Source organism: Pedobacter caeni (genome assembly GCF_900129215.1).
Taxonomy (GTDB): Bacteria; Bacteroidota; Bacteroidia; order Sphingobacteriales; family Sphingobacteriaceae; genus Pedobacter; species Pedobacter caeni.
Map to the genome: position 1 here is coordinate 519042 of NZ_FQUQ01000004.1, position 57671 is coordinate 576712.

General features: G+C 40.5%; 58 protein-coding genes (1 of these 58 only partly in view). 41 read left to right on the forward strand and 17 right to left on the reverse strand.

What is annotated here, in order from left to right; translation table 11 throughout:
- Window positions 1–13: 13 nt before the first annotated feature.
- Entirely contained in the window at window positions 14–598 is a 585-nt protein-coding gene (locus BUC20_RS21755) for a hypothetical protein (protein ID WP_073233148.1), read from the reverse strand.
- 90 nt (window positions 599–688) lie between these two features.
- Between BUC20_RS21755 and BUC20_RS21760 the strand changes: the two genes are divergently transcribed.
- Window positions 689–2311 carry an ABC-F family ATP-binding cassette domain-containing protein gene (locus BUC20_RS21760; RefSeq protein WP_073233149.1) on the forward strand — a complete coding sequence of 541 codons (1623 nt, stop codon included), beginning with the start codon at window positions 689–691 and terminating at the stop codon, window positions 2309–2311.
- A 166-nt stretch (window positions 2312–2477) separates the two neighbouring features.
- Window positions 2478–3152, forward strand: a complete 675-nt coding sequence (locus tag BUC20_RS21765) for a glycosyltransferase (protein ID WP_159441142.1) — start codon at window positions 2478–2480, stop codon at window positions 3150–3152.
- A 22-nt stretch (window positions 3153–3174) separates the two neighbouring features.
- Here BUC20_RS21765 and BUC20_RS21770 read toward each other — a convergent pair whose 3' ends face one another.
- Window positions 3175–3762: a hypothetical protein gene (locus tag BUC20_RS21770; RefSeq protein WP_073233151.1), complete on the reverse strand. Its 588-nt coding sequence runs from the start codon at window positions 3760–3762 to the stop codon at window positions 3175–3177.
- Between the two features lie 166 nt (window positions 3763–3928).
- On the opposite strand from BUC20_RS21770, the gene BUC20_RS21775 reads away from it, so the two are divergent.
- The 20 genes from BUC20_RS21775 to BUC20_RS21870 all read left to right on the forward strand — a co-directional run bounded on the left by BUC20_RS21775 (window position 3929) and on the right by BUC20_RS21870 (window position 22609).
- The gene (locus BUC20_RS21775; RefSeq protein ID WP_073233152.1) at window positions 3929–4651 is read left to right on the forward strand and encodes a glycosyltransferase; all 723 of its coding nucleotides are present in this window, start codon (window positions 3929–3931) and stop codon (window positions 4649–4651) included.
- A 56-nt stretch (window positions 4652–4707) separates the two neighbouring features.
- Entirely contained in the window at window positions 4708–4968 is a 261-nt protein-coding gene (locus BUC20_RS21780) for a hypothetical protein (RefSeq protein WP_073233153.1), read from the forward strand.
- A gap of 47 nt (window positions 4969–5015) precedes the next feature.
- Window positions 5016–5657, forward strand: a complete 642-nt coding sequence (locus BUC20_RS21785) for a glycosyltransferase family protein (protein ID WP_073233154.1) — start codon at window positions 5016–5018, stop codon at window positions 5655–5657.
- 62 nt (window positions 5658–5719) lie between these two features.
- Window positions 5720–6382, forward strand: a complete 663-nt coding sequence (locus BUC20_RS21790; RefSeq protein ID WP_073233155.1) for a glycosyltransferase family 2 protein — start codon at window positions 5720–5722, stop codon at window positions 6380–6382.
- Window positions 6383–6411: 29 nt separating this feature from the next.
- A complete protein-coding gene (locus BUC20_RS21795; protein ID WP_073233156.1) occupies window positions 6412–7077 on the forward strand; it encodes a glycosyltransferase family 2 protein in 666 nt (221 codons plus the stop codon).
- A gap of 11 nt (window positions 7078–7088) precedes the next feature.
- Entirely contained in the window at window positions 7089–7376 is a 288-nt protein-coding gene (locus tag BUC20_RS21800; RefSeq protein WP_073233157.1) for a hypothetical protein, read from the forward strand.
- A gap of 171 nt (window positions 7377–7547) precedes the next feature.
- Window positions 7548–7790 carry a hypothetical protein gene (locus BUC20_RS21805; RefSeq protein ID WP_073233158.1) on the forward strand — a complete coding sequence of 81 codons (243 nt, stop codon included), beginning with the start codon at window positions 7548–7550 and terminating at the stop codon, window positions 7788–7790.
- Window positions 7791–8257: 467 nt separating this feature from the next.
- On the forward strand, window positions 8258–8503 hold the full coding sequence (locus tag BUC20_RS21810; protein ID WP_073233159.1) for a hypothetical protein: 246 nt from the start codon (window positions 8258–8260) through the stop codon (window positions 8501–8503).
- Window positions 8504–8656: 153 nt separating this feature from the next.
- Window positions 8657–8899, forward strand: a complete 243-nt coding sequence (locus BUC20_RS21815; protein ID WP_073233160.1) for a hypothetical protein — start codon at window positions 8657–8659, stop codon at window positions 8897–8899.
- 115 nt (window positions 8900–9014) lie between these two features.
- Window positions 9015–9257: a hypothetical protein gene (locus tag BUC20_RS21820; RefSeq protein ID WP_073233161.1), complete on the forward strand. Its 243-nt coding sequence runs from the start codon at window positions 9015–9017 to the stop codon at window positions 9255–9257.
- A 117-nt stretch (window positions 9258–9374) separates the two neighbouring features.
- A complete protein-coding gene (locus tag BUC20_RS21825) occupies window positions 9375–9953 on the forward strand; it encodes an RNA polymerase sigma-70 factor (RefSeq protein ID WP_073233162.1) in 579 nt (192 codons plus the stop codon).
- A gap of 55 nt (window positions 9954–10008) precedes the next feature.
- The gene (locus BUC20_RS21830; protein WP_084529143.1) at window positions 10009–11178 is read left to right on the forward strand and encodes a FecR family protein; all 1170 of its coding nucleotides are present in this window, start codon (window positions 10009–10011) and stop codon (window positions 11176–11178) included.
- Between the two features lie 223 nt (window positions 11179–11401).
- Window positions 11402–15022, forward strand: coding sequence for a SusC/RagA family TonB-linked outer membrane protein (locus tag BUC20_RS21835; protein ID WP_234994572.1), 3621 nt, complete (start codon window positions 11402–11404; stop codon window positions 15020–15022).
- 6 nt (window positions 15023–15028) lie between these two features.
- Window positions 15029–16477: a RagB/SusD family nutrient uptake outer membrane protein gene (locus BUC20_RS21840; RefSeq protein WP_073233164.1), complete on the forward strand. Its 1449-nt coding sequence runs from the start codon at window positions 15029–15031 to the stop codon at window positions 16475–16477.
- Between the two features lie 5 nt (window positions 16478–16482).
- Entirely contained in the window at window positions 16483–17868 is a 1386-nt protein-coding gene (locus BUC20_RS21845) for a TlpA family protein disulfide reductase (protein WP_143166875.1), read from the forward strand.
- Window positions 17869–17893: 25 nt separating this feature from the next.
- Window positions 17894–19093 (forward strand): NHL repeat-containing protein, encoded by a 1200-nt coding sequence (locus BUC20_RS21850; RefSeq protein WP_084529144.1) that lies wholly within the window; start codon window positions 17894–17896, stop codon window positions 19091–19093.
- A 41-nt stretch (window positions 19094–19134) separates the two neighbouring features.
- Window positions 19135–19689 carry a hypothetical protein gene (locus BUC20_RS21855; RefSeq protein WP_073233167.1) on the forward strand — a complete coding sequence of 185 codons (555 nt, stop codon included), beginning with the start codon at window positions 19135–19137 and terminating at the stop codon, window positions 19687–19689.
- A 77-nt stretch (window positions 19690–19766) separates the two neighbouring features.
- Window positions 19767–19976, forward strand: coding sequence for a hypothetical protein (locus tag BUC20_RS21860; RefSeq protein WP_143166876.1), 210 nt, complete (start codon window positions 19767–19769; stop codon window positions 19974–19976).
- 124 nt (window positions 19977–20100) lie between these two features.
- Entirely contained in the window at window positions 20101–21399 is a 1299-nt protein-coding gene (locus BUC20_RS21865; RefSeq protein ID WP_073233169.1) for an alpha-L-rhamnosidase-related protein, read from the forward strand.
- Window positions 21389–22609 carry a glycosyltransferase family 2 protein gene (locus tag BUC20_RS21870; RefSeq protein ID WP_073233170.1) on the forward strand — a complete coding sequence of 407 codons (1221 nt, stop codon included), beginning with the start codon at window positions 21389–21391 and terminating at the stop codon, window positions 22607–22609. The genes BUC20_RS21865 and BUC20_RS21870 overlap by 11 nt, the downstream gene beginning before the upstream one ends.
- Here the strand turns inward: BUC20_RS21870 and BUC20_RS21875 are convergent.
- Window positions 22598–22978: a hypothetical protein gene (locus BUC20_RS21875; protein ID WP_073233171.1), complete on the reverse strand. Its 381-nt coding sequence runs from the start codon at window positions 22976–22978 to the stop codon at window positions 22598–22600. The genes BUC20_RS21870 and BUC20_RS21875 overlap by 12 nt on opposite strands.
- 267 nt (window positions 22979–23245) lie before the next feature.
- Between BUC20_RS21875 and BUC20_RS21880 the strand changes: the two genes are divergently transcribed.
- Together BUC20_RS21880 and BUC20_RS21885 are read left to right on the forward strand one after the other, a co-directional pair.
- Window positions 23246–23815, forward strand: coding sequence for a Crp/Fnr family transcriptional regulator (locus BUC20_RS21880; protein WP_073233172.1), 570 nt, complete (start codon window positions 23246–23248; stop codon window positions 23813–23815).
- Between the two features lie 95 nt (window positions 23816–23910).
- The gene (locus BUC20_RS21885; RefSeq protein WP_073233173.1) at window positions 23911–24324 is read left to right on the forward strand and encodes a MauE/DoxX family redox-associated membrane protein; all 414 of its coding nucleotides are present in this window, start codon (window positions 23911–23913) and stop codon (window positions 24322–24324) included.
- A gap of 50 nt (window positions 24325–24374) precedes the next feature.
- On the opposite strand, the gene BUC20_RS21890 is transcribed toward BUC20_RS21885, so the two are convergent.
- Window positions 24375–25574 (reverse strand): GTP-binding protein, encoded by a 1200-nt coding sequence (locus BUC20_RS21890; RefSeq protein ID WP_073233967.1) that lies wholly within the window; start codon window positions 25572–25574, stop codon window positions 24375–24377.
- A gap of 109 nt (window positions 25575–25683) precedes the next feature.
- On the opposite strand from BUC20_RS21890, the gene BUC20_RS21895 reads away from it, so the two are divergent.
- The 5 genes from BUC20_RS21895 to BUC20_RS21915 all read left to right on the forward strand — a co-directional run bounded on the left by BUC20_RS21895 (window position 25684) and on the right by BUC20_RS21915 (window position 29078).
- Complete coding sequence (locus BUC20_RS21895) at window positions 25684–26064, forward strand: MerC domain-containing protein (RefSeq protein ID WP_073233174.1); 381 nt, start codon at window positions 25684–25686, stop codon at window positions 26062–26064.
- Window positions 26065–26244: 180 nt separating this feature from the next.
- Window positions 26245–26874, forward strand: coding sequence for an ABC transporter ATP-binding protein (locus BUC20_RS21900; RefSeq protein ID WP_073233175.1), 630 nt, complete (start codon window positions 26245–26247; stop codon window positions 26872–26874).
- Window positions 26871–28145, forward strand: a complete 1275-nt coding sequence (locus tag BUC20_RS21905) for an ABC transporter permease (RefSeq protein WP_073233176.1) — start codon at window positions 26871–26873, stop codon at window positions 28143–28145. Before BUC20_RS21900 ends, BUC20_RS21905 begins: the two co-directional genes overlap by 4 nt.
- A 43-nt stretch (window positions 28146–28188) precedes the next feature.
- The gene (locus BUC20_RS21910; protein ID WP_073233177.1) at window positions 28189–28629 is read left to right on the forward strand and encodes a hypothetical protein; all 441 of its coding nucleotides are present in this window, start codon (window positions 28189–28191) and stop codon (window positions 28627–28629) included.
- Window positions 28630–28631: 2 nt separating this feature from the next.
- Window positions 28632–29078: a Fur family transcriptional regulator gene (locus tag BUC20_RS21915; RefSeq protein ID WP_073233178.1), complete on the forward strand. Its 447-nt coding sequence runs from the start codon at window positions 28632–28634 to the stop codon at window positions 29076–29078.
- Here the strand turns inward: BUC20_RS21915 and BUC20_RS21920 are convergent.
- From BUC20_RS21920 to BUC20_RS21935, 4 genes are read right to left on the reverse strand one after another with little or no spacing between them, the layout of a single operon-like run.
- Window positions 29075–30145: a dipeptidase gene (locus tag BUC20_RS21920; protein WP_073233179.1), complete on the reverse strand. Its 1071-nt coding sequence runs from the start codon at window positions 30143–30145 to the stop codon at window positions 29075–29077. The two genes, BUC20_RS21915 and BUC20_RS21920, sit on opposite strands and share 4 nt — an antisense overlap.
- Before the next feature lie 21 nt (window positions 30146–30166).
- The gene (locus BUC20_RS21925) at window positions 30167–30637 is read right to left on the reverse strand and encodes a RidA family protein (RefSeq protein WP_073233180.1); all 471 of its coding nucleotides are present in this window, start codon (window positions 30635–30637) and stop codon (window positions 30167–30169) included.
- Window positions 30638–30673: 36 nt separating this feature from the next.
- The gene (locus BUC20_RS21930; protein WP_073233181.1) at window positions 30674–32206 is read right to left on the reverse strand and encodes a SusD/RagB family nutrient-binding outer membrane lipoprotein; all 1533 of its coding nucleotides are present in this window, start codon (window positions 32204–32206) and stop codon (window positions 30674–30676) included.
- An 11-nt stretch (window positions 32207–32217) separates the two neighbouring features.
- Entirely contained in the window at window positions 32218–35388 is a 3171-nt protein-coding gene (locus tag BUC20_RS21935) for a SusC/RagA family TonB-linked outer membrane protein (RefSeq protein WP_084529146.1), read from the reverse strand.
- Window positions 35389–35817: 429 nt separating this feature from the next.
- Here BUC20_RS21935 and BUC20_RS21940 point away from each other — a divergent pair, with 429 nt between their 5' ends.
- Window positions 35818–36735, forward strand: a complete 918-nt coding sequence (locus BUC20_RS21940; RefSeq protein WP_073233183.1) for a hypothetical protein — start codon at window positions 35818–35820, stop codon at window positions 36733–36735.
- 75 nt (window positions 36736–36810) lie between these two features.
- Here BUC20_RS21940 and BUC20_RS21945 read toward each other — a convergent pair whose 3' ends face one another.
- Both BUC20_RS21945 and BUC20_RS21950 read right to left on the reverse strand, forming a co-directional pair.
- Complete coding sequence (locus tag BUC20_RS21945) at window positions 36811–37311, reverse strand: FKBP-type peptidyl-prolyl cis-trans isomerase (RefSeq protein ID WP_073233184.1); 501 nt, start codon at window positions 37309–37311, stop codon at window positions 36811–36813.
- Between the two features lie 7 nt (window positions 37312–37318).
- Window positions 37319–39334 carry a thioredoxin domain-containing protein gene (locus BUC20_RS21950; protein ID WP_073233185.1) on the reverse strand — a complete coding sequence of 672 codons (2016 nt, stop codon included), beginning with the start codon at window positions 39332–39334 and terminating at the stop codon, window positions 37319–37321.
- A gap of 49 nt (window positions 39335–39383) precedes the next feature.
- Between BUC20_RS21950 and BUC20_RS21955 the strand changes: the two genes are divergently transcribed.
- Together BUC20_RS21955 and BUC20_RS21960 are read left to right on the forward strand one after the other, a co-directional pair.
- On the forward strand, window positions 39384–39620 hold the full coding sequence (locus BUC20_RS21955; RefSeq protein WP_234994573.1) for a hypothetical protein: 237 nt from the start codon (window positions 39384–39386) through the stop codon (window positions 39618–39620).
- A gap of 28 nt (window positions 39621–39648) precedes the next feature.
- Window positions 39649–40746, forward strand: a complete 1098-nt coding sequence (locus BUC20_RS21960; protein ID WP_073233186.1) for a mandelate racemase/muconate lactonizing enzyme family protein — start codon at window positions 39649–39651, stop codon at window positions 40744–40746.
- Window positions 40747–40756: 10 nt separating this feature from the next.
- On the opposite strand, the gene BUC20_RS21965 is transcribed toward BUC20_RS21960, so the two are convergent.
- Window positions 40757–41317: a GNAT family N-acetyltransferase gene (locus BUC20_RS21965; RefSeq protein WP_084529148.1), complete on the reverse strand. Its 561-nt coding sequence runs from the start codon at window positions 41315–41317 to the stop codon at window positions 40757–40759.
- Between the two features lie 113 nt (window positions 41318–41430).
- On the opposite strand from BUC20_RS21965, the gene BUC20_RS21970 reads away from it, so the two are divergent.
- Complete coding sequence (locus tag BUC20_RS21970; RefSeq protein ID WP_073233187.1) at window positions 41431–41904, forward strand: MarR family winged helix-turn-helix transcriptional regulator; 474 nt, start codon at window positions 41431–41433, stop codon at window positions 41902–41904.
- Window positions 41905–41906: 2 nt separating this feature from the next.
- On the opposite strand, the gene BUC20_RS21975 is transcribed toward BUC20_RS21970, so the two are convergent.
- Together BUC20_RS21975 and BUC20_RS21980 are read right to left on the reverse strand one after the other, a co-directional pair.
- Window positions 41907–42827 (reverse strand): glycoside hydrolase family 25 protein, encoded by a 921-nt coding sequence (locus BUC20_RS21975; RefSeq protein WP_073233188.1) that lies wholly within the window; start codon window positions 42825–42827, stop codon window positions 41907–41909.
- Window positions 42828–42904: 77 nt separating this feature from the next.
- Window positions 42905–44275 carry a dipeptidase gene (locus BUC20_RS21980; protein WP_073233189.1) on the reverse strand — a complete coding sequence of 457 codons (1371 nt, stop codon included), beginning with the start codon at window positions 44273–44275 and terminating at the stop codon, window positions 42905–42907.
- A 163-nt stretch (window positions 44276–44438) separates the two neighbouring features.
- On the opposite strand from BUC20_RS21980, the gene BUC20_RS21985 reads away from it, so the two are divergent.
- The 6 genes from BUC20_RS21985 to murA all read left to right on the forward strand — a co-directional run bounded on the left by BUC20_RS21985 (window position 44439) and on the right by murA (window position 51977).
- Window positions 44439–45203, forward strand: coding sequence for an inositol monophosphatase family protein (locus tag BUC20_RS21985; protein WP_073233190.1), 765 nt, complete (start codon window positions 44439–44441; stop codon window positions 45201–45203).
- Between the two features lie 85 nt (window positions 45204–45288).
- On the forward strand, window positions 45289–45804 hold the full coding sequence (locus BUC20_RS21990) for a PH domain-containing protein (RefSeq protein ID WP_073233191.1): 516 nt from the start codon (window positions 45289–45291) through the stop codon (window positions 45802–45804).
- Window position 45805: 1 nt separating this feature from the next.
- Entirely contained in the window at window positions 45806–47314 is a 1509-nt protein-coding gene (locus BUC20_RS21995; RefSeq protein ID WP_073233192.1) for a PH domain-containing protein, read from the forward strand.
- A gap of 118 nt (window positions 47315–47432) precedes the next feature.
- A complete protein-coding gene (locus tag BUC20_RS22000) occupies window positions 47433–49742 on the forward strand; it encodes an ATP-dependent helicase (protein WP_073233193.1) in 2310 nt (769 codons plus the stop codon).
- Between the two features lie 182 nt (window positions 49743–49924).
- Window positions 49925–50611: a DUF4290 domain-containing protein gene (locus BUC20_RS22005; RefSeq protein WP_073233194.1), complete on the forward strand. Its 687-nt coding sequence runs from the start codon at window positions 49925–49927 to the stop codon at window positions 50609–50611.
- 40 nt (window positions 50612–50651) lie between these two features.
- On the forward strand, window positions 50652–51977 hold the full coding sequence (gene murA / locus BUC20_RS22010; RefSeq protein WP_073233195.1) for a UDP-N-acetylglucosamine 1-carboxyvinyltransferase: 1326 nt from the start codon (window positions 50652–50654) through the stop codon (window positions 51975–51977).
- Window positions 51978–52059: 82 nt separating this feature from the next.
- Here the strand turns inward: murA and BUC20_RS22015 are convergent, their stop codons facing one another.
- Window positions 52060–53421 carry a pyridoxal-phosphate dependent enzyme gene (locus BUC20_RS22015; RefSeq protein WP_073233196.1) on the reverse strand — a complete coding sequence of 454 codons (1362 nt, stop codon included), beginning with the start codon at window positions 53419–53421 and terminating at the stop codon, window positions 52060–52062.
- Window positions 53422–53558: 137 nt separating this feature from the next.
- Entirely contained in the window at window positions 53559–54665 is a 1107-nt protein-coding gene (gene dprA, locus BUC20_RS22020) for a DNA-processing protein DprA (RefSeq protein ID WP_073233197.1), read from the reverse strand.
- Between the two features lie 37 nt (window positions 54666–54702).
- Here dprA and BUC20_RS22025 point away from each other — a divergent pair, with 37 nt between their 5' ends.
- Window positions 54703–54897 (forward strand): hypothetical protein, encoded by a 195-nt coding sequence (locus BUC20_RS22025; RefSeq protein ID WP_073233198.1) that lies wholly within the window; start codon window positions 54703–54705, stop codon window positions 54895–54897.
- 154 nt (window positions 54898–55051) lie between these two features.
- Window positions 55052–56524, forward strand: a complete 1473-nt coding sequence (locus tag BUC20_RS22030; RefSeq protein WP_073233199.1) for a serine hydrolase domain-containing protein — start codon at window positions 55052–55054, stop codon at window positions 56522–56524.
- Window positions 56525–56830: 306 nt separating this feature from the next.
- On the opposite strand, the gene rsmG is transcribed toward BUC20_RS22030, so the two are convergent.
- A complete protein-coding gene (rsmG, locus tag BUC20_RS22035) occupies window positions 56831–57463 on the reverse strand; it encodes a 16S rRNA (guanine(527)-N(7))-methyltransferase RsmG (protein ID WP_073233200.1) in 633 nt (210 codons plus the stop codon).
- On the reverse strand, window positions 57454–57671 hold the 3' end of the coding sequence (locus BUC20_RS22040) for a glycosyltransferase (protein WP_073233201.1). 904 nt of this gene lie beyond the right edge of the window; only the last 218 of its 1122 coding nucleotides appear in the window; its start codon lies off the right edge, out of view — the gene reads right to left on this strand; it ends in the stop codon at window positions 57454–57456. Before BUC20_RS22040 ends, rsmG begins: the two co-directional genes overlap by 10 nt.

Sequence of the window (57671 nt, forward strand, 5' to 3'; positions counted from 1 at the left end):
CTAAGTCATTGTTTTAAACATTGATTTTTTTGAGGGCTTTTTTGACTTGTTTTGCCCTTCCAAAAAAGGCAACTGTTTCCTGATCTTCCAGATGGGCGATGGTTTCCAGTAACTCGTCTTTTATCCAGGTATAACGCGGTGCAAGATTCGCTAATGTCTGCATGGCATGGACCTTTGTAGCCACCAATACTTTTTCGTCAATCAGCCAGCTGAATAAAATATCGATTACAGGCTCAAAGTTGGTTTCTGCCAACTGCCCTTCCTTTAGCCCTGTCGCATGCTTACTGGTCAGGTAGGCTAAGATCTTTCCATAATGGCGCATACAACTCGGATTTTTCTGTTCCGGGAAACGGCTGAGCAAATCGTCCAGGTGATCTCCGGCACAATGGTGGTTCATAAAGATGTATTCCAGTGTCCAGGCTGCCCTAAACCCCACCTCCTTCTTCGGATGGAAGGTAAGATCAATCAGGTCTTTGATCTGAAAATATTCTTCATCGCCTTCTGTTGAAAACTTCTGGTCTGCAATTCCGCTGAGGATTTCCATCATTCTGGCTTCCATAGAAGCGCTCAGTCTTGCTGTTAATTTATCCCTGGTCACGTCATTAAAATTTAAAGATCAAAACTAATAAATCCTCATTCAAATCATTTTATAAATTATAACTACCTTTGCGGCTTATTTTTCAGCAATATGATTTCAGTTTCAAACTTATCCCTCCGTTACGGAAAACGTACCTTATTTGAAGATGTGAACCTAAAATTCACTCATGGCAACTGCTATGGGGTGATTGGGGCTAACGGCGCAGGTAAATCAACCTTCCTTAAAATTCTTTCAGGTGAAGTAAACCAGACCTCTGGTAGTGTCGCTTTTACTCCTGGTGAACGTATGGCAGTTTTAAAACAAAACCACTATGAGTTTGATGAATTTACGGTAATTGAAACCGTAATGATGGGTCACAAGGAATTGTACGATATCATGAAGGAAAAAGATGCCATCTATCTGAAGGAAGACTTTACAGATAAAGATGGTGAACGTGCGGGTGAGCTGGAAAACAGGTTTGCAGAAATGGACGGCTGGAACATGGAAAGCAATGCTGCAACCATGCTGAGCAATTTAGGAATCAAAGAAGAACACCATTACAAACAACTAAAAGAACTGGATGGTAACCAGAAAGTACGTGTGTTACTGGCACAGGCTTTATTTGGTAACCCTGACATCCTTTTACTGGATGAGCCTACCAACGATTTGGACATTGATACCATTGCATGGTTAGAAAACTTCCTTGCAGATTATCAAAGCATCGTATTGGTGGTCTCTCACGACAGGCACTTCTTAGATGCGGTATGTACACATATCGTTGATATTGACTTCAGCAAAATGAGCATTTACTCGGGTAACTATACCTTCTGGTATGAGTCGAGTCAGCTTGCATTGAAACAACGTAGCGATCAGAACAAAAAACTGGAAGAGAAAGTTAAAGAGCTTCAGGAATTTATTCAGCGCTTTAGTGCGAACGCTTCGAAATCGAAACAAGCTACTTCACGTAAGAAAGCTTTAGATAAAATCGATATTTCAGAGATCAAAGCTTCCAGCAGAAAATACCCTGCAATTTTGTTTAACAACCTGGGCAGAGAAGCCGGAGATCAGATCTTACAGGTAGAGAACTTATCGAATAGCTTGAATGGAGAAGTGATGTTTAAAAACGTTAGCTTCATGGTGAATAAAGGCGATAAAATTGCCGTTCTTTCTCAGAATAGCCTTGCCACTACTGCATTTTATAATGTATTGACAGGTCGTGATAAAAATTATACAGGAGAGTTTAAATTCGGAGTAACGATTAATGTTGCTGATATCCCGAATGACAATACCCCTTACTTTGAAAATAAAGATGAGAACCTGGTAGACTGGTTACGCGAGTATTCAGGTACCGATCAGGATGAGCAGTTTGTAAGAAGTTTCTTAGGTAGAATGCTGTTCTCTGGTGAAGAAGTATTGAAAAACGTGAAGGTTTTATCAGGTGGTGAGAAAATGCGTTGCATGTTCTCGCAGATGATGTTGAGACATGCGAACTTATTGTTATTTGATGAGCCAACGAACCACCTGGATTTAGAGTCGATCACGGCGTTAAATAATGGATTGAAGGATTTCAAAGGGACAGCACTGTTTACTTCACGAGATCATGCTTTAACGGAGTCTGTGGCTACAAGGATTATCGAGTTGACTCCTAAAGGAGTAATTGACAAGATGATGAGCTATGATGAGTATATTACAAGTGAGGATGTAGCTCAGTTAAGAGCAGAAATGTATAAATAGGCATTAAGTTTATAAGTATTTAAAGGGGCGTTTGCCCCTTTTTTCGTTGCACCTCATTTTTAGCTAAAAAACAGGCTCTATTTCTTATAAACCAATTTGGGACATTTGTCCCTCCAAGCAGCCAATAATCTCCCTTATATTCGTTTAGAGTATCATGACTAATATAATGGAAAATTCAGCACCTCTAATTTCATGTATTTGCATCACGAATAACAGTCCACTTTCACTGCAAAGATCTTTGGCTTGTTTTGAGACCCAAGATTATCCAAATAAAGAACTGATCATATCATATCCAAAAAATGATTATTTAACTCGATTTATTGTAGATCAAATTACTTCCATTTCAGATATTACAATTTCACGAATAGAACATTCAGAGAACGAAAACCTGGAGATCACCAGGAAGAATATCCTGGCTATAGCTAGTGGTGATTTCCTATGCACATGGAATCCAAATAGTTGGCACAACACGAACAGATTAAGCCTCCAGTATGAAGCTATCAAAAACACTCAATTTATAGCAAGTATTTTGACGCACATTACGCTTTTTGACATTAAAAGTAAACAAGCTTATTTTTCAAATCACTTTATTTTTGAAGAAACCTTGCTATTTGACAAGAGAACGCTTCGCTGGAAGGAGTCCTCGTCCGGTTATTTATCAGACAACAATCTTCTTTTTCATATTAAGAATAGCCCTTATTCTTACATCTATATTATTTCAGACACTAATCGTAATAATGAAAGAGAATCAAGTCCTATTCTATCAGAGTTACCTACTGCAGATGAAACAACTAATCAGGAAATATATGAAATAACCAGTTTGGAATTTTACAGGCTTTAACTTACCGTATATCTAATCAAAATTAAACCAAACCGGCCTCAGAAATCCCAAGTACAACTTCTATCCAGCCATTTTCAATTATATTTCTATCTTCCAGAAGTTGTATAATATACAAACTAATAAGCCTTCCATTTCCTTCTATAATTGTATATGGCCCTTTCTGGTTCTTGGCAAACAAAGTAATCCCTGACAACTGAACTGGTCTATTATTATCTCTCATTGTTTCTGCTATATAACTAATTCGTTCATTCAGTTCAGGATTTTTTCTTAAGATATTCGCAGCATAACAAACACGGTAAGTATAATTACTAATGGCAGCCAATTCACGTACAGGAAGTACATTTAATTGATTAAACGATATTTTATCTACCATAAGCAATGCCTTATACCATTGGGTATCCTCAGGAATAAAATCCAATAAAGATAGATGATGCGATTTCAAAACACTGAAAATCGCTTTTCTTTCCAGTTCCAGATTACCACTTTTTAACCAGGCAAGAACCTGTTTCAAGGGCCCTTCGTTTAAAGCATTAAGAAATTCGCCACAAACTTCACCTACAGCCCAACAACGCATCATTTCCTGTTTATTAATTCTTTCAATCAGCATCATCAATTCTAATTTACTTGTAAACCTTCATTTTAATATAAACCTAAATTAGAACAACTTTAAAAAGTTTAACAAAGGAGTTTAATTATGGGACATCTGACCCTATAATCCAAATTTCTTTAACGGTAAATTAGATTTAATCAAAAAATCTCTTTAAAGAATTTCCAAAATGAATTCCAAGCATCCATTAATTTCGTGCATCTGTCTTACCTGGAATAATGAAGCCAACCTTCAACGTGCTCTGGTTTGCTTTAAAGGTCAGGATTATCCCAATACTGAATTGATCATCGCCTATCCTGACAACGATAATAAAACCAGATCGATCCTTGATCAGATTATGAATATTTCACCAATGAGGATTATACGAATAGAACATCCAAAACAAGAAAATAGAATTACCACAAAAAACAATGCGATCAATATGGCAAATGGTTCTTTTATATGTATGTGGAAGGATGAACATTGGCATCATGTAAACAGAATTTCAGATCAATACAGAGTAATCAGGAACACCCCATTCCTTTCCAGTGTATTGATGCATATCCTGATATTTAACGTTAAGAACCAGCAGACTTTTCATTCTGGTTATCGGCCCTGGCAAGATACATTATTCTGCGAAAAACAAATGATGCTTCAGGCTTCTTATACAAAAATAGAAAGAGAAGATGACAGCGTTGTTATTGATTTCTTGTCTTATCATAACAAATTATATCATATTACTGAAACCCCCCATTTATATGTTTTGATATACTATGGAAACAAGCATTATAAACAATCGAACTCCTATAATTATTTTCTAAAAAGCGAATTTACACCAGAAATTAACCAAACGGTGAAGGAACTTATTAATCCTGACCATTATGCGATGAATAATCAAAACTGGGACATTTGACCCTTTTTCAAACACTAGAACTTGGTTAAGTTTAACACAAAATTAAAACCCAAATTATGGCTAAATCATGGTATGTTTATACTGGATTCGGAGACCCGCTTTTGACCACCAGTTATGCAAAAATAAAGGTTAAACCCGTAACCTCTTGCGGTAATCAAATCTGTGCAATCTATGCAGAGGGAGAAAACTTCCGTCCCGATATTCCTCTTTCCCAAAATATGACTTCTTATATCAAAAAGGCTCTGATTACAGGGCAACTCCAACCAGAAATTCCTGATGCTAAAAAATATGTTTATCTCAGATATCGCGAACCTTAATTTTTAACAAAGTGAGACTAAGCTACCCGTTAATTTCCTGCATTTGTATGACAAGCTATAAAAGCAGTATACCTCAAAAAACTATTGATTCTTTTTCCTTACAAAATTACCTAAATAAAGAGCTCGTTATTTCCTATTCCAAAAAGGATTTACAGACAAAAGAGCTAATCAAAAAAGGATTAGACATAGGGATTCGTATATTGGGTGTAGAACAGGAATCTAACGTCAATATATGGCATCAGGCTGTATCAAGGAGTCACGGCGATTATATCTGTATCTGGAATCCCATAGATCTACACCATCCCAGTCGGCTTTCATTTCAATTCAATAGTATGGCGGGGCAAAATTACGACGCAAGTATTTTAACAAGGATCATATTGTTCGATCCCAAGACAGGACATTCTTATCTTTCCATTCCACATCTTTGGATAACCACCTTACTAAGTAAGAAGAGTATTTTCACAGAAATCAAAAAAAACAATATTGATGATTGCACAAGCCTTGTAGGCCGTTTATCCTCTGCTCATCTCTTATATGAAATAGATAAGAACCCATTTCTATATGTGTACATTCCACATCATAGAATTCATCAGTTTTGTGAATCTCCGGATTTCTCCTCCTCCAAAGAGAGACCACTGACAGATAAAGATCAAAACAAGATGTTTTCTGCTGATTTTTGGGACTTTTGACCCTACAAAGCCGAACAGCAATTTATTAATTTTAAGGTAATCAATAATTAATCATAAAAATTATGACCGAATTACCACTTGTATCTTGTATCATGCCAACTGCCAACAGGCAAAAATTCATTCCTCTGGCACTGGAGTACTTTCTAAATCAAGACTACCCTAACACAGAACTCCTGATTATAGATGATGGCATCACACCCATAGGCAATATCATTCCCGAAAACCTTAAAATAAGATATTTCTACTCCAGTCCATTGGGAACTATTGGTACAAAGCGAAATTATGCCTGTGAAAGAGCAAAGGGTGAAATCATTATGCATTGGGACGACGACGATTGGTATGCACCAGACTGGATTAGCAGACAAGTAGCTCATATCAGCAAATCAGATGCTGATATTACTGGCCTAAATCGCGTTATGTTTTATTCTCCTTCGGTAGAAAAACGCTGGATCTATGAAGATACAGATTCAGAAAAGCCCTGGATCTGTGGAGCAACAATGGCTTATCACAAATCTTTTTGGCAAAAGCATCCTTTTATTGATATCCAGGTTGGGGAAGACTATGATTTTGTATGGAACTCAGGAGCCAAGATATCAGCTTTGGATTACACTACCGGCTTCATATCCATTCTCCATGCACACAATACAAGCATAAAACCTGTAGAAAACATCCGCCACAAAAAAACAGGAGCAACCTGGAAAGAACCAACTAAAGAAAATACATAATTATGACATCCCCACTTGTATCTTGTATTATGCCTACGGCTAACCGGCAAAAGTTTATACCGCTTACTGTCGAATACTTCCTCCAACAGGATTATAAAAATGCAGAACTGATAATTATTGACGATGGAAAAGAATCAATAAAGTATCTAATTCCAGATCACCCCAAAATCAGATATTTTTACACATCTCCAATGAGTACTATTGGAATCAAACGTAATTACGCCTGTGAAAAGGCAATCGGGGAGATCATCATACATTGGGACGATGATGATTGGTATGCATCAGACTGGATCAGCAGACAAGTAAAGGCATTGGAAGAGTCTAAGGCCGATATTTGTGGATTAGATAACATTACCTTCTTTTCTCCTCTGGTAGGCAAATTCTGGAAATATGTAGATAGTGGAAATGAGCGTCCCTGGTTATCCGGTGCGACGTTTGTCTATCGAAAAAGCTTCTGGAAACAACATCCCTTCAAAGACCTGCAGGTTGGGGAAGACTATGATTATATATGGAATTCAGGAGCTTCACTTTTTGCACACAACTATCATGATGGTTTTATAGCTACCCTCCATGCAGGGAACACCACCTTGAAACCCTTTGAGGACCCAAGACACAAAAAACATGCAGAAAGATGGATGGAAGTTGAATTTCGCGGGAAAGCCGAAAACCTTGAAAAGAGTAGGCAAGACAAATAACGAATGTATTTATGCCCTGGTATCAATTTATTAACAACAACATGGACATCTGTGATCCTCAGAGTTACAAAATTCTTGAGCAGGCACCAACAACGACTGATGGCCCCTATTTATGCGCAATCTTCGCCGATGAAATCCCAGGCGATCCTGACCAAAAACCTGATCTGGAAGGAACGCCCGGATTGTTATTTTATATTATCCGAGCACTTGCAAAAGGGAAAGGGCAACCTGTATCAGTCTTTCCACCGGTTCCATTAGAAGTAAAAATGTCTCCATTTCCTGCTTCTGGAAATATCTGATAAAAACAAACCAAAAAGGCTTATTTGGGGACTTTTGACCCTATTAGAGCACTTAAAACTATCGTAAATTAGTATTGTAATTATAAAAAAGGGAAAAGCTGAAAACCTTTAACAGAGTAGGCATTCACTAAAGTTTTTGCTGTTTTTTGATTTAGAAAAACATCTTATATTATGGCATGGTATATTTACAATGGAATAGGTGATCCTTTTATCCCCTCCAGTTACGTTAAAACCACAATAACCCCAACCTGTACAAATGGCTGTATCATCTGTGCAATTGACCTGGTAGATACCACAACTGTTCCAACCACGGCTTTTAATCAAAACAGAATTGATTATATCGCAAATGCTTATGCGAGTTCCGCAGAGCAGCCTGCGGGTTCTACAATATTTGTTAAGTTAAGGTGTACTTAATAGAGTCACGTATTCTTGAAAGTTCTTGCAGTTTCTTTTTGATTTAGAAAAACATTTATAATATGGCTTGGTATATTTACATAGGTATAGGCGATTCTAGTATTCCATCCAGTTGCATTAAATCCACCTTAAATCCGACTTGTATAAACGATTGTATTATCTACGCAATTGATCTGGTAGATAATACTATTGTTCCAATAACTCCTTCCAACCAAAACGGAGTCGAACGTATTTCAAATGCTTATACTAGTTCACAGGTACAACCGTTTGATTTTCAAATTTATGTTAGGCTAAAATCAAAATGTTAAAAGATGAGTCATCTGGCCCTGCTACATCACTTAAAACGATCGTAAATTAGCAATAAATTACACTAAAGACTCCAAAAGAGGGAAAAGCTGAAACCCTGAAAAGAGTAAGCATCCATTAAAGTTTTTGCTGTTTTTTGATTTAGAAAAACAGTCTACAGTATGGCTTGGTATGCATATAATGGTATAGGAGATCCTTTTATTCCATCCAGTTACGTAAAAACAACAACAAACCCGACCTGCACAACAGGGCCATTCGTTTGTGCGATTGACCTGGTAGACAGTACTACTATTCCGACTACCGCTTTTAATTACAACAGGTTGGATTACATTGCCAATGGATTAGCGACTTTAACGCCTCAACCAACAGGCAGTCAAATCTATCTTTACCTGAAAGGGTGTTTTTAACAAAAAATTAAGATAGTACAACACCGACTATTAATAGTAAAGAATATTTTTTGCCAACCAGCAAAAGAGAAAGGGGAAAGCTGAAAACCCTGAACAGAGTAAGCATCAATTAAAGTTTTTGTTGCTTTTTGATTTATAAAAGCACCCTATAATATGGCATGGTATGCATATAATGGTGTGGGAGATCCTTTTATCCCATCCAGTTACGTAAAAACAACAATGAATCCAACTTGCTTAGGCGGGTCTTCAGTTTGTGCAATCGATCTGGTAGACAGTACCACTATTCCGACTACCGCTTTCAACCAGAATAGATTGGACTATATCGCCAATGGATTAGCTACTTTAACAGCACAACCAGCAGGTAGTCAAATCTATCTTTACCTGAAAGGTCAATAAGCTAAAGCAATACCGCTAAATAGCAAAGAATAAAGGGGAAAGCTGAAAACCCTGAACAGAGTAAGCATCAACCAAAGTTTTTGTTGCTTTTTGATTTATAAAAGCACCCTATAATATGGCATGGTATGCATATAATGGTGTGGGAGATCCTTTTATCCCATCCAGTTACGTAAAAACAACAACAAACCCAACTTGTTTAGGTGGTTCTTCAGTTTGTGCGATCGATCTGGTAGACAGTACCACTATTCCGACTACCGCTTTTAATCAAAACAGATTAGACTACATTGCTAACGGATTGGCTACTTTAACAGCACAACCAGCAGGTAGTACAATCTTTCTTTATCTAAAAAGTTTGTAGTACATTTTAACAGTTGCTTTAAGCCCAGGAATGAATTATTCCTGGGCTTTTTGTATTATACAAATAAATATTTATTATTGCTTTAAGCTCAATCTTCACAATTTAAGCATTCACATTATGAACTCATATCATTCATTAACTGATATAGAATTAACCAGCCTGCTTAAAGGAGGAGATTACAATGCTTTTAATGAAATTTACAATAGATTCCAGGGACTTTTATTTATCTATGCTTGCAAAATAACAAAAGATAATGACGAGGCAGAAGATATTGTTCAGGAAGTATTTCTTTATTTATGGGATAAGAGACTAAGCATAAAGCTACATTCTACCATATCTTCTTACTTATACTCTGCAGTCCGATATAAATTCTTCAACCTGCTGGACCACAAAAAAATCAGAACGGACTATAGAGTCTCTTTTCAACACTTCCTTAATCTGGGAGAAAATATCACAGATAACTACATCAGAGAAAAAGAATTCAACACCCTCATAGAGAAAGAAATATCAGCTTTACCGGATAAAATGAGGGAAGTATTCGAGTTAAGCAGAAAATTAAATCTCTCCAGAAAAGAGATTTCAGCCCAATTAAATATCTCAGAAAAAACAGTCAAGAACCAAATAAATAGTGCTTTAAAGATCCTTAGAAAAAGATTAGGACTATTCGCTTTCTTAATCTTATTATTAAATAGATAATTTTTTCAGTTTGACATAGGCCTAATTCCATTTATAACTTACATGATATCTATACATGAAGTTTATATTAAGTGGAAAAATGAAAAACCATCCTCCTGAAGAGCTTGTGCATAAATACAATTTGGGTATCTGCTCTGAAGAAGAGCGGGCGCTGGTGGAAAGCTGGCACCTGAAAGAGATTTCTGATGCGACCGAGTTGCCCAGCACTAAAGATATATGGAATGCGCATAAAAGAATAAAAAAAGCATTAGCCGTACAGACCGGAAACAAAAATAAGTCCCCAAATCCCATTCGTTTATGGATTCGTCTATCTGGAATCGCTGGTGCAATTTTCATCATCTCAATAATTGCATTTCTATATCTAAAATCCAAAACAACTCCTGCAACTATTAATCATTCGACAGCAGCAAAAAATGACATTCTCCCTGGCTCTTTTAAGGCCGTTTTAACTCTCAGTACCGGACAAAAAATCACGCTAAATAAAAAGTATTCCGGCCTGATTGCCAAACAAGGAAAGACCAGCATCAGGAAAACTATCGACGGAAATTTAATTTATGACCATCATTCTCCCGGCGAGGAACCACAAATGATGAACACTTTGGAAACCCCACCAGGAGGCGAATACCAATTAACACTACCTGATGGTACAAAAGTTTGGCTCAATGCAGGTTCTTTGCTTACCTATCCAACATTCTTTAATAACAAAGAGCGTAAAGTAGAACTCAAAGGTGAAGCTTATTTCGAGGTAACAAGGAATGTAAAATCCCCGTTCAAAGTAGTCAGCAAAAACCAGGTTGTAGAAGTGTTAGGTACACACTTTAACATTCTTGCCTACCCCAATGAAGAGAAAAACAAAACTACTTTATTAGAAGGAAGTATCCGTATTTCCAGTGGAAAAGCAAAAAAGAAATTAAAGCCGGGACAGGAGGCTATTATAACAACCTCCACAAATCAGGATATCCTGTTAGAACCAGCAGATCTTGAAAAAAATATAGCCTGGAAAAACGGGGAATTTATTTTCAAAGGAGAAGATTTAAAAAATATCATGAAACAAATCTCCAGATGGTACAATGTGGAAATAGTCTATCAGGGGAAATATGACCAGACGAAGTATTGGGGTGCAATTTCGAGAACAAAAAATATATCCGCAGTATTAAATATGCTACGAGCAACTGGTAAAGTTAATTTTAAAATTGAAGAAAGGAGAGTTACAGTTATGAATTAATATCTACTCAGCAAAATGAAATAAAAACCGGAAGTGTTGACGCACTCCCGGTCTATTTGAATTTCAGCAATCAAGAAATTAAACTTACTTACCAAAGCAGTGTACCTTATACGCTCATAGACAAGGTGGTACACTTGCAAAACTCAAACAGACCAAATGTATGAAATTTTACATTAATTTTTCATATAGGCCATTCGCCCGTATGACTAAAATTCTGCTCGTTATGAAACTAATCATTGTTTTAATGACCGTAGTAGGCTTGCAGATCAGCCTTGCCGCTGATGCGCAAAAGATTAACCTCTCAGAAAAAAATGCGCCACTGGAAAAAATACTCAGACAAATCAGACAACAGACCGGGTATGATTATTTCGGGGATATAGAATTGATAAAAAACGCCAGGAGAATAGACATTCAGGTTAGGAATGCAAGCCTTGAAGAGACCCTCCTTCATTGTTTTATTAATCAGAACCTGACTTACACCATTGAGAGTAAAATCATTGTCATAAGAAACAGTAAATCCAACAACTCTGATGATTCCGCAGCTGTTTTGAAAGACATTGAAATCACAGGAAAAGTAGTTGACAATAAGGGGCTTCCCCTAAGTGGTGCTACGGTGACAATAAAACGCAATAAAAAATCTGTGATGACAGATATCAATGGTATTTATAGACTAACAGTAGAGCCGGGCGACGTATTAATTATTTCATACATAGGCTATGATAACAAAGAAATTAATGTGTCTGACATTAAAGCCGGCTCTATATCTAACATCAGCCTGATTTTGGCCGCCAACAAATTACAACAAATTGAGATTGTCAGTACCGGTTATCAGGAGTTACCAAGGGAGAGAGCCACCGGCTCCTTTGAATTGATCACTAAAGAACAATTGCAACACAATACAAGCCCAAACCTGATCAAGCGCCTCGAAGGCATTACAAATAGTATGGATTTTAACAATCAGAATCAACCGAATGTATCCAGTAGTACAGGATCAAAAAGATCTCCCTTACTAAATTTAACGATTCGCGGAAAGAATACATTTCTCCCTGTGGGTACCGGAGTAGATCTAAGCAGTAATAGTGGACAACCCCTGGTCGTTATTAACGGAATTGCTACGCCCTACTCAATTGATGACATCAATCCAAATGATGTAGAGAGCATCAGTATTTTAAAAGATGCTGCATCTGCTTCCATTTGGGGCTCTAGAGCTGCCAACGGAGTGATTGTAATCACAACTAAGAAAGGAGGTTACAATCGGCCAGCTTCCGTTTCATTGAGCAGTAACTTTAACATAACGGATAAAATTGACCTGTTTGACAGAAATCTGATGACTACATCTGACTATATAGACGCACAGGTATTGGCTTACAATAATAAATACGACCCGGCCAATCCCAATGCTTACCTGGAAGATCCTGTAGATGCCCTTTACGCACAGTCCAATATCCCCCTGGTTGCAGAAATCATGAACGACCGTAAGATGAACAAAATCACTGAAACAGAAAAAAACGCGAAACTAGATGCCTTGAGGGGATTTGATGTTCGTCAGGATTTGAACCGTTATTTTCTCCGTAAGGCCTTTACGCAAAGTTATTCCTTAGGTGTTGAAGGCGGAACTAACCTTTTCAATTATCGTTTGTCAGGTGGATATGATGACACTAAGAACAATACGATTAATTCAGCCTCAAACCGCTACTCATTTAATCTGAATACGTCAGTCAAAGTGCTAAAAAATCTTACTACACAAGGGCTGATTAACTATACACAAAATAATAGCCATGATCAGGCAGGTGGAAGCTTGATTATAGGAAACAGCCAAACCAATGGCTTTGAGCCCTATACCCGTCTTGCCGATGACCAGGGTAATCCACTCCCTGTGGTGAGAGGGTACAGACCTATCTATCTGAAAACATTTGCCACTGCTCATGGAAACAAAGTACTTGATATGACCTGGAAGCCTTTGGAAGATATCAATCAGGGTTATTCCAAAATAAAAAGAGAAAGCCTCAACGCGAACCTGAACCTGGCTTATCAGATCAGTCCGGTATTTTCGGCAAATTTTAGTTATAACTATAACAGGGGTCTGGAGGAACAGATCGATATGAGGGGCGCAAATACTTATTATATGCGTGAGTTGACTAATATATTTACTACTGGACCAGATTATGCTGACCCAATATTTGGGCCACAGCCCTACAAACGCTTAATTCCACTCGGAGGGATGTATACCCCACTTACCCTTAAATCAAATAACCAAACACTTCGTGGGCAACTAAATGTAGAAAAAACCTGGAATGAAAGACATCAGTTATCTGCCATTGGAGGTATCGATGTAAATCAATTCTATCAGTCCAGCAAAACTGAGCAATTTTATGGCTATGATGAAAACACTTTGGCGACAAATAATAACATCCCATTTGGCACATTTTACATGCGCTTAATTCCTGATCCTCAAAGTGGACTCTCTATTGGCCAGATTCCTTTCGCTGCTTCACTCTCGGACTTCAGAACACGTGCTCTAAGCTTTTATTCCAATGCGGCCTATACTTTCGACAAACGGTACACCTTATCAGCAAGTGTCCGGAATGACATCTCTAGTGTGTTTGGAGAAGGTACAAATAGAAGAGGCTCTACTTACTATTCCGTTGGAGGAAGCTGGAATATTGCCAATGAAAAATTTTATAAAGTAAGTTGGTTGCCAAATTTAAAACTAAGAACAACTTATGGATATAATGGAAATGTAAATGCAAATATCCTGGCAAAACCACTATTATCGTACATACAAACCCCTTCCACCGTTACTCAACTTCCTTTTGCTACGACCGCATTTGTCAACAACCCTAAATTACGACCAGAGCGCTCCGGCATTCTAAATCTCGGTCTTGATTTTGGATTAAAGAATAACCGTTTAAGCGGAAGCATAGAATATTATAACAGAAAAACAAAAGACCTGGTTGCTTCAGCTGGCTTAGACCCAAGCACCGGATATGCCATACAGGATTATAACGCTGCAAACCTCCATGCATCTGGAACCGATATTACACTTAACTCAATCAATCTGGAAACAGGTAAATTTCGCTGGAATAGTAATTTACTATTTAGCCACAATCAGGTTAAAATCACCAAATTACTATCCCCTACAGCAAATACCCCCCTTGGTTTCGTCACTTCTGCCAGAATAGAAGGTTATAGCCTCTCCCGCATTGCAGCATATAGATGGGCAGGTCTTGATCCAACTACTGGTAACCCCATGGGTTATGTTAATGGGGTGGCAACACCTATAACAGGCGACAATGCCGTTTTCATTGCTCTTAACAACTCTCCTTTAGCCAGTACTACACGCTATTTTGGCTCTGCAGTACCTGTTTATTATGGGGCATTCCGCAACACTTTCAACTATGGCAATTTCTTCGTTTCTGTAAATTTCCTCTATAAACTCGGTTATTTCACAAGAAGGCCACTCTCTGAAACAATGCGTTATGACCTGCTCCTCAGCTCCAATATTCTGGGTGCAGGAGAATACGCAAACAGATGGCAAAAACCGGGAGATGAAAAAACAACCAATGTCCCTTCATTTTTACTGCCAACTAATTCGAACAGAGATCTTTTCTATCAATATGCAGAAATTAATGTGATCAAAGCCGATCATATCCGGCTTCAGGAGATCAATTTCGGATATACCTTAAAAAAAGTAAACACATTTATTAAAAACCCAAGAATCTATGCTAACATAAACAACTTGGGAATCATCTGGAGAGCCAATAAACAAGGAATTGATCCTGAAGCATCTGATTATCCTCAGCCACGCATTTATAGTTTTGGATTTAGCGCAAATTTTAATTAAAAAAGAATGAAATCTATAAAAATACTTTTGCCTGTATTGCTCATTAGTTTAATACTGGCTTCGTGCAAAAAGTTTGTGGACATAAAAAAGATTAGCAATCAGAGTTTTCTGACCACAGCAAATGACTGCCAGTTGTTACTGGACAATTATGATTACATGAATACAGGCTATCCATTGGATGGAGAAGTATCTGCAGACGACTATTATGTTCTCAGTGACAGCTATAAAGAAAATGTAATTCCGAAGATACCACTGGAAGAACAGGATCTTTATGCCTGGCGGCCCGGAGCCAAACGAAACCTGGCTGACCCAAACTGGCAAAAACCTTACTTTGTAATCTACAATGCCAATCTGGTCCTCGAGACTCTGGCAAAAATAAACCCTGCGACAGAAGATCCAGGTCTTCTAAATACCTTAAAAGGGAGCGCCTTGTTTTATAGAGCTTATGCTTTGTGGTTTGTTGCTCAGTTGTATACAAAGCCATATTCTGCCTCCACTGCAGATCAAGATCCTGGCGTTCCCGTAAGAACCAGCTCTGATATGAATGTTGAATCATTACGAGGAACTGTAAAAGAGACTTACAACAGTATGATCAGGGATTTGTCCGAGGCATTGAACTTACTACCATTAACCTCGAATATTCCATCAAGGCCTAATAAAGTGACCGTTTACGCTATGTTGGCCCGCTTATATCTTTCGATGGAAGATTATCCAAATGCTTTGATTAATTCAAACGAGGCATTAAAGCTCAAAAATGACTTGTTAAATTACAATGGAATAAGTGCTGTTTCCGCCAGCCCCTTTTCTCGTTTCCATAAAGAAGTCATTTTTCATTCCATTAATTATTATAAATCAACCAACCCTGCTGTAGGAGCAATATTGTATCAGGGTTTTGCTTTTAACAACATTGCAAAAATAGCCCCTGATCTGGTAGCATCTTATGGAACAAATGACCTGAGAAGAACGATTTTTTTAAAAATAAATTCCGGTATCCATGCCCAAAGCTATCGGTTCACGGGAAATTATGAGCAGGCTTTTAGCCCGGCACCTACATTTTTTAACGGGTTGGCAACAGATGAAATGTATCTGATCAGCGCAGAGTGTCATGCAAGAGCTGGAAATATCCCTGAAGCGGCTAAAGCCTTAAATACACTGCTGATTACCAGATGGAAAACCGGAACCTATGTTGATATGAGTTCTACAACTCCGGCAGAGGAAGCATTGAGAAAAATCCTTGAAGAACGCAGGAAAGAATTGCTAATGCGGGGCCTAAGATGGACTGATCTCCGCAGATTAAATAAGGATAACCGATTCAAAAAAGATCTGGTAAGAAAGATGATCATTAATGGAACAGAAACCATTATCGGCAGCCTGCCCGCGAATGATCCCAGGTATACACTGCTTATTCCAGATGAAGTCATTAAAAACAGTGGCTTAGCACAAAACTTAAGATAAAAAAAATGCACAAAAAAATAACACTAACGCTTGTTTCCATATTTATACAAATAAGTACGATAACTGCGCAACAAACTTTGAATATTTCTGGAAAAACGAAACCTATTGCCGGGTTGTCCAATTTAAATATTGGTGATTCTTTACCAGATTTTTCAATCCCAAAAATCATCAATACACCTAAATCAACCGCAAAAACATCTGAATTTAAGGAGCAATTACTTATCATCGATTTTTGGTCTATTTACTGTAGCGGCTGCATAGAAGCATTGCCAAAAATGAATGCTCTGCAGAAATTATTTGGCAATAAAATCAAAATATTACCCGTGACTTATGAGTCTGAAGCATTGGTCTCTGAATTTTGGAAGAAAAATAGGAATACCAAAGGATTGGGCTTACCATCAGTTGTAGAAGATCAGATTTTTGCATCTTACTTCAGGCACCAAACTATTCCTCATGAGGTCTGGATATATAAAGGAAAAGTTATTGCAATCACTACCTCTCAATATGTCGATGAACCCAACATTAGAAAGGTCCTCAACGGAGAATCGATCAAATGGCCTCCAAAAAACGATTTTTATCAATTCGATGGAAATAAGGAGTCTTTGTTTAAACTACAAGATGCAGCGTCAAAAGCAAATGCAACTCACCTGAAATATGCTATAACAGGAGCATACAAAGAAGGTGTAAATTCTGAGGGTTTATCAGGCGGCGTAGGAATAGTGCGAGATTCCATCCATAAAACTGTCCGCACATTCTTTTTAAACCAGGATATTTATACAGCTTATCTCCTCAACTGGGCAAAAAAGATTAACCCATATCAATTAGTTAAACCTTCATTTTCTAACATACCGAATCAAGTGGTATGGGAAGTTGAAGATAAATCCAGATACTTCTATGATCCTAAGACAAGCTACCTCGCGGAATGGATTCGTGGAAACGGAATATGCTTCGAATCGCTGAATCCGGATACAGGGCAAACAGACAAAGAAATTGCTTCTACCACTATAACAGATATGAATCTCTTGCTTGGATTAAATGTGAGATGGGAAAAAAGAAAAGAAAAAGTACTTCTTCTCATCTTGAAAAGGGGAGGCGAAAAACTCAAAAGCAGCAATAACATTAAAAACAAGGAGGATCATCTGGTCAACAAAAATGGTATACAGTATTTTAGGTCCCTTCCATTGTCAACATTAACATATAAACTAAACCAACAAAAAGAAAATCCATATGTGTTTGATGAAACAAATTATAATGAGGCTGTAGACCTTGACCTTAAAATCCCATCCTGGACCGATATTCCGGCAATCCGTAAAGCACTTGCTAAGTACGGACTGGATTTAATAGAAGAAGAACGAATGGTAGATAAATTCGTATTCACAACAACCAAATAACAAACTATACTAAAACCAAAAAAAAATGAAACAAGTAAAACTAGCCCTTGTATGGGGCGCATTGCTCCTTATAATAAGCAGCTGCAAAAAGGGAGAAAAAATAGACGAACCTATCTTACCAAAAGTCCTAATGGTCAGTTCATTTGCAGGGGGAGAAGGAAATGCTTACCTCGACGGGCCTAAAGGTGTAAATGCATTTTACCAACCCAATGGAATCACCACAGACCTCTCCGGAAACATGTATGTTGCTGACAAGATCAATTGTTCCATTAGAAAAATTACTCCTGACGGGACCGTGACAACTATTGCGGGCAAAGGAGGGAAAGAAGAATTTGAATTTGCCGGCCTGGTGGATGGAACAGGAGCTAATGCTCGTTTCCGTGCGCCGACAGGTATAAGATCCGATGCTTCCGGAAATTTATACGTAGTTGATCAGGGAAATAATTGCATCAGAAAAATTACATCTGAAGGGGTAGTAACGACCCTTGCTGGTGGGGCGGGAAATGGTTTTGCTGATGGACCGGGAGCGACAGCAAAATTCAACAATCCACAAGATATTGCTGTAGATGTTGCCAACAACCTATATGTAACAGATTATGGTAATAACCGAATCAGGAAAATTACTCCTGCCGGAGTGGTAAGCACCTATGCAGGAACTGGAGTTCAATCTACATCTGATGGCCCCATTGCCACTGCGAGAGTTAGAAGTCCGTTTGCAATAAACATTGATCCTACTGGAATTATTTATTTTTCCGAAGAAAGTGGAGGGCAGCTTCGAAAAATTGCTGATGGGATAGTCACGACTTTGGTTCCCTTTCCCGGATATGTTGATGGCCCAGTAGCACTTGCTGCAGCTGATAAAATAGCCGGAATAGCAATTGATGCTAAGGGCGACGTGTATGTCTCGGATCAAAACAATGCTTTAATCCGAAAAGTAAGTTTCATAAATGGGATTGGAGTAATAAAAACCATAGCAGGAATAAAAACAACCAGTGCTGAGCGTTCTTTGGCAGCATTTAAACCAGCCAATGGATTCGCTGATCAAACTAAATTTGTGGCAATTTTTGGACTTACTATCGATAAACAGGAAAATCTCTACGTTGCAGATGCCGGCAGAGGTGGTCAGATTAAAAAGATCAGCTTAGAAACAGACCCAAGAGTACCACAGGAAAGTAAAGAGACCAAGGATGCCAGGCTTTGGAATAAACCAATAGGCTGGAAATAAACAATAAAAAAATGACAATAAATATTATAAAACATATAGAAATGAAAAAACTCATACTCAGCGTTGCCTTTTCCCTCTTCATATTGTCTGTAACAGCACAAGACAAAATTGACCCTCAAAAAAAATCTCCCGAAATGAATACAAAACAAAACATCAATAGATTTCAATTGTCAATTGGTCTGGACGAAGGTATTCCAGTTGGAGAATTATCTAAATATTCTTCTTTTGTAATGGGAGCATCAATACAGGGTGAATATGCCGTCCTTAAAGAACTTGGTTTAACTCTAAGTGCCAATTACCTTTATTTTCTTGGCAAAAATGGCAGGACAGGTTTGTCTTTTGTACCAGTTTTAGCAGGTGCCAAATTTTACCTCAGCCGAAAAATATATATATCTGGTCAATTGGGAGCAGCAATGTATATTGGTCAGGACAGTGAAGATGACACTTATCTATCTTATGCACAAGGCATTGGATTCCAAGCTTCAAATAGAATTGACCTGTTAGCAAAATATGAAGGTATAAATATTGGAGGTTCAAGAACGTACTCTTTTGCAGGCCTTAGAATCGCCTATAATTTGTTTAAACGGAAAAAATAAAAATTTCAATTACGCTCAAACAATCTCCCATGGGTCGGCAGATGCCAAACTGCCCCCATGGTTTTAATGATCAGGTGATGAAACATTTAACAACACTTACCAGACCATCGTCAAAGAACATACTCAGGTATAAGTATGAGCGTATACAAATCATTGGCCCTGCATGCGGAGGGCGATTTAATTCCGGTGATGAAAATCCTTATACTTCTACCTTTTTCCAGTTCGGCAGTGTCATCCTGACCATAAAAAAACTGGGCTGGGCGCAGATGAGCACAAACAGTCTATGAGCAAGTTCGTCCTACCTGTAATCCTGTTTAGGAGGATAAGCCCAGTGTATAGGAGTAAATCTCATCAGCCAATTAATGGCCACCGCAGCATGGGCCTATTTATGAATCTCTAATTCTAGAAAGCATGCAAGGAGTAAAAATAAGTTATCCATTAAAAGTATCCGCTACATTTAGGTGTAGTGACCCGATACTAAAAAGAATGTGGACATTCGGATACCGCCGGCTGCAACAAGCCGCAGCTGAGATTTGCTATAAAACACCTTATTATGAGCAATTGTATTATACCGGAGATACCGTGGTTCAGGGACTCAGCGCCTTATATTTATCGGGTGAAGACCGTTTAATGAAAAAAGCGATCCTGGATTTCTATCATTCCCGTTCTTCATCACAATCGCCGAACAGCTTCAACATGGGGGCTCGACTAAAAATCATTCCTACCTTTTCCTTGTTTTGGATATCTATGATACATGATTATTGGATGCATAGAAAAGATGATGATTTTATTGTCCAGTTTTTACCGGCAATTCAGGGGATTCTGGACTGGTACGAACGGCAAATGAAAGGTGATCAGGAAATGATCGGTGCGATGAAATGGTGGAATGTGATTGACTTTGACCGCTTCGACGGATGGGGAAACAGTCCTGATGCAGGAAGCTCCAGATCTTCAGTAATATCCTTGCAATATGCCTATACCTTGAAACTGGCATCTAAATTATTTACTGCTTACGGAAACCCTGATCGTGGGAAAAGATATACAAATCTGGCTGAAAAGATCAATGATGACACCATGAGGTTATGTTTCAACGATGAAAAAGCATTAATGGCAGATACGCCTGAGAAAACATCTTACAGTCAACATGCCAACATCTGGGCGGTTCTAAGCGGAGCAGTTGAAGATAAAAAAGCCAGAAAAGTCATGATCCATATGCTGCACGATAAGTCAATTGAACAGGCAACTTTCTTTTACAAATCCTATTTAATCAGAGCGTTAAAGAAAGTAGGTATTCATGATCAATACTACGGACAACTCCGGCCATGGGAACGCAGTTTAGATCTGGAACTCTATAATGCTCCCGAAAGAATCCAACCTGGTTATTCCGAACGTAATGACTGGAGTGCTCAACCGAATTACGATTTCCTTGCTACCATTTGTGGCATTACGTCGGCTGCGCCTGCTTTTCAACGGATACAGATTCAACCTACCCTTGGCATATTAACAGAAATTGAAGGAACCATGCAACATCCCGAAGGCATCATCTCAGTAAAATACAGAAGACTTGGAAAAACAGGTATTCACGCAGAAATAGACCTCCCTAAAACCATCAATGGAGACTTCATCTGGAACAATAGAATGCAGGAATTGCGTGGTGGAAAACAAACCATAGAAGTTACACTTGTTAGCGAAATGATGCATGAATACTAATATGAATCCCAGGGTTTCCTGCATCACATCTGTTACTGATGACAATATGGCCCTCCTAAAAGCAGTTTCTATTTTTGTAAATCAGGAATATCCAAACCTCGAACTGATCATCGTTAAGTCTGGCGGAATTTCTGTGGGAGAGCTCCTGCCAGATTATGAAGGACTTCATTACATTTATAGAAGGAAACGGCTCAGCCAGGATGAAATGTTCAATTTGGCTTGCGAAAAAGCCGCAGGGGAAATTATCCTTCATTTGGATGAAGGATGTTGGTATAGCAAGACTTGGGTAAGTCGCCAGGTCAATGCCCTGATGGGCTCAAAGGCTGATATCTGTGGCTTAAACAAAGAAAATGGACTCCCCATCTCATTCGATATGGAAGAAAAAAATCCGGAACAGGTAACCTGCTGGATACTGGCTTCGACGCTATGCTACTGGAAAAGTGTCTGGACAAATTATCCATTCAGGAAAGGTGATCAGGATACGACAACAGATTTTGTTTTGAATGCCGGAGCAGGAATCTATGTTCATAGCAACTCCGAAGGATATCTGGGAGCACAGATTTTTATTCCGATTCCAAATAAACGAACAATGTTCCCTTTAGTGTCCTGTATCATGATGACTAAGGATCTTAAAACCTTCCATACCTATACGATTAAACTTTTTCTTGCTCAGGATTATGATAACCTGGAGCTAATCATTCTCGATGATGGAAAAAGTGCTGCACCTGAGCTGATTTCTTCTTACAAAAAACTGAAATACTTCTATATTGACAGTAAGATGAGCACAGGGGCAAAAAAGAATATGGCCTGCGGTATGGCAAGAGGAAGCCTCATCTTACATTGGAATGATCAGGACTGGTATGCCGACGACTGGATCAAATACCAGGTCAGCTCATTATTAACTTCAGGAGCAGACATTTCAGGACTAAACCTGGTTCGCATCTATGCTTTAGATGACAGGAGGTTCATAACCAATAAAAACGTGGAAAAGAATAATTCCTGGTTATATGGGGCAACAATGATTTATAAGAAACCAGTTTGGGAAAACAACAAATTTTTAGAAGTGCATTGTGGTGAAGATGAAGATTTCCTAAGCCAAAGCGGAGCCAAAATCTTTGCTCATAAATATCTTGATGGCTTTAACACCAATATACATGTGAAAGAGTTGGAAGATATGCCACCGGGCAATGATCATCCCTCATTGAATTAATCCATCCCTCTTTGCCAAAGCTGCATTTATTGCAGCTTTTTTATTGGCAGCAAACAGATAGACAGAAATTACCCCTTCTTCATTTTTTACCAGTTCCTGCTGTGCAAATTCGGTGTCTTCGATACTACATAATGTAAGTACTTCCAAAGGCCTGGAATTTTGTTCATCAAAACTAACCAGGTAAGGAATCCGCTCCTTATCACAAATAAAATTCGGATTAAAAGCGACTTCCATCACCTTCAACTTTTCATTTCTTGAAAACCTCTTTCTAAATGCTTCTACTTTTTCTTTCGAGTCAAACACAGCTTCTATGTCATGCACATGCTCATAATCCCCATAGAAGACGATGTAAACCTTACGATCGCTCATACAATAAAATTAAAAATCTCCTGTCCCTACACAGGAAAACTATCCCCTATTTTGAGCGCTAAGCTATATAATTAGATTAAGTTTTTTACAAAAAAAAGCACACTGAACAGAATTGTGCAACTAATTGTAAAACAGTTGACAACCCACCTGTAAACCCGAGTGCAATCGGTCTCAACGGACCAATTCCCAGAGAAGGATTTGTTATTTTAGATAGCAGAAATCCAAGGGCATTTCTACTTATTTTAATGAACCGAATAACCTTTATAAATGGAAAATGAACGTTTTTTCAATTCACTGGCAGGCACGAACAAACCAAGTAATGAACTCAAGACTCAATTTTGCAAAATGGTGGAAAAGGAAATCCGCCCAAAGAACCACACCATCCTAAAAGCCGGACAGATTTGCGACAACATCTGGTTTCTTGCACAGGGTTTCGCAATGGCTTATATCGAAAAGGAAGACCGCAAGATCCCCTATTGCTTCTGGAATGAGAACGAAGTTATGGTTCCTGTAAACAGTTTTTTCAAACAGGTACCTGCGGATGGGTTCATAGAAATCATGGAAAAAAGCACTTTAATGGCCATTTCTTACCGGAACATGAAACAGCTAAGCGCAAATTTCCCGGAATTTAATCTCCTGATGTGTCACCTGGTGGAAGATATGCAATACGCAAGTGAAAAAAGGATTTTTAACCTCACTTCGATCAGTGCAGAAGAACGGTATGCACTACTGTTAAAGGAAGCTCCGTTTATCGTCAGAAAAACCTCTGTAGAACTGATCGCCACCTACCTTGGGGTTTCAAGAAAAACCCTGAATCGAATCCGGGCAAAAAAATAGGAACCTATTTTGGGACATTTGGCCCTTTTTGCGAAGATGCCCTCATCGTAACTTTAGTACATCATCATTTATTAACGAAAACCTTATAGATTAATATGAATACTTATCCATTTGTCATCATCATCAGCATTTTGCTGATTATCATGTGGGCCTATGCCGCTATTTCAAAACTATTAGAGCTAAAGGCCTTCAAACAAGCATTGGCAACCCAGGTATTTCCGGTATGGATCGGAAAGATTCTGGTTTGGGTATTACCAGTGGTAGAACTGGCTATTGTAGGCCTCCTGCTCTTCCAGAAAACCCAGATCCTGGGGATGTATGCTTCATTTGGGATGATGTTACTTTTTACCCTCTATGTTGGCGGTGCTGTATTTAATATCTATGAACGCTACCCTTGTGCCTGCGGAGGATTATTCGCAAAACTGGGCTGGAAAAAACATTTTCGCGTGAACATCTTCTTTACGCTGATCTCAATTATAGGGATTGTACTTCTGGAGTCAGGCAGATAAAGCGGTCGCCAGGAAAACCCTCTGTCTTCCGGGCGGCCCTTTATTATTTATTAAAGCATTTGCTCAAAAGGATTCTTAAATTCTTCATGCTGCGCATACCTGATCAGCTCATCATCATTCAGTAAACAGGCATTCAATTCCTCGTTGAGCTGCACTTTATCCAGATCCTGACCAATAAATACCAGTTCGTTTAAGCGGTCGCCAAAATACCGGTCCCATTTCCTTTCTATATCGCTGCGGTTATCTGCATAATCCGTATAGTTGAGTCTTTCCTGTAAGGGCATGCTCGCCCACCAGGTACCTGCATTTTCTACTTTTAACGAGCCTCCTGCCTGGGAGAAATTTAAGGCATGATCAGGCATGGGTGCAAGCCAGAACAATCCTTTTGTCCGCAGCACGTTGTTAGGAAAAGTTACATTCAGGTAATCCCAGAGCCGTTCCGGATGAAAAGGCCTGGGAGAACGAAATACGGTACTGCTGATCCCATATTCCTCTGTCTCGGGTTCATGTACACTATTCAGTTCTTTGATCCAACCCGCACCTTGGGAAGATTCTTCAAAATCAAACAAACCGGTGTTCAAAATTTCGGAGGGGGCCACCTTACTGAAAGAAGTTTCTATCTGTTTTGCAGAAGGGTTCAGTTTCCGGATCACCGCCCTGATGAGCTTCAGGTCTGCTTCGGTGATGAGGTCTGTTTTATTCAGGAGGATGATATTGGCAAACTCGATCTGATCTGTCAACAGGTTTACAATCGTACGCCGGTCTGCACGGTCATCCACCCATTCCCGGTCCAGCAACAATTCATTGGTTCCAAAGTCCTTTTTGAAGTTAAAGCAATCGACAACAGTGACCATCGTATCCAGCCTGCTGAACCTGCTCAGATCAATTCCCATTGCCTCATCTACATAACTAAACGTTTGTGCCACAGGAATTGGTTCTGAGATGCCTGTGCTTTCAATAATGAGGTAATCAAAGCGATCTTCTTTTGCCAGTTTCTCTACTTCAGCAATCAGGTCTTCGCGAAGCGTGCAACAGATACAACCATTACTCATTTCTACCAGTTTCTCCTCCGTTCGGGATAAAGTATGCGTGTTTTGGACACTTCGGGCATCAATATTGATTTCACTCATGTCGTTTACAATCAACGCTACCTTCAGATCCTCCTTGTTGTGAAGAATATGATTCAATAAAGTGGTTTTACCGCTCCCCAGAAATCCACTGAGCACGGTAACAGGTAATAGTTTTCTCATATCATTGCAATTAAGTTGCAAATATACACTCAATATTTCAAATGCAACAATATTGCTTTTATATTTGTAATTCATTTAGCACGTACCATTTATATTTAAAAGATCCATTATGAAACCTTTGTTAAAATCCAGCCGTTTAGATCAGGTAGGAATCACCGCCTCTATTGCCTGTGCCATTCATTGTGCGGCCCTCCCCTTCCTCATCACCACCTTACCATTATGGGGACTCAGCTTCCTTGCCCATAGCTGGGTGGAAGTCAGCATGATCTGTCTTTCTCTTTTTATTGGCACCTGGTCCCTGAGCCGCTCCTACCCTAAACATAAAAAACTGCTTCCTGTAGTGGTCCTGATTCTGGGCTTTGCCCTGATTGGCTGTGGTCATTACCTGATTCATAACCTGGAAGCTATATTAATTCCCCTGGGAGGATTTACCATAGCCGCAGCACACTTCATCAATTGGCGCTATACCCGCAGTTGTACCCATAAATAATTTAAATGAAGTAGCAAATACTTTACATCCAAACACGCAAGACATGAACAAAAAACTGATATTTGGTGTATTTTTACTTTTTGTTAGTATGATCAACCCTGGTTGTAACCATACACAAATGGATAGTAAGCAGCTATACCTGAAATATGTAAAAAGCCGCATAATAAATAGCAAACATTTATGATCTCTTTAAAATCTGTATCCCATAGTTATGCCGGTCAAAAAGACATTGGTTTTAGCGACTGGCAAATCAATGATGGCGAACAATGGTTGCTTCTTGGTGAATCAGGAAGCGGAAAAACCACACTTCTTCATATCCTGACCGGCATCTTAAAGCCGAAACAAGGGGAAGTAAACATCAATGACACCTCTATATACGGACTATCTTCTAAAGATCTTGATCAGTTCAGGGGCAGGAATATCGGCATCATCTTTCAACGCCCGCACCTGATCAAAAGTCTGAGTATCTCAGAAAATCTCGTTTTAGCACAAAGTTTCGCGAAACTTCCAACAGATTTGAAACGTGTAAACGCAGTATTGGATTCATTAGGAATTGAAAATAAGAAAAATGCCTATCCTGATGAATTGAGCCAGGGCCAATTGCAACGGGTCTCTATTGCAAGAGCAGTGATCAATAAACCCGCATTGCTGATTGCAGATGAGCCGACTTCCAGTCTGGACGATAAAAATGCAAAGGTGGTATTAGACCTGCTGATGCAACAATCCGGTGCAAACCAGGCCACCCTGGTGGTTGCCACCCACGACAAAAGAGTAAAGGATGCATTTAACAATACTTACGAACTATCATGAGCCCTTTAAAGATCAGCTGGAAGAGCTTATGGTCAAAACCATTGTCTTCCGCACTAAATATTATGCTAATTGCTTTTGGAACAGGAATCCTGACGATTCTTTTACTGGCTTCCAATCAGATTGCACAAAAACTGGACAACAACTCCAAAGACATCGACCTGGTAGTGGGTGCTAAAGGCAGTCCGCTGCAGTTAATCCTGAGCAGCATTTATTATATCGACTTTCCTACAGGAAACATCCCTCTGAAGGAAGCTACAGCACTGGCACGCAGCCCTTTTGTAAAAAGAGCGGTTCCCCTTGCTTTAGGTGACAACTACAACGGAACCCGCATTGTAGGAACCGACAGTAATTTTGTAGGTATTTATAAGCTCAAAGTACAAAGCGGAAAGTTCTGGGACAAAGATTTTGAAACGACGATTGGCTCCGGTGTTGCCGAAAGTCAAAAACTAAAAATCGGCGATACCTTTTATGGGGCTCATGGTCTGACAGGCAATAGTGATGTGCACAAAAGCCATAAATACACCGTATCAGGGATTCTTGAACCTCAGGGAAATGTAACCGATAACCTGATCCTGACCAACATCGCCAGCGTCTGGAAAATGCACGATGAGCATGAAGAAGGTGAAGCACATGAACATAAAGACGGCGAAGCGCATGAACATAAGGAAGCTGAAGCCCATGAGCATAAAGAAGGCGAGAGTCATCCTAAAGATGAACATAGCGATGAAGGAAAAGAACTGACTTCTCTGCTGATCCAGTACCGCTCCCCTATGTCTGTAGCCATGTTTCCACGCATGGTCAATGAAACGACAAATATGCAGGCGGCCTCTCCTGCACAGGAAAGTACCCGTTTATTTTCTTTAATTGGTGTTGGTGTGGAAACCCTTCAATGGTTTGCCGTATTGATCATGCTGATCGCGGCCATCAGTGTCTTTGTAAACCTTTACAATTCACTTAAAGAACGTAAATACGACCTGGCCATCATGCGTACATTAGGGGCTTCCAGAGGAAAACTCTTCCTGATCGTGATTGCTGAAGGTATTATCCTGACACTTGCAGGTACCATCATCGGTATCGTCTTAGGACATCTTGCTTTACAGTTTATAGGAAATTACCAGGAAAGCAGTCAGGCAAGGTTAAGCGGACTCATTTTCCTCAAGGATGAAATTTATTTATTTGTTGCTGGCTTAGCTATTGGTATATTTGCAGCTATCATCCCTGCAATACAAGCTTACCGTTCCAATATTTCCAGAATACTGTCGAAGAATTAAAAGAAATATAAAAACAGGCTGAGGGCCATAAACAAACACAAATATGATGAAACGAATAATCCTGATCGCGCTATTGTTTACCGGATTTGCGGTTAAAGCACAACACAATCCTGATGATCAGATCTTATCTGACAACTGGGATGTGGTAGGAGGTGTTGATTTCAAGATTGTAAAAGATTCTGAAATGTATGCCGTCTATACGCCTGAAATCAAGAAACACGCCAACAAAACTTTCGAACTTGAAGGATATATTGTTCCCATCAAAGACGGCATGAAACAAACGAAATTCATGCTTTCTACGTTACCTATTAACCAATGTTTTTACTGTGGAAAGAACGGTGTTCCCATTATGGTACTGGTAGAAATGGCGGAGCCGATCAAATTCACCTACAAAACCATTGTAGTGAAAGGAACGCTGAAATTAAACCCAGGCAATGCAATGGATAATCCTCCGATTTCCCTGGTAAATGCAAAATCGATATAATCATGAGACTAGATCCTGTAAATATTTTAAAAGAGCACGACCTGAAACACACCAGACAAAGGGTGCGTGTACTGGAAGAAATTGCTTTGGACACCGTTGCAATTTCACAGCCTGAGCTGGAGAAAAAGCTGGGTAAGGAGATCGATAGGGTAACTCTATACCGGATCCTGAATACCTACGAAGATAAAGGAATTCTTCACCGCATCATGGATATGAACGGCACAGCCAACTATGCCATCTGCTCTTCCTCCTGCTCTGAAGATCATCACCATGATGAACATGTACATTTCAATTGCACTACCTGCTCCAAGATCTATTGTCTTGAGGTAGTGGTACCGAAGATAAAAATGCCAAAAGGCTTTAACGCAAAAACCGTAAACACTACTGCTTACGGTACTTGTGAAAAATGCAATGCCTTATTGGAAAATCAGGCTGCTTTACCTGCTTAGCCCCAGGCTTTGTAAAGGAAATTAAGCCAGTTTTGATGAAAGATATGATCCAGGTCTTCCGCAGAATAACCTTTTGCGGAAAGCATGGACACCATCTTTTGAAGATCAGAAATGGTATCCAGATCTAAAGGAGACTGCTCTGTTCCGAAAGCGCCGTCAAGATCAGAACCTATCCCAACATGACGGGCATTCCCTGCCAGCTGACAAATATGATCCATATTAGCCACCACCTTCTCCAGATCACAATTGGTACTTTGTGGTGTAGATACTCCTCTTACCCAATTCGGCACGAGCATCCAGGCATCTAAAGCCCCTCCAATCACCGCACCACGTTCAATTAAAGCAAGCACTTGCTCATCACTGTATTGACGGTTATGGTTAACGAAAGCCCTGCAATTGTTATGACTCGCCCAGACCGGTCCGGAGAAATGATCCAGGGCCTGCCAGAAGGCGTCATCACAAAGATGCGTGGCATCCAGAATGATGTTCAGGCGTTCCATCTCTTTAAGTAATGCGAGGCCAGGCTCCCCCATTTTCCCTGTCGCATCTGTTCCGTTGGCATAGCGTCCCGGTCCATAATGCGCAGGTCCGATTGCCCTTAACCCGTATTGATAAGCCTTTTCCAGATAACTGATGTCGACAATAGAATCGGCACCCTCCAGACTCAGTATATAGCCTATCGTTTTGTTTTCATTGGAAGTTCCATCGTTCCAGAGCTCATAATGGGCTTTCAATTGCACAGCATTTCTGATTTGTACCATCTCCCCTGCGGCTTCCATCGTTCTGTACCAGGCCAGTTGGGCCTGGGTCTGCGACCAGGCCTGCTCCGGAGAGTTCCAACCAGGAATCACACTCCCCGGTTTCACATAACGGGCAATCTGAGTAGCGACAACAATTCCGATGTTTCCCTTCCTGAGTTCAGGAAAGGAAACGGTAGACCTTTCCCGGTCAGGCTTATCTGTCATCCCCTTTTCCAGGGCACGGATCGCTTGCACAGGTAACCTTAAATCTCTGTTCCATTCCATGGCATTCATGCTGAGATCAAGGTGAGCATCTAGTATAAACATAGGTCTTATCGGTTAAATACTTTATTTGTATAATTCAAAAACAGCTTCTACTTCTACCGGAATATTATCCGGCAAAGAGCCCATCCCTACTGCGCTGCGTACGCCTATTCCATTCTCATGGCCCCAAACCGATGCAAATAATTCACTGCAACCGTTGATGATATAAGGATGTCTTTCAAAGTCAGGCGTACAGTTCACCATCCCTAATACTTTGATCACACGTTTCACCACATCAAGACTGCCAAAATTGTTCACAATCGTAGACAACATGGTCAATCCAACCTGACGGGCAGCAAGTTTTCCTGCTTCCATATCCAGGTCTTCACCAATCCGGCCAATGATCAGCGATTTGTCTAACTGTACAGGTCCGTGTCCTGATAAATATAAATATTTACCGTCTACTAAAAATGGTTTGTAGATCCCTAAGGGTTGCGGGGCTGGAGGCAACACCAGGTCTAACTTCAAAAATGCTTCTTGGGCTGATAAATTCATGGTAGTTCTTATAAAAATTGAGTATTAAATTGTTAATTATTTATCCCACCATACACGGGTGGTTAAAGTATTTGGACCCTGACGCGAAACCGCATCCTGGAAATTCTTTGAATTACTGGCACTTTCTGCATTTGGATAAATCAACCTCCTTGGGATCGTCCCTCCGGTTACATTACCCGGGTAATTTACAGGAATAAGTACCGGATAACCTGTTCTTCTCCAATTGGCGAATACTTCAAATTCATCGATATACAAGGCCGCCCAGATCTGGGTATGGATCTGCTCCATCTGCTGATCGAATGTCCCCGAGCTTTGGAAAGGATGAGCAATCAGGTATTGACTGATCTTTTCCGGAGCAATGGTATAGGCACTGCCATACATTGTTGCATTGTCAAATGACCCGGTCACGCCTTTCGTATAAAACGTACTGGCATTACCGAGGCTATTCCAGCCACGAAGTGCAGCTTCCGCAAGGTAAAGGTTGGTTTCTGCATTCCCGAGAACCAATAATGGAGCATCCAGTCTGAGCACCGTGTTTTGATTGGGTTCAGAATAGGTGCCCAGTTCATTGGCAGAAGGGGCATTGCCCGTTCCATTTGGAAAACCTTTCTGAATGGCGGGGTTAGGATCTTGTGTAGTTCCCACCCAAACACCCGAATAAACACTTAGTCTCGGATCATTATTACCCTTCAGGTAATTGATAAACGTTGCGCTTAACTTTCCACCTTCAATGTTGTTTTTACCAAAAGAATTGGCGGAGAAATCCCTGCTTCTGGTTTCTCTTGCTGTAGGATTACGGTTCAGATCCTGCGGACCATCACTGTATTTCATTACGGCATTATCTTCTTTATTCAGGATTACTCCCCCTGCAATTGCCTTTTTCACCCAGCTCTGCGCAAGTGAGGCATCCTTTTTTGTTAACCTCAATCCAAGACGAAGCATCAGCGAATAACCAAATTTCTTCCACTTCAGGGCATCTCCACCATAAATGAAATCACTCCCTCCAAAAGTAGGTTTGGCTGCATCAAGCCCTGAAGCCGCTTCATCCAGCTCCTTCAGCATATCTTTATATATCGCTTCCTGTGTATCATATTTGGGAACAAAGTTTAAGTCAGTCAATCCTTTTCCGGCTTCACTATAAGGGACATCCCCATAAAGATCGGTGATCCTATGGTAAATATATACCCGCCAGATGCGTGCCACATTTAATTTATTGGCATCCCCGGATGTCGTTTTAACCGCCCGGATCACTTCCTCAATTTCGTTCACGGCCCCAGGATAACCATCTGTAAAGTAAGGAGCCTGATAGAAATCATTGGCAAAATACTTATCTCCAATTCCGGAGACCTCTTTATAGGTGGCATAATGCTGAATGAAACCACCCAGGTTCAATACACCGGTAAGGTAATAATTATTGCTCATCGTGCTGAGCAGCGATTTAGAAAACAAAAATGCAGGTGTAGGTGTAGATAAAGAATTAGGATTCTTATTTAGATCGCCAAAATCTTTTTTACATCCCGAAAAGGCCAGGATCATTACCGCACTTATATAATATAGATATCTTTTCATGGGAATAGGTTTTAAAATTTAACACTTAGGTTTAATCCATAACTTCTGGTACGAGGCACACCAAACTGCTCAATCCCCTGGGCATTTCCGGCACTGAATACAGATTCAGGGTCCACATTCGGCGTTTTTTTATACAGAATAAAAAGGTTACGCCCAACCAGGGAAAGTGTTGCTGAACTCAGTTTAGAAAGCATTTTCACTTTGCTCACCGGCAACTGGTAACTCAATACCACCTGACGCAGCTTAATAAAACTGGCATCATACACGAACAGGGAAGAGATATTTCTGAATCCATCACCATAATATTTCTCCAGCAAAGAAGGATCTATGACCATGTTCACAGGTTTTCCTGCCATATCTACCCCATCGATAGGCACTCCGGTATCTCTGCCACCAAGCGTCATTTTTGTTAAACCCATCCTGGTACCATACAAATCTGTTCCGGAATAAAGACTTCCGCCAAACTTGCCATCAATCAGTACATTCAGACTGAACCTTTTGTATTTAAAATCATTGGAAAAACCAACCGACCATGGATGAACACCCTGCCCAAGCTCTTCAAGAGGTCCGGGAACAGGTGTGGCCACTCCTCCGGAAACATTGTACACTGTTTTTCCATTGGCATCTTTCAATTCTCTTCTTCCCATAATGATACTGTAAGGGCTACCTACCTGACTATAGATATAAGCATATCCATTCACTGCACCAGCCATGACAATAGAGTTGAGGTTTTCGGCAAGTTTTAGTACTTTATTCTTATTATAAGCAGTATTTACACTGGTACTCCAGGAGAAATCAGGTTGATCTATGATTTTTCCGGTGATTAACAGCTCCACTCCTTTATTGCTGATCTCGCCCACATTCAACAGAGCAGTGCGATACCCGGAGCCTGTGGAGACGGTCGTTTCCACAATGTCTTTTGTGGTACTCCTATCGTACCATGCAAAATCTATCCCCAGCCTGTTCTGAAATAAAGAGGCTTCAAATCCCGCTTCAAAAGTGGTCGAAGTTAAAGGACTTAGATTAGGATTCGGAATTCTGGTGCTGGTTACCTGTTGCAATTGCTGCCCGAGATGTCCATTCTGAATCATGGTATAGGACGGGTTTAACGCATAAGGCTCTGGTGTAGCTCCTCCTACCTGTGCCCATGAAGACCTCAGTTTCGCATATTGAATCCAGGAAGGCATCTTAACGATCTGCGACAGGATCACACTTGTTCCCACAGAAGGATAAAAAATGGTATTATTCTTTGGTGCAAGTGTAGAAAACCAGTCCTGTCGACCGGTAACGGTCAGGAAAATCATGTTTTTATAATCAAAATCAGCCGACCCAAATAAGGATGATGTTTTGGTCTTTCCGTAGGGATAAGTCTGGTTTACAGTCCCCAGATTGGATACCGAATAAAAATCAGGGGTGATAAAATCCTTTCCCTGGATGATGACTTCATCCCTGGTGGAAGACCTGTTATTGAATCCAAACAAAGCATTTACAGAGAAATCTTTGAGCAGATTTTGCTTGTTGTAATTGATGGTGGCTTCGGTATTGATGGTGGTCAGGTTGGATCTTTCCTCCTTAGCACCTCCCAATGGGGTATACAAAGACCTGCTTGGAACCACTCCAAAGTATTTAAAGTTGTTGTAATCCTGTCCGATTCTCGCATTGAAAAACAATTCAGGCAAGACATTCAGTTTCAGATTTACCATCGATAAAAAACGGTTTCTGGTATCGTTCTTCTGAAACTTGTTGACCACAAAATAAGGGTTACTGGCAATAGGCACCGGATTCCAGGCCACTTCATCACCATTCGCATCATATCCTGGAGAAAGGTTACGGATATCCACGGTATTTCCGATCAGATAAGTTCCCCAGTTCGGGTTACCATATGCATCATTTACTACCGTTCTGTTTTTGGCATTTTCAAGATTATACTGCATCACCGCATCAATCCTCAGCCATTTGCTCAAAACAAGCTCGCCCGCAAAGTTAAAGGTCTTTCTATTGAAATTGGTATTGGGCACAATCCCCCGGTTGTTCATATCTGAGAGGGAAAACCTTCCATTGGCAGATTCATTTCCTCCGGTAAGCGCCAGTGTATTTGTAGCTGTTGTTCCGGTCTGATAAAAATTCTGAATATTGTCTTTTTGTGGGCTGTATGGTCTTTTTACCCCATCAAACTGAACCACTTCAGATCCATCCATTTTAGCGCCCCAGGATGAACGTCCTGCAGCAATCGCTTCGGCCTGATTGATAGGTTTAACCCCGTTTTTACCAGATCCGTATTCATATTGCCAATCCGGGATCACCAAAGGTGATTCCATCGTAAATGCAGAATTAAAATCTATGCCTAAACCTTTTTGTACCGTACCTCTTTTGGTTTTGATCAGGATCACTCCATTGGAGGCCAGGGATCCATACAGGGCAGCGGCAGTTCCACCTTTCAGGACGGTGATGCTCTGAATGTCATCAGGATTGATACCTGAAATCCCATCTCCTCTGTCGATGTTTAACCCATTGGCAATTCCATCAGAAGTATAACCTTCTGTTTGGGGAAGTCCCAGTAAAGTATTGTCGATAGGCATGTCATTCACGACATATAAAGGTTGGTTATTCCCGTTAAGAGAGCCATTCCCTCTGATAATCACCCTACTGGAGCCACTTGGTCCGGTAGCAGTACTCGTTGCATTTACGCCCGCAACTTTACCTACCAGGGCATTGGCAAGGTTTGTCTCCCTGGCCTGGGTAAATTCTGTACCTTTTACTTCTGTTAAGGCATAAGCCAGTGCTTTCCGGTCTTTCTTAACCCCCATTGCGGTTACAACCACCTGGTTTAGGGTATTCTCCTCTGCGGGAGACAGAATCACTTCAATCGCAGTCTCGTTATTTACAGCAACCTCTTTTCTTTTATAGCCCACATAGGTAAAGATCAGGGTCTGAGGGCCATCTGGGATTCGGAGTACAAAATTTCCGTTTTCATCGGTCTTTGTTCCTGTTTTCGGATCTGACTTTAAGACCACAGAAACCCCTGGAATGGAAAGCTGGTCATCGGAAGCGGTTACACGGCCCCTGATCTCTCTTAAGCTTTTATGGTAAGGTAGAGAAAAGTCCGCTTTTGCAAAAACCTGTCCTGAACATACCATTAGTGGTACCAGCAACATTAAGCATAAATGTAGTTTTCGAATCATGTTTGGTTTTGGTTAGGTGGTTGGTTGGGTTTATTGGATTCAAATATAGAACTGTTTTTCACATATTGCATATTTTTTGCAATAATATTTTGCAACAAAACAAAAACAGCCTTAATCAATCCAAAAATCGATAAACAACCCCATAAACAGCCTGCAAAAAAGAATAACCTTTTTGAAGAAAGAATATAAAATTTAAAAAATTATGCAGAAGTACAGGTAAAATGAAAACCAACAAACCAATTATGCAAAAAATATGCAAAATAATATAATGATCGATTTAGCTGAAAACGGTTTCCCCTACTGCCTGATAATCAAATATTTCGGTGAAAGAAAAATAAGATTGTAGTATTTTTGTGATTTCACAAAATAATACCAAAACAATAATTAATTACATTACATTTGACCTAAACACACAAATAATTACCTAATATGAAAAAACAAAGCTTGTTTCTTGTTCCATTCCTGCTGCTACTTGCCTGCAAGAAGAACGAAACTCCCGCACCGGTACCACCAACAGCAGACCCTACGGTAAAAGTAGACATGAAAGATCCTTTCAAAGGTCTCATTTTTGCGAACTACAAACAAACAATGGATTTCAAAATGATAGATGCAGATAACATCAGCTATCCAGGATTCATTACTGACATTAATAGCATTAAGGATAAAACATTTATCCCTTTTTTAAATGTTCAGGTCAACAACAATGAATTCGCGCTAAAAGACATCAATGATGTTGTATTCGCAAAAGCGACTATAAAAGACCATTTTGCTTTGAGCAAATTCAGAGATGAATTTAACACCTTAACACTCAACGTTAAGAAAGTGGTAAGTCCGAAGATAAGTTATGAGCTATATGCCTCTGAGGATATTGAGCACGCAACGAAGACTAACCTGACATTGATCATCAAGGCAATCTATTATTATTTAGAACTTAACCCGGTTAAAGATGAACACTTAAAGCTTGACGCTGGTCTTGAGTTAAACAAGGTAAAAGAATCAGGAGCTTATTTATCAAAAATAGGATATGGATCAACCATGATCTACACCCTGAATAGCGATAAAAGCCCTAAAGAAACGCTTCCTTATTTAAAGGCCTATCTAAATGATCAGCTAAACAATAAAGGAACAAACGCTAAAGACCTGAAAAACAAGATCGTATTCGATGCACCAAGTAAAACTTTTCTTGGTGGAGACGCAGACATCTTGTTAAACAAATATTTAGGTCTTCCTGTTGCAGAAGCCATAGAATCAGCATTCAAAGATCAATTTGTACCTCAAACCTACCGGGGTCTTGCCCAACTTGAATTTAAATTCAAATCATTAAAAGACAACAAAGAGATCAACTAAGCATCAGCAATAAAATCAAAAAAATAGCCTGTGTCGTAAATGACACAGGCTATTTTAATATAAATTCCGATCTGATTAGTGACCTTCGTGACCGTCAGCACCATGTGCATGACCGTGGCTTAATTCCTCTTGAGTTGCCTCACGTACAGTAAGGATTTTACCTGCAAAAATCAGGTTCTTTCCAGCCATAGGGTGATTTAAATCTACAGAAACAGCAGTCTCATGAATAGCAGTAACACCTGCTCTGAAATGGTTGCCCTGGTTATCCTGCAAAGGAATAACATCACCTACAGCAGGTAATCCAGCTTCCTTAAACATGTCAATTGGCAAATCAGCAAAAGCTCCCGGATCTAGCTCTCCGTAACCATCAGCTGCAGTAAGCTCAAAGCTATACTCATCACCAACATTTAATCCTGCCAAATGCTCTTCGAATTTTGGCAACATCATTCCTGTACCATATAGAAATACAAGTGCATTTTGCTCATCTGCTTTCTCTACAAAAACTTGTTGTCCTTCTTCATTAGTCGTATGCAATTCGTACGTTAATGATACTACTGTATTGGGTTTAATACTCATTATGATGTTATTTAGTTATCAATTTTAATGCTTCATCAACAGTAGCTACTGGCAACTGGCATACTTTATTTCGGCAAATATAGATTTTTGTTTCAATGCTTCCCTTATCTTTTAACAAAGGAAGTGTCGAATTTGTTCCCGACAGGATAATTTTATTGGGAATATAATGGCCATCAATTTCCTTTTTCAGTGCTTCAGTATCCGCTCCGGCAAGCGCAATCTCATTTACGCCGAAAATCTCATTCAGCAACTGAATGGCCCAGTTCGAATAAGCAGAGCCATAAGTTTTAATCTGTGGCTGTACCGCAACAAGCATTGCAGCAGCCTGATCCAGATAGCGTTCCTCATCAAAAAGCAAACCTAAAGTATGTAAATTCTGAGCCATGACAGAATTTGAGGCAGGGATCACATTGTCCATAATTTCATGTTTCCTTGCAATCAATGCTTCCCCTCCCGATGGCGTATAGAAAAACATCGGACTTTCAGCATCTGCAAAATCCCAGAGTACCTGCTCCGTCAGCACCCTCGCTTCATTCAGCCATTTTTCATCAAAATCGGATTGATATAAAGCAATCAGGGCTTCAATGAAAAAGGCATAATCATCAAGGAAACCTGAAATCGTTGCTTTTCCATTTTTAAAGTTCCGGAACAAGCCGCCTTCAGGAGTCCTCAGCCTGCTAAGGATAAAATCAGCTGCTGTCTTTGCCATAAGGTAATATTCCTTACGGTCAAAAATTCCGGCACTTTCTGCCAGGCCTTTTATGGCCATCGCATTCCAGGCAGTCAGGCATTTATCATCCAAACCAGGTCTTACCCTTTTATTTCTTTGGATCAGGAGCTTTGTTTTAACAGAGCTGAGCTTTTCTTTTAAGTCATCCAGAGCAATACCTTGTTCCAATGCGAACGCTTCGTCTGTCTGTTTTCTAAGCAGGATATTCGTTTGTTCTTCTTCCCAGTTTCCTTCTTCAGAAAGCTGATAATAAGCGGTCATCAAGGCATAGTCCTCTCCACAGATAGCTTCAAACTCCGCTTGATCCCAAACATAAAACTTCCCCTCCACACCTTCACTATCGGCATCCAATGCAGAATAGAATAAACCTTCAGCCGAAATCATTTCCCTTGCCAGCCAGGCAATGCTTTCTTCCACAACCTCTTTAAACAAAGGCATCCGGCTATATTGATAAGCCTCAGCATATAAACTGATCAGCTGACCATTGTCATACAACATCTTCTCAAAATGTGGCACATGCCAGTTTCCATCAACGGAATAACGGGCAAAACCTCCTCCGATCTGATCATAAATCCCTCCCAATGCCATCTTTTCCAGGGTCAGCAGTGTGGCCACATGACTGGCATCATCTCCGTTCAGTAAGCTGTAACGAAGCATAAACTGCCAGTTATTCGGCATAGGGAATTTAGGTGCACGGTTATAGCCACCTTCCGACAGGTCAAAATAGGGCTTCCATGGTGCTACAATCTCCCTTAGATGCTCCAGGGAATAAGCTTCCTTTTTTACATTTGGAATAATTTTCTCTGCATTTCTGATCCCATCGGTTAAACGATCCGCATACTGCTTTGCTTTATCAGGTTCGTTTTCCCAGAGTTCTGCTACATTCTCCAAAATATTGATCCAATCTTCCTTTTTAAAATAGGTACCTCCATAGATGGGCCGCTGGTCCGGTAAACACAGACAATTGAGCGGCCAGCCACCACTGCCAGTCATGAGTTGTATCGCCAGCATATAGATCTGGTCAATGTCCGGGCGTTCCTCACGATCCACTTTAACACAAATAAAATGGCGGTTCATCACCTTGGCAACCTCATGATTTTCAAAACTCTCCCTTTCCATCACATGACACCAATGACAGGCAGAATAACCTATACTCACCAGAATAAGTTTGTTTTCCTGTTTTGCTTTTTCCAAAGCCTCAGGACCCCATTCGTACCAGTTCACCGGATTATGGGCATGCTGCAACAGATAAGGGGAAGAGGCTTTAATCAGACTGTTAGGTTCCATATTCATCCTATAAAGTTAAAAAGATAAAATTCCTCAGGATTTTTTATTCCATAAAATGACAGAAAACACGATCGTTGGTGATATCTTTAAGGATATTTTAATACAACACATGATCAGATTGAATAAAGACACCCCCTCAGAGGTATTACAGGAAGTGAAGAAAGGCGATTTAGTGACGGATACATTCAGTAAGACCGGCCTTGTAGAAGAGGTAGAGACTTCTGATGATGGATTGTATAAGATTTACACCTTCCATCTCGTTACCGGAAGGTCTATTACAGTTAAAAAGTAACATTCCGGCTAAAAAGTAAATTACCGCCATGAAGATCACGCATACCGAAATCTACCGCTTCAGCATCCCCATGGAGCCCTTTGTTATTGCTACAGGCACCATGCATTTTGCACAAAATGTATTGATCCGCATTCATACAGATGCCGGAATTCATGGTGTAGGAGAATGTTCTGCTTTCCCGATGATTGTCGGAGAAACCCAGGAAACCTGTCTGGCAATGGCCAAAGATTTTGCACAGATCCTCATCGGCAGGGATCCGCTGGACATTCCTGAACGCATGAATGACCTGCTGGGTTATGCCGCTCACAATGGCACCATTAAAAGCGCGTTCGACATGGCCTTATTTGATATTGCAGCCAAACATGCCGACCTCCCCTTGTATCGCTTTCTGGGCGGCCAGAAGAGAACGATTGAAACAGACATGACCATTGGCATTGATAGCCCTGAAAACATGGCCCTTACTGCACTAAAATATCAAAAACAAGGTTGCCGCATCCTGAAGATCAAACTTGGCAAAAAGGTACTGGAAGATATTGACAGAGTGGCCAGGATCCGTCAGGCAGTTGGAGATCAGATGATCATCCGCCTCGATGCCAATCAGGGCTGGAATTTCGACGATGCTTTATACGCATTGGGCGCATTAGCGCCCTTTAATATTGAGTTTTGTGAGCAACCGATGCGCACCTGGTTCGATGACAGGCTACCGGAATTGAAGACCAACTCCCCTATTAAAATTATGGCAGATGAAAGCTGTTACAATCATCATGATGCCCGTAAACTGATCAACAGCCAGTCATGCGAATACCTGAACATTAAATTCTCTAAATCAGGAGGCATCCTGGAAGCCCAGAAAATCCACGAAATTGCCTTGCAAACCGGTGTAAAATGTATGATCGGCAGCATGCTGGAAAGCAGGATTGCCCTAAGCGCAAACCTACATTTTGCTTTATCCAGTCCGAATGTGGTATTCTTTGATCTGGACACCTGCTTATTAGGACATTTGGTTGATCCGGTAATTGGTGGCCTGACATACGACGGGTATTTCCTGGATGTACCGGAAACTTCAGGAATCGGTGCCGATGCAGACCCTGCTTTTTTAAAGAATTGCGAACAATGGATCGTGTAAATGACTATACTTACAGATGGTAAACCATAAAGACGGCCTGTTCTCCCGGTTGCTCATGATATAAAGAAAGTTGTACTCCATCTACCACAAACCCCTGCTTCTTATAAAACCGGATGGCCGGCACATTGGTGTTTTGAGTTTCTAACATCACCAATCTGAATTGATCTGTTCTGGCATGAGCTACCACCTGTTTAATTAGAGCAGCACCAAAGCCCAAACCCTGAAACATCGCATTCACTTCCAGGTATTCAATCCATAAAGAGTTGTTCCAGGTCCTTTCTTCTGCAATCAGCAAACCAACAAGCTGTTCATCCAGATATGCGCCAAAAGAGTGTCCCTGAACAATGGTCAGGTTATAATCCTCCAGATCTTCTGCAGAAGCCGACCAGTATTTCTGGTAAGGTTGTTCCAACCGGCGCAACGCAAATGAGATCGAGAAATGCTGCGGATCTCCCTGTTTGCTGAGGTCATAAACTGCATCAGAACAATATCCCGTGTTCCCCAAAGAAGAATAATCCGCTAAAGTTAGTTGATCAAGCTTTCTGATTTGGATGGCTTTTTCTCTATTCATATCGAATCCTTTCTACAATATTAACAAAATCAACCCAAACATTTTCCACAGCCCTTGTTATTGTAAATCAAACTCATTAATTTAGTAAACTAAGTTTACTATACAACTTCCCAATGAAAGACCACCACAAACAAGCTGTCATCTTTAAACAGCTATACGTTCTCAAAAAACTCACCGACGACTGGGGGGATAAAAACATATGCAATCTGCAACAGCCACATTTTAACATGGCATTTATGCCGTTTTTTATGGCTGTGGGCCTGGAGGGGAAGTCCAGCAGCTCCATCGCCGCAAACTTAAAAGTGAGCCGGCAGGCCGCAGGAAAGATCATGAAGGAATTAGAACAGACCGGATTGATTAAAGTGGAAAAGAGTACTACAGATGCACGCGCAAATTTACTGGAGCTTACAGATGCAGGAAGGGCATTCTACCTGCAGGTGACAGAACAATCAGCCTTGCTCACCAAAAAATACATCAAACTGATCGGGAAGAAACAACTGGAAATGATGACAGATACCATGGAAAAAATGATCCAGTTTCATGAGAAACTGAACCATTGTCATAATATGGGCGGCACACAGGGCTAACCTTAATAACTGAGAATCCGGGGGATTCTTAACCGTTCAAAAGCAGTGCTGTCTCCGTTAAAAGCATTAAAATCTACCACATGATTGATGCCCGTAATTCGGGCCTTATCAGAATGTTGCCAGAATGACCATTTGGTATCACTGCTTACTTTCAGTTTCGCCTGATGGTAATGGGCAATCCATAACGGATACTCATCAAAGTGACCTTTCAGGTAATCTTTATAAAAGGTAAGACCAGAATAGATGATCGGCTTTACCTTCGTTCTCTTCTCCACATAACTGATGAATTCCTGAAGTTCTTTTCGCATACTTGCCGGGGCAACACCATTGAGCTGCTCAATATCCACTACAGGAGGCAAATCTCCCTCTTCAAATTTCACCGTCTGCAGAAAAAATTTAGCCTGCCACTCCCCCGACTTCTGAGGCCTGAAGAAATGATAAGCACCACAAATAACACCCGCTTTAGCCGCTTCACGCCAGTTGCGCTGAAAATAAGGATCTACACTCAATATCCCTTCTGTAGCTTTAATAAAAGCAAATTTCACTTGCACCTCATCCTCTTTCATCGCCTTCACCTTCTTCCAGTCGATCTTTCCCTGATAGTAGGAAACATCAATTCCATGAACGCTATATTTCTTGGGAATCCGGATATCAAAACTGCTGTAAGTACGGTAATTGGGATCCTGCCCCCAGTCTTTAATCCAGCGCCAGGTAGAGGTAAACCCCTTAATCACATATCCATAATAAAATGGCGAAAACAGGATCAGCAAAAGCCCAACGATAGCAAACTTCCATTCGATGGCCAAAGGCTTTTTCTTTTTCGTCACCTTCCTTTTTGCCGCAGGTCTTTTTCCCGGAATCGCAGGCTTTGCGGTTCTGGTCGTTTTTCTGGGTGCAGGAGGTTTAGGGGGAACTAAAGGCATGGCGTAAAAATACAAAAGGGCAGCCGATTTGGCTGCCCTTTTTTGAATAACTCTATATTCCTTTTAAAATCAACAACTTACTTACTCAATTCCGCAAAATATTTGTGGAACAAAGGCAATGTTTCGATTCCTTTATAATAGTTAAAGATGTCGTATTTCTCATTTGGCGAATGCAAGGCATCGCTATCCAGGCCAAATCCGAACAATACCGATTTAATACCTAAAGTACTTTCAAATAAAGCAACAATAGGAATACTGCCACCACCTCTTGTCGGAATTGGTTTCTTACCAAATGAATCCAGGATAGCCTGTTCTGCTGCGCGATAAGCCACACTGTCTGTTGGGGTAACAACCGGCTCACCACCATGGTGTGCAGTAACTTTTACCTTTACATAATCAGGGGCAATGCTTTCAAAATGCTTCGCAAAAATAGCAGAGATCTCATCTGAAGTCTGGTTTGGTACCAAACGCATAGAAATCTTCGCATTTGCTTTTGAAGGCAATACGGTCTTGGCACCTTCACCGATATAACCACTCCAAATGCCATTCACCTCTAAAGTAGGTCTTGTACCCGTGCGTTCAAGTGTAGAGAAGCCTTTCTCACCCCATTCTGAGTTGATGTCCAGATCTTCTTTATATTCGTTCAGGTCAAAAGGAGCTGAATTTAATGCTTTTCTTTCTTCATCAGACAATTCCACTACCTTATCATAAAACTCAGGAATGGTAATGTGGTTATTTTCATCATGTAATGAAGCAATCATCTTACACAGAATGGTTGCAGGGTTTGCTACCGCACCACCATATACACCTGAGTGCAGATCGCGGTTCGGACCAACAACTTCCACTTCCATATAAGCAAGGCCACGTAAACCGGTTTCTATAGAAGGGTTTTCCATGCTGATCATCGAAGTATCAGAGATCAGGACTACATCCGCCTTTAAACGTTCCGTGTTTGCTTTCACAAAAATACCAAGGTTTGCAGAACCAACTTCTTCCTCTCCCTCAATCATGAACTTCACGTTACAAGCCAGGGTATTGGTTTTCATCATCAGTTCAAAAGCCTTTACATGCATGTAAAACTGGCCTTTATCATCACAGGCACCACGGGCATAGATCTTACCATCACGGATCGTTGGCTCAAATGGAGGTGTTTTCCAAAGCTCCAGAGGATCTGCTGGCTGCACATCATAATGTCCGTAAATTAATACCGTAGGTAATTTTTCATCAATGATCTTTTCACCATATACAATCGGATAACCGGCGGTTTCACAAATCTCTACATTATCGGCACCTGCGTCCTTCAGTTTCTGGGCAACAAAATCGGCTGTTTTAAGGACATCACCTTTATATTTAGGGTCAGCACTTACCGATGGGAAGCGTAATAACTCAAACAACTCGTCTAAAAAACGTTGCTTGTTTTCTTCTACATATTTTTTGATCTCTTGCATAACAAATGATTTTGGACAAATATACAAGGTAAAAGATAAACGGAGGTAACGATGTCATGATTAAGCAGCAAACCGCGAATCGTCCAATCCTTCCCGCATGCTGTTCAATTCCCGGTGGTAGAATTACACGTCCTTTGTAAGGTTAGAAAAACAAGATACGGAGATGGAAAAATTACTAAAACAATGCAGCGAACTCATCATTAATATAGCCAGAGAATTAAAAGAAAAACATGTCCCTTCTGAACGTGCCACTGGTAAAGAAGGTTTATTTGATCAGTTCAATGCCGCAAACGGCTTTTCAGGAAATAACATAAAAACAGGATTACAGAAAATAGCACCGGAAATCAAATGGTCGTATGCGGAATTTGATGTGGCGCGACAATCATCGGGGGATGTAAAAGGCCTTTACTGGGTCTGTGACGCTATCGACGGAGCAGTACATTTCCTTCAGGATTTCTACCCATGGTGCATTACCTTAACATTGATGGATGATCAGCAGCCTTTAATGGCTTTGATTTATGATGCAGAACGGGAAGAATTGTTTACCGTAATCAAAGGAAAAGGGGCGCTTTTAAATGGTAAAGCCCTTACTGTAAATCACAAAGCAGTACTTTCAGATGCGATTGTATCCACAGTTCACCCCACTAATATCCCCGAAGAAATGGATCTGGTGAATAAAACCCTGCAAAGCGTCAATCATATGATGCCTAAAGTTTTTGCTTTACGGTTACTAGGGCCTGCCTCCCTTCAACTGGCATATGTGGCAGCAGGCAGAATAGATGCATTCTGGGAGTATGGAAATGACATTTACGATTGGCTTGCCGGAGCCTTACTGGTAGAAGAGGCCGGAGGAAAGGCACTGATCCATGATTCAGGAATCATTGCAGCCAACAAACCACTATATCAGGCGCTCCGCAAATTACTGTAACCGGAGTAAATTACTATAAGAGGAGTAAATTACAGTAAGAGAATAAATCCTTAACTTCGTTCCAAATTGATCATAGCAACAAGAAATGCAGGATTTCACCAATGGAACAATAGATATTACCGCCCTTCCTAAGTACGAAGAAGTGCAGTTCAATGCCTTAAGCAGGAAATACTGGAAAGTAGCGCTGTTAAACACAGCCATTTTTCTGTTCATCCTTGCCCTGGCCATGGCCCTTCTGTTATTTTTCGCGAAAGAAACCAGGTCTTATATATATGTATTCGCTGCGGGATATCTGATACTTAGCATTTTTTTAATCATGCTTTATCAGGCCAGAATCAAAAGAACAGGTTATGCCATCAGGGAGAAAGACCTGATTTATAAAAGTGGAATCATTTCAATAGCGACCTCCATCATCCCATTCACGAGGATACAACACATTACCTTAAATGAAGGGATCTTCTCCAGGATGTTTCAACTGGGTTCCCTGCATGTGTTTACCGCTGGAGGAGGATCCGGAAGCATCACCATACCAGGACTGGACATTGAGCTGGCCAGAACAATTAAGGCAGAACTGACCAGGCAACTGACTAACACAGATTAAGATGGAGACTGATTTTTCTGAACCCAAACGGCAGTCGGCTGCAGGTGTGGCGGTGATGTTTGCTAACCACCTTCAACACAGTGTCAGGGTATTGATCTTCCCTATTATCCTGCTTCTGGTTCGTGCCAAGGGCGTTAATGTATGGTACCTTGTTGCTGCTTTCCTGTTTTTTCTATTCATTATCGCCATCTATTCTTACCTCAGCTACCTCAGATTCACTTTTTTTCTGGACGAGGAAAAACAGGAGTTCATCATCCAAAGAGGAGTATTTAACAAGGAACACCTCAGCATCAGACTGGACAAAATCCAACAGGTAAACATCAATCAATCGCTGATTCAAAGAATCATTGGCGTATATAGCCTGGATATTGACACTGCCGGGAGCGACAAGAAAGAAGCCAGTATCAAGGCCATCGACCACCATACCGCAACCATACTAAGGGAAAGACTTTTAAACAGAGATATTGATCCTGATATAGATGAACAATCGGCTCCTGAAATAAGCACCAAATCCAGCCCGCTGCTAAAACTAAGCAACTCCACCTTATTTAAAGTAGGATTAACCTCTAATTACGGGGCGAGTGTGGCCCTGCTCGGAGGTTTTATTTTCGCGATCATGGAGACGCTAAAGAACTATACAGAGGCTTTTCAGCTGGAAGAAAATCCAATAAAAGCACTCTCCACCAAAGGTCTGGATCTTGCTTCGACTTGTGTACTGATCTTCTTTGCCCTATTGATTGTTCTGGGCACAAATATCGCCCGCAACTTCATTAAGTATTTCAATTTTGAAGTCAACAGAAAAAAAGTGGTTCTGGCCATCACCTGCGGGCTTTTTGAAAAGAAACACACCTTATTACAGCCTGCAAGGGTACAAATCAGCAGTTATAGTCAGAATTACTTTCAGAAAAAACTAAACCTGCTGAACATGAAGTTCAAACAGGCTTCCTTTGGTACGGCAGATGACGACCATGATGAAGACAACAAAAAACATGACATCGAAATTCCGGGATGTGATGAAACAGAACGCGATCAGCTTTTACAAATGATCTTCGACAACATTCCCCAAAAAGAGGCCACTTTTATCCCTAATTATCGTTTTCTTGTCCTTACCATCATGTTGCGGGTCGTTTTTCCGGTAGCATTATTCCTCCTTTTCGGTTCAGTACTCTCCTATCTCCGCCCTTATTTCTGGTGGATCATTCCTTATGTGATCCTGGTGGTCATCATGCTTTATTTTGAATTTAAGCATCACCGCTTATACCTTTCCGAAGGATTTATCATCAAGAAAAGTGGCATCTGGGATATCGAACATCAGATTCTGGAACCGCATAAGATCCAAAGTATCACGACCAAACAATACTTCTGGCATAAAAAGGCCGACATTGGCCATTTAATATTGCATACTGCTGCCGGAACCATTCATTTTAAATACGGTAAATATGCTGAGATCCACCTTATGGTGAACTATTGGTTATATAATATAGAATCGGGGAAAAAAGATTGGATGTAACTCCAATAAAAGCCATAGTTTTCTTATTTTTGTCCGCATGTAGGTTCAGGTACTTTGTACAATGACATCAGCTACATGGTTTAAACAATACCTTTAAAAAGCAGAACAGGACAGCATTTTGGATTATTTAGCAGGATTAAACCCCCAACAACGAGCAGCAGTAGAAAATACCCAGGGACCGGCAATGATTGTCGCAGGTGCAGGCTCCGGAAAAACACGTGTAATTACTTACAGAGTAGCTCACCTGATTGAAAAAGGAGTCGACGCCTTCAACATTCTGGTACTTACCTTTACCAATAAAGCATCAAAAGATATGCGTGAGCGTATCTCAAAAGTAATTGGTGCAGAAGCAAAGAACATCTGGATGGGTACTTTCCACTCCGTATTTGCCAAGATCTTAAGGGTCGAAGCAGAAAAAATCGGTTATCCCTCCAACTTCACCATTTATGATACGGACGACAGCAAGAGTCTGATCAGGGCGATATTGAGGGAATTGCAGCTCGACGACAAGCTTTATAATGCCAACTTCGTCTATAACAGGATTTCTTCTGCAAAAAACAACCTTGTATCTCATACCGAGTACATGGAGAATGCAGAGATTCAGGCAGAAGATGTCAGCAATAAACGTCCTTTAATCGGGGTGATTTATGAGACTTATACCAAGCGCTGCTTCAAAGCAGGAGCCATGGATTTTGACGATTTGCTATTCAAAACAAACGTTTTGTTAAAGAACCATCCCGATGTATTGAACAAATATCAGCAGAAATTCAAATACCTGATGGTGGATGAGTACCAGGATACTAACTTTTCCCAATACACCATTGTAAAGAAACTTGCTGCAGCCTACCAAAACATCTGTGTAGTGGGTGATGATGCACAAAGTATCTATGCCTTCAGGGGGGCAAACATTCAGAACATCCTGAATTTTGAACGTGACTACCCGGATTTAAAAGTTTATAAATTAGAGCAGAATTACCGCTCTACCCAAAATATTGTAGAAGTTGCCAACAGCATTATTGCCAACAATAAAAACCAGTTGGAAAAGAATGTATTTTCCGACAATGAGTCGGGCGACCGCATTAAGGTGCAACGTGCTTTTACAGACAATGAGGAAGGTAAAATTGTAGCCGAAGCCATCGTTCAGGAACGCAGTTCCAAAGGATACAACTACAATGATTTTGCCATCTTGTACCGTACCAATGCGCAATCAAGGGCGATGGAAGAGGCTTTAAGAAAGCTAAACGTACCTTATAAAATCTACGGGGGACTCTCCTTCTATCAACGTAAGGAGATCAAGGATTTAATCGCCTATTTCCGTCTGACCTTCAATCCGGCAGATGAAGAAGCGATAAAAAGGGTGATCAATTACCCTAAAAGAGGACTTGGAGATACCACAGTAGAAAAGATCCTGGTTGCCGCAGATCAGCACGACATCACGATGTGGCAGGTGATCTGTGATCCTCAGCAATATATTGCAGGAAGAATTGCCAATCAGCTGAATGACTTTGCGGTAATGATCCAGAGCTTCGCTGCCGAGGCAAAAAAACTGGATGCTTATGATACCGCATTATACATTGCTCAGCATTCCGGAATCTTAAAAGAACTACATTCTGACACGACTGATGAAGGTCGTGGAAGGCATGAAAATATCCAGGAATTATTAAATGGTATCAAGGAATTCGGCGAACGTGAAGACATTGAAGACCGCAGCCTGGCTGTATTTATGCAGGATATTGCCTTACTGACCAATGATGACAAAGGGGATGATAAAAATAAAGACACCGTTTCTTTAATGACCATCCACTCTTCTAAAGGTCTGGAATTCAAGAATGTATTTGTAGTAGGATTAGAGGAAAACCTCTTTCCTTCTCAGATGTCGCTAAACTCAAGAACAGATCTGGAAGAGGAACGCAGGCTTTTTTATGTAGCGGTAACACGTGCAGAAAAGAAACTGACCTTAACTTATGCAACCTCCAGATACAGATGGGGAACACTGACCAACTGTGAACCAAGTCGTTTTATTGACGAGATCAATGCCCGTTACCTGGAGATTGAAGTGGCAAAACCAGCTAAAAGCACTTTAAATGAAGATAGTTTTTCTTCAGAAAGAAGAAGCTGGACCCAACAAAGGGATACCTTCAGCAAACCAAAGCCCGCATCCTCAGGAACCACAAGTGGTACATCTACAGCACCAAGGCCAAAAACAACGTCCATGCTACCGAAAGCGCATGTTCCGACCCCTGGTTTTGCTCCTGATGCCGCAAATCTATTCCAGAATGGAATGGAAGTGGAACATGAAAAGTTTGGTTTCGGCAAGATTGTGAGTCTGGAAGGTACACTTCCTGATGTAAAAGCAACGGTATTTTTTCAAGGTCTGGGTAATAAGCAGTTATTATTAAAATTTGCTAAATTGCGAATTGTTAAATAAAATATATCTTTACAGAATCTGCATGAGTTTGAACATACCTAATTCTGAATTATTTCGTTATCTCCTGATGCGACAGACCTTTAGCAGAAAATAGCTTACTCAATAAGATTCAATATGCCCAAAAGGGCCGGCAGGAAATAAAAAGCCTGTCGAATATTAAAATAAAAAGTATAATTATACAGATGAATTTCGATTATAATACCACAAGAAACGAGTTAATCCTTGCCGAATACGGCCGTAATGTACAGAACATGGTGAAGTACATTATTGAATTACCCGACCTTGAAGAACGCAATAAATATGCTCAGGCAGTGATAGACCTAATGGGATTTTTAAACCCCCATTTGCGTGATGTAGCTGATTTTAAGCACAAACTATGGGATCACTTACACATCATCTCCGGTTATAAGATCGATGTAGACAGCCCATATCCTAAGCCTAGCCCTGAGGATGCTCTGGTAAAACCACAACATATCGGTTATCCTCAGCAAAAGATCACCTACAAACACTACGGTAAAACGGTAGAAACGATGATCGAGAAAGCTAAAGCGGTAGAAGAGCCGGAGCGCAGGGCAGCAATGGTACAGGGAATAGCCAATTTCATGAAAATGGCCTATGTAACCTGGAACAAAGACAGCGTAGCAGATGAGACGATATTGAAGAACCTTCGCGAATTATCAGGTGGACAACTGCAACTGGACGACAACATCAACTTAAACAAAGTAGAGTTCAAACCTGTAGTGGCAAGACCAGCAAACAACAATAACCGCGGCAGGAACAACAATAACGGAAAAGGCCGTCAAAACAACAATAACAACAACAATAATAACCGCGCTCAACGGAACAACAATCCAAAACAAAGACACTAGATTTTACCAATTTTTTTATACTATACAAGCTTAATACAACATGAACGCATTCGAAATAATTGGTGGAAAAAAGTTAAAGGGTGAAATCCAGCCTCAGGGAGCGAAAAATGAAGCCCTGCAAATTATCTCAGCAGTTTTATTAACCGACCAAAAAGTCACCATCAGCAATATCCCGGATATTAAAGATGTCAATAAACTCATCGAACTTCTGGGAGATCTGGGAGTAACTGTAGAACGCCTATCCAAAGACACTTATACTTTTGAAGCAAAAAACATCAACCTGGAATTTTTCCAATCTGATGTATTCAAATCCAAAGGAGGCAGCTTAAGAGGATCCATCATGATCGTCGGACCGCTTTTAGCCCGTTTTGGAAAAGCAGCCATCCCTAAACCAGGTGGTGATAAAATTGGCCGCAGAAGACTGGACACCCATTTCCTGGGTTTTGAGAAACTGGGCGCCAAATTCGTCTATGATTCTAAAAAAGAGTTCTTTAACGTTGACGCGACCAACCTGCAAGGTGCTTACATCTTAATGGATGAAGCTTCGGTAACCGGTACTGCCAACATCGTCATGACTGCAGTTATGGCAAAAGGAACAACTACAATTTATAATGCCGCCTGTGAGCCTTACCTACAGCAATTGTGTAAAATGCTGAACCGTATGGGCGCAAAAATCAGCGGTGTAGGTTCTAACCTACTGACCATTGAAGGCGTTACAAAATTAGGTGGAACAGAACACCGTATGCTGCCTGATATGATCGAAATCGGATCTTTCATTGGCCTTGCTGCCATGACAGAATCTGAAATCACGATTAAAAATGTATGTTATGCTGAGCTTGGAATTATTCCTGAAGTATTCAGAAAGCTGGGCATAAAATTCGAATTAAGAGGTGATGATATCTTTATCCCTTCTCAGAAGCATTATGTAATTGAATCATTTATAGATGGTTCCATGCTGACCATTGCAGATTCACCTTGGCCTGGTTTCACACCAGACCTGTTGAGTATTGTATTGGTAGTAGCTACTCAGGCAAAAGGATCGGTGTTAATTCACCAGAAAATGTTTGAAAGCCGCCTGTTCTTTGTCGACAAGCTGATCGATATGGGTGCTCAGATCATTCTTTGTGATCCACACAGAGCTACAGTCAACGGAATCAACAAACAATATAAGTTAAGAGGAATCAGCATGACCTCTCCGGATATCCGTGCTGGAGTATCCCTTCTGATCGCAGCTTTATCTGCTGAAGGAACCTCAACCATCTTTAATATTGAGCAGATTGAACGTGGCTATCAGGACATTGACACCCGTTTACGTGCATTGGGTGCTCAGATCAAACGTGTTGACGCTTCAAGCCCCAGTCATTAGCAGAATCAAAAAATCAGATACAAAAAAGGTCCCGGAAATGTTCCGGGACCTTTTTTTATGATAAAAAACCATACCAAATCTCCTATCCGGAGATCGCATTGATGATGTCATATTGAGTGATAATTTCAATCTTACCCTGTTCATCTTCTACCAGTACAGCACTGTTTTCTTTGTTGATCAAAGCAGAAATCCTATCAATTGAAGTATTCATATCCACAAAAGGAAAAGTACTTGACATGATCTCCTGAACAGGAGCAGATTTCAAGGATGGGTTCTCCAAAAGTGCTTTAAGAATGTCACTCTCCGCAACCTTCCCTACTACCATTCCCTTCTGTGTGACCGGAATCTGTGAAATATTTAAAGTATTCATGTTATTGATGGCTTCCAGAATGGTCTTTTCGCAATCAATAGTAACAATATCAGTAGCCTCCCTTTTGGCTAAAATCGCCCTTGCAGTTAACTTCTCGTCCTTAAGGAAACCGCGCTCCCTCAACCAGTCTTCGTTATACATTTTACCCATATAACGGCTGCCATGGTCATGAAAGATCACCACCACCACATCTTCCGGTTTCAATTTATCCTTCAGCTGAAGCAAGCCTGCAATTGCAGATCCGGCAGAGTTTCCTACAAAGATCCCCTCTTTACGCGCAATATCACGGGTCATTAATGCGGCATCCTTATCTGTTACTTTCTCAAACAGGTCAATGATGTCAAAATTGACATTCTTAGGCAGAAAATCCTCTCCAATTCCCTCTGTAATATATGGATAGATCTCATTCTTATCCAGAATGCCGGTCTCCTTATATTTTTTAAATACAGAACCATAAGTATCAATTCCCCATACTTTAATATCCGGATTTTTCTCTTTTAAATATTTTCCGGTACCTGAAATCGTTCCTCCGGTACCTACTCCAACCACTAAATGCGTGATTTTTCCTTCCGTTTGCTCCCAGATCTCCGGACCTGTCTGCTCATAATGAGCCTGTGAATTAGAAAGATTATCATATTGATTGGGTTTCCATGAGTTTGGAACTTCGCGTTCTAAACGTGAGGAAACAGAGTAATAAGACCTTGGGTCTTCTGGCTCTACATTGGTAGGACAGACAATAACTTCTGCACCAAAAGCACGTAAAGCGTCTACTTTTTCTTTAGATTGCTTGTCCGTAGTAGTGAAAATACACTTATATCCCTTAATAATCGCTGCCATTGCAAGTCCCATTCCGGTATTTCCGGATGTTCCTTCGATAATTGTTCCACCCGGTTTAAGCTTTCCGCTTTTCTCCGCATCTTCAATCATCTTGACTGCCATACGATCTTTTATCGAGTTCCCAGGATTGGTCGTCTCGATTTTAGCCAGCACTGTAGCCGGGATTTCTTTCGTAATGTTATTCAATTTTACCAGTGGTGTATTACCAATGGTTTCCAAAATATTATTGTACCACATGATACAAAAATACAAATTGAGGCTTAGAATTCTATTTATAAATAATAATTCAATATTTAATTTTACAAATCAACAATAAACAAAATAACATTTTAATCTACCAGTCTAATAGACTTCTTTGCAATCTATTTTATAGGTCAAGAGGAAATATCCTGATTCAGCTGATACACCTTCCCGGGTAACGCAATCAAAATTCCCTTCATTTCCAGGTTCAATAAATGCAGGGCAAGCTTACTTTTGGGAAGTGCTAAACGAAGGGACAACTCATCAATACTTGCTGCTGAAGTCTTTAGAACCTGAAGAATCTGCTCCTCTTCAGCCGGCAGTTCAGCAGGCAGTTCAGGGTTTACACCAACAGTTTCCGCTTCACAAATTTCCCAGCCGAGGTAATAGGCCAGGTCTCTGGCATGAGTGATCAATCCCGCCCGATTGGTCTTAATCAGGACGTTACAGCCCTCAGAGCTCAAATCAGTAACCCTTCCCGGAAAAGCATACACATCTCGGTGATAAGAATTGGCAATATCTGCGGTAATGAGTGCCCCACCTTTTGAGGTCGCCTCCACAACGATCGTCACATCTGATATCCCTGCAATAATGCGGTTCCTCCTCGGAAAATTTTCCTTATCCGGATTCGTATGAGATGGAAATTCTGTAAGCAAACCTCCATTGAGCACCATTTTCTTTGCAATATGACTGTGAACCTGAGGATACATCCGATCTAAACCATGAGCCAGAACCCCTACCGTTGGAATCCCATTCTGTAAACTCTCCTGATGAGCCGCCACATCTATGCCATAAGCGAGCCCGCTGACGATCAGCACCTGATAGGGTGCCAAAGTCTCTGCAAGTTGCTTACAAAGCAGCTTACCGTAAGCTGTCGCCTTACGTGTACCAACCACGCTGATGATCCTTGGATGATTTAAATCGGCATTCCCCCTATAGTATAATATCACAGGGGCATCGGCACAGTCTTTTAACCGGTATGGATACTCCTCATCTGTAATAAACAGCACCTGCACCTGGTATTTCTTGATGAACTCCAACTGTGCTTTAGCTCTGGTCATCGGCTCCTTGCTCAGGATCATATTTGCCGTTTGTAGTCCGATTCCGGGGACTTTCATCAGCTCTTTCTTACTGGCAGCAAAGATCGCTTCCGGTGTCAGGAAATGCGCTAACAGGTTTTTAGCAGTGATATGCCCCACATTTCTGATCATAGTAAGGGCGACTTTGTAAATTAAGCTCATTGCCTAACTTATCACTTTATCGCTTGAATAACCAAATATGGGAGAAAAATATCCTGCTGAAAAAAGAAGCATTACCGCTCAAAGGCTGAAATCTTTCGGGCTGAAGAAGCCCGAAATTTTCAAGGCCTTTTCCCGGAACGCATCTTTTTCAAGAGAAATATTGCTCCAGATGATTGCTAAGGGCGCTCTGCCGGAAATAACAGGGGCCTGGGAGACGGGGGAATGGGAATAGCGAGATTAGGAGTATGACCTGGGATCCATAATTGAGTAATTGGTATTGATTAGTTGATCATTTTAGAGCCCGGACAAGTGTGTAAAAATCAGGAAGAAAATTGATGCAACAAATTGGAAGGTTCAGCGTCCTATAAATAAAGAAATCCCAATTTATGAGAACCAATCCGTACCGTTTTATTTACGCATGTATCTTTGTTTTGTTGTCAGTTATGTTGCGCGCACAAACAGCTAATGAAAATCAGCAGATCGACAAACTGGTAAAGAGATTTGTAGATCTTGACCAATTTAGCGGGAGTATTCTGGTGGCAAAGAAAGGTAACATTGTGCTTAGCAAAGGTTATGGCTTGGCAAACCGGGAATGGAATGTGGCTAATGCTACCAACACGAAGTTTAGAATTGCTTCGCTAACAAAACAATTTACTGCGATGCTGGTTATGCAGCTTTACCAGGAAGGGAAAATTGATCTGAGCGGGCATATCTCCGATTATCTCCCATATTACCGAAAGGATATTGGCACGAGAGTTACCATTCACCAGCTATTGAGCCATACTTCCGGACTTGGTGATTTTGGCAGTAGGGATGATTTTTGGGAAATCTGCAAAACGGAATATGCTCCCCGGGAATTTGTAGAAAAATATTGTAGCGGGAACCTTGAAGCCGAGCCCGGCCTTCGTTATCGCTATTCAAACTCGGGCTATTATATCCTTGGGGCAATCATAGAGTCGCTGAGGGCTAAACCTCACCATGAAGTACTTAAAGAAAGAATATTGGATGTTATTGGAATGAACAATTCAGGTATGGAGATGAGAAAAGAAGTAGTCGGTGGACAGGCCTCGGGCTATAATCTGCAATATGGAAAATATACGAAACCTGATTATGTCAATCTTTACGCAGTTATCTTTTCGGCTGGAGGGATGTATTCTACTGTTGGGGATCTTCTGAAATGGGACAGGGCATTGTATACAGAACAGTTACTGTCAAACAAGAACCTGGAGCTAATGTTTAAACCAAATATGGAGAAATATGCTTACGGGATAGTAGTAAATAAGATGAAGATCCCCGAACTCGCATTTACTTCTGATTTTTCTTCACATACGGGAGCGATCAATGGGTTCCGCTCGATAATTGTCAGGGAAAGCAGCCAGCAGCAAGTTATCATTATTTTAGGCAATACGGCACCTGGAAGTACGATTGTAGACCTTAGTCCTCTAAGCAACAAGATCTATTCGGTAGTCAATGGTCTTCATTATGAAAACCCAAAACCTGAGATTGTTCAGGCCATGGCGCTTAAAATAATAAATGGATCTGTTGACGAAGGTATTTCATTTTACAGGAAAGAGAAAGCGCAGAAAAACGGAAGATTTGAGTTCAATCTGATTGAGGGCGAGTTAAATACCTTGGGCTACTATCTTTTATCACAGGGCAAAAAAGCAGAAGCTTTGGAAATCTTCAAACTTAATACTACGGAGTTTCCCCTATCCTGGAATGTCTTTGACAGCTATGCAGAGGCCTTGGAGGCGGCAGGGCAAAAGAAGGACTCGATAAAAAACTATAAACGGTCCATAGAACTCAACGCAGATAATACGCATGCAAAGGAGAGGTTGAAGTTATTAACGGAAAAATAATTGAGGCTGAAAGAATAAAACATGAAACTGTTAAAAAATCAGCTCATTTTAATTGTCGAACTCAGGTTAGAATACCCAGAATGTTTGGTGTAAGACGGAAACAGCGTATTAGTCGTGTTACCTTTGAGGAATATAATGATCAGAATATTTATACCCCTTATTACCTGTGATGAATGCATGCAAGATTTCGGAAAAAAAACCAGATGTGCTTTGAAGACATTCGAATATTTGCCCTTCAGCAAAGATTCGGGGATGAAAAGGACATCTGGTTTTTTTTATCAGGATCTTTCAAAAAGAAGAACCTTATTATTGAGGAATATAAACAACAAATTTGGTCTCGAAAAACTCTTCTTTGAAGTAGTCTGCAAGAGGATACAGCTCCGCTTTCAGTCTTGATTCTGCGATTTCTTCTGCAAGATCACCACCTTTCAGATACAGAATACCATTGGCAATTGCATTTTTTGAATCTTTATTGAACTTGCCTTTCACCCATGGGTAAAAGTCTATCAGGCGGGTCACGGCTCTGGATACCACGAAATCGTACTTATCCGTTACCTGTTCGGCCCTCAAATGACTGGCTTTTACATTCTTTAAACCCAGACCAGCTGCAACTTCTGTCACAACTTTAATCTTTTTTCCGATAGAGTCAACGAGGTGAAACTGGGTTTCAGGGAATAGAATTGCCAAAGGAATTCCCGGGAAGCCCCCCCCTGTCCCTACATCCAGTACTTTTTCTCCCGGTTTGAAAGTACAAAACTTTGCAATACCAAGAGAATGAAGGATATGACGAACATAGAGCTCTTCAATATCCTTTCTGGAGATGACATTGATCTGGGCGTTCCAGAAACTATATAAATCATACAACTGATCAAACTGAGCAATTTGCTCATCAGTCAGATCTTTAAAATATTCTTGTATTAGCGTTGATCTTATTTCCACTTTACTTTTTTAACAAATATAGACAGAATGCCATTAAACACGAGGAAAATGAATAAGAGAATGTCCAGAATGGGGAAGCACCACCTTAAATCACTATAATTTAGCCGTTTTAAAATCCGTGGATAGATGAAACATCTGATCACGATACTTAGGAATAAAACGCCCAAAGCAGGGTATAACGTTGCTTTGAAGAACAATAATGCCGTAA

Bases quoted from the DNA above. Each gene is read 5' to 3' on its own strand.
- BUC20_RS21760 (WP_073233149.1), top strand. From the start codon at position 689: ATGATTTCAGTTTCAAACTTATCCCTCCGTTACGGAAAACGTACCTTA.
- BUC20_RS21765 (WP_159441142.1), top strand. From the start codon at position 2,478: ATGGAAAATTCAGCACCTCTAATTTCATGTATTTGCATCACGAATAAC.
- BUC20_RS21770 (WP_073233151.1), bottom strand. From the start codon at position 3,762: ATGATGCTGATTGAAAGAATTAATAAACAGGAAATGATGCGTTGTTGG.
- BUC20_RS21775 (WP_073233152.1), top strand. From the start codon at position 3,929: ATGAATTCCAAGCATCCATTAATTTCGTGCATCTGTCTTACCTGGAAT.
- BUC20_RS21780 (WP_073233153.1), top strand. From the start codon at position 4,708: ATGGCTAAATCATGGTATGTTTATACTGGATTCGGAGACCCGCTTTTG.
- BUC20_RS21785 (WP_073233154.1), top strand. From the start codon at position 5,016: ATGACAAGCTATAAAAGCAGTATACCTCAAAAAACTATTGATTCTTTT.
- BUC20_RS21790 (WP_073233155.1), top strand. From the start codon at position 5,720: ATGACCGAATTACCACTTGTATCTTGTATCATGCCAACTGCCAACAGG.
- BUC20_RS21795 (WP_073233156.1), top strand. From the start codon at position 6,412: ATGCCTACGGCTAACCGGCAAAAGTTTATACCGCTTACTGTCGAATAC.
- BUC20_RS21800 (WP_073233157.1), top strand. From the start codon at position 7,089: ATGCCCTGGTATCAATTTATTAACAACAACATGGACATCTGTGATCCT.
- BUC20_RS21805 (WP_073233158.1), top strand. From the start codon at position 7,548: ATGGCATGGTATATTTACAATGGAATAGGTGATCCTTTTATCCCCTCC.
- BUC20_RS21810 (WP_073233159.1), top strand. From the start codon at position 8,258: ATGGCTTGGTATGCATATAATGGTATAGGAGATCCTTTTATTCCATCC.
- BUC20_RS21815 (WP_073233160.1), top strand. From the start codon at position 8,657: ATGGCATGGTATGCATATAATGGTGTGGGAGATCCTTTTATCCCATCC.
- BUC20_RS21820 (WP_073233161.1), top strand. From the start codon at position 9,015: ATGGCATGGTATGCATATAATGGTGTGGGAGATCCTTTTATCCCATCC.
- BUC20_RS21825 (WP_073233162.1), top strand. From the start codon at position 9,375: ATGAACTCATATCATTCATTAACTGATATAGAATTAACCAGCCTGCTT.
- BUC20_RS21830 (WP_084529143.1), top strand. From the start codon at position 10,009: ATGAAGTTTATATTAAGTGGAAAAATGAAAAACCATCCTCCTGAAGAG.
- BUC20_RS21835 (WP_234994572.1), top strand. From the start codon at position 11,402: ATGAAACTAATCATTGTTTTAATGACCGTAGTAGGCTTGCAGATCAGC.
- BUC20_RS21840 (WP_073233164.1), top strand. From the start codon at position 15,029: ATGAAATCTATAAAAATACTTTTGCCTGTATTGCTCATTAGTTTAATA.
- BUC20_RS21845 (WP_143166875.1), top strand. From the start codon at position 16,483: ATGCACAAAAAAATAACACTAACGCTTGTTTCCATATTTATACAAATA.
- BUC20_RS21850 (WP_084529144.1), top strand. From the start codon at position 17,894: ATGAAACAAGTAAAACTAGCCCTTGTATGGGGCGCATTGCTCCTTATA.
- BUC20_RS21855 (WP_073233167.1), top strand. From the start codon at position 19,135: ATGAAAAAACTCATACTCAGCGTTGCCTTTTCCCTCTTCATATTGTCT.
- BUC20_RS21860 (WP_143166876.1), top strand. From the start codon at position 19,767: ATGAAACATTTAACAACACTTACCAGACCATCGTCAAAGAACATACTC.
- BUC20_RS21865 (WP_073233169.1), top strand. From the start codon at position 20,101: ATGCAAGGAGTAAAAATAAGTTATCCATTAAAAGTATCCGCTACATTT.
- BUC20_RS21870 (WP_073233170.1), top strand. From the start codon at position 21,389: ATGAATACTAATATGAATCCCAGGGTTTCCTGCATCACATCTGTTACT.
- BUC20_RS21875 (WP_073233171.1), bottom strand. From the start codon at position 22,978: ATGAGCGATCGTAAGGTTTACATCGTCTTCTATGGGGATTATGAGCAT.
- BUC20_RS21880 (WP_073233172.1), top strand. From the start codon at position 23,246: ATGGAAAATGAACGTTTTTTCAATTCACTGGCAGGCACGAACAAACCA.
- BUC20_RS21885 (WP_073233173.1), top strand. From the start codon at position 23,911: ATGAATACTTATCCATTTGTCATCATCATCAGCATTTTGCTGATTATC.
- BUC20_RS21890 (WP_073233967.1), bottom strand. From the start codon at position 25,574: ATGAGAAAACTATTACCTGTTACCGTGCTCAGTGGATTTCTGGGGAGC.
- BUC20_RS21895 (WP_073233174.1), top strand. From the start codon at position 25,684: ATGAAACCTTTGTTAAAATCCAGCCGTTTAGATCAGGTAGGAATCACC.
- BUC20_RS21900 (WP_073233175.1), top strand. From the start codon at position 26,245: ATGATCTCTTTAAAATCTGTATCCCATAGTTATGCCGGTCAAAAAGAC.
- BUC20_RS21905 (WP_073233176.1), top strand. From the start codon at position 26,871: ATGAGCCCTTTAAAGATCAGCTGGAAGAGCTTATGGTCAAAACCATTG.
- BUC20_RS21910 (WP_073233177.1), top strand. From the start codon at position 28,189: ATGATGAAACGAATAATCCTGATCGCGCTATTGTTTACCGGATTTGCG.
- BUC20_RS21915 (WP_073233178.1), top strand. From the start codon at position 28,632: ATGAGACTAGATCCTGTAAATATTTTAAAAGAGCACGACCTGAAACAC.
- BUC20_RS21920 (WP_073233179.1), bottom strand. From the start codon at position 30,145: ATGTTTATACTAGATGCTCACCTTGATCTCAGCATGAATGCCATGGAA.
- BUC20_RS21925 (WP_073233180.1), bottom strand. From the start codon at position 30,637: ATGAATTTATCAGCCCAAGAAGCATTTTTGAAGTTAGACCTGGTGTTG.
- BUC20_RS21930 (WP_073233181.1), bottom strand. From the start codon at position 32,206: ATGAAAAGATATCTATATTATATAAGTGCGGTAATGATCCTGGCCTTT.
- BUC20_RS21935 (WP_084529146.1), bottom strand. From the start codon at position 35,388: ATGATTCGAAAACTACATTTATGCTTAATGTTGCTGGTACCACTAATG.
- BUC20_RS21940 (WP_073233183.1), top strand. From the start codon at position 35,818: ATGAAAAAACAAAGCTTGTTTCTTGTTCCATTCCTGCTGCTACTTGCC.
- BUC20_RS21945 (WP_073233184.1), bottom strand. From the start codon at position 37,311: ATGAGTATTAAACCCAATACAGTAGTATCATTAACGTACGAATTGCAT.
- BUC20_RS21950 (WP_073233185.1), bottom strand. From the start codon at position 39,334: ATGAATATGGAACCTAACAGTCTGATTAAAGCCTCTTCCCCTTATCTG.
- BUC20_RS21955 (WP_234994573.1), top strand. From the start codon at position 39,384: ATGACAGAAAACACGATCGTTGGTGATATCTTTAAGGATATTTTAATA.
- BUC20_RS21960 (WP_073233186.1), top strand. From the start codon at position 39,649: ATGAAGATCACGCATACCGAAATCTACCGCTTCAGCATCCCCATGGAG.
- BUC20_RS21965 (WP_084529148.1), bottom strand. From the start codon at position 41,317: ATGAATAGAGAAAAAGCCATCCAAATCAGAAAGCTTGATCAACTAACT.
- BUC20_RS21970 (WP_073233187.1), top strand. From the start codon at position 41,431: ATGAAAGACCACCACAAACAAGCTGTCATCTTTAAACAGCTATACGTT.
- BUC20_RS21975 (WP_073233188.1), bottom strand. From the start codon at position 42,827: ATGCCTTTAGTTCCCCCTAAACCTCCTGCACCCAGAAAAACGACCAGA.
- BUC20_RS21980 (WP_073233189.1), bottom strand. From the start codon at position 44,275: ATGCAAGAGATCAAAAAATATGTAGAAGAAAACAAGCAACGTTTTTTA.
- BUC20_RS21985 (WP_073233190.1), top strand. From the start codon at position 44,439: ATGGAAAAATTACTAAAACAATGCAGCGAACTCATCATTAATATAGCC.
- BUC20_RS21990 (WP_073233191.1), top strand. From the start codon at position 45,289: ATGCAGGATTTCACCAATGGAACAATAGATATTACCGCCCTTCCTAAG.
- BUC20_RS21995 (WP_073233192.1), top strand. From the start codon at position 45,806: ATGGAGACTGATTTTTCTGAACCCAAACGGCAGTCGGCTGCAGGTGTG.
- BUC20_RS22005 (WP_073233194.1), top strand. From the start codon at position 49,925: ATGAATTTCGATTATAATACCACAAGAAACGAGTTAATCCTTGCCGAA.
- murA (WP_073233195.1), top strand. From the start codon at position 50,652: ATGAACGCATTCGAAATAATTGGTGGAAAAAAGTTAAAGGGTGAAATC.
- BUC20_RS22015 (WP_073233196.1), bottom strand. From the start codon at position 53,421: ATGTGGTACAATAATATTTTGGAAACCATTGGTAATACACCACTGGTA.
- dprA (WP_073233197.1), bottom strand. From the start codon at position 54,665: ATGAGCTTAATTTACAAAGTCGCCCTTACTATGATCAGAAATGTGGGG.
- BUC20_RS22025 (WP_073233198.1), top strand. From the start codon at position 54,703: ATGGGAGAAAAATATCCTGCTGAAAAAAGAAGCATTACCGCTCAAAGG.
- BUC20_RS22030 (WP_073233199.1), top strand. From the start codon at position 55,052: ATGAGAACCAATCCGTACCGTTTTATTTACGCATGTATCTTTGTTTTG.